Raw genomic sequence first — 57,143 nt, forward strand, 5'->3', positions numbered from 1 at the left:
AGCTTTGGGGTTGGTGATCGAGCCTTTCGGTGAAGGGGCCGTGGTGGTGCGTGAAGTGCCCGCGATGCTCGGCAAGCTGGACGTGCCGGGCCTTGTGCGCGATCTGGCCGATGAGCTGACAGACCTTGATGAAGCGCTGAGCTTAAAGGAAAGCCTTGAAGAGGTGTGCGGCACCATGGCCTGCCACGGCAGCGTGCGCGCGGGCCGCAGGCTGACCGTGGACGAGATGAATGCATTGTTGCGCGAGATGGAAGCCACGCCGCATTCCGGCCAGTGCAACCATGGCCGCCCGACATACGTGGAGCTGAAGCTCAGCGATATCGAGAAGCTGTTCGGGAGAAGATAGGGAGACGGAGAATGAGCATTCCTCAATCCGAAGTGCCGAAGCATTGGAATTACTTTTTGATGCTAGAAAATGACCTTGCCCAGATTGCTCGGTATATAGAATTCCACGAGGACAACTACGAGACCTATTCACTCGAATTATCCCGACTTTTAGTGTCTGCATGTGGCGAAGTCGACGCTGCCATGAAGCAAATTTGTAGTTCTTTGGGAAAAAAGCTTCCCGCAAATCCTAACATTGAAACCTACCGAGAGGTTGTTAGTGAACTCCTTCCAAAGTTTGCCTCTAAGGAGGTGAGTATTCCCCGATTTGGGTTGATGCTAACTCCTTGGTCAAATTGGCTGGACGATGAACCAAAGCGGCCAAATTGGTGGAAGGGGCACAATGGTATAAAACATAGTCGGCATACAGAATTCCAAGAAGGCAATCTTAAGAATGTCCTCAATGCAATGGGCGCATTGTACATTGCACTCGCTTGTTTCTATTCTAGGAGAGGTGAGGAGCATCGATTGCCTCCTGTGCCAAGTTTATATTTCCCAAAAGGCTTTTACGGCGGAGAAACGTTCGCGGCAGGCTTTTTTTTCTATAACTTCATAGATTTTCATTAATCCCCCGTTTCGTCTCCAGATAGGTTGCGAAGCTGGCGAGCCAGTGGCTGCCGGCATAATGCTCGTCGCTTACGGCCTTGATGCCGGTGTCCTTATGGATGCTGGCGGCGGCAAGAAGCGACGCCTTGCGGGGGTCGCCTTGCGGCAGCGCTGAGGCAATGCCTTCCAGCGCCCAGGCGCGGGAAAGGTTCACGCCGTCCAGATGCACCAGCTTGCCGTCCGTCGCGTCTTTCACAATCGCGGGCTCAAGCCAATCGCCCTTGCCGTTTCTGGGGATGCGCGGCAGGAAGCGCCCCAGCCAAACGGCGAAGTCCGCCTGGTTCATCACCCGGCGCATCAGGTCAGCCTCCATCAGGCAGGGGGAGAGGAAATCTTCGCCCGAAGGCTCATAGCCGATGGGGCAGCTTGTATCGTCCTCATAAAAATCCAGCGTGCGTTCGGTAAGCAGCGCCTCAAATGCACCGTCATCCACCGTGCGGGCGTAATCCAGCATCAGGCCAAAGGCGAAAGCACTTTGGTTGTGGGTGCCAAGGCGCACGGGATAGGCAAGCTTCGGCAGCCATGCAGTCATCTTGGCTACAATCGCGTCTTCAAGCGGGCGCAGGGTTTCCCGCCATTTCTGGTGCAACGGGTCACTGCTTTCATGCAGTTCCGCCACCAGTTGCAGGTACCAGGCGATGCCGTAGGGGCGCTCGAACCCCTTGCGGCCTTCCGCCATATAATAAGCGACTTCGGCTTCGATGTTCTTAGCCGTGAAGCTTTCTGCCAGCGCGTCTGTTGCAATCTCTGCAAACGGGCCTTCTGGGTCCTGTTTGATCAGGCGCACCAGAAGCCAGTGGCCATGGACTGAGGAGTGCCAGTCGAAGCAGCCATAGAAGGCGGGTGTCAGGTCCCGCGGCGCACCTACGTCAGCATCGGAATTCAACACATGGCTGATCTTGTTCGGGTATTCCCGGTGAATGCAGCCAAGCGCCATACGGGCGAACCGGTCTGTCACCACGCCTTCGCGGGCAGGCGGCAGGGAGATGTCCGCTGTATCATGTTTGGCGCCATCGTCGCAGGCCGTCAGCGTCAGCCCGCCCAGAAGTGCAAGTGTGAGTGCTGATTTTTTCACCGGTATCCTCCCCGTGGATTGCTTTTCCAACCCATAGCACCATAGCGGGCGAGACGCCACGGTGAAGGGGCAGATTGGCCCGGCCAGCACTTGACCGGGCCAAAACATATTCAGAAGATCATTCAGGAGATTTTTCGGCGTCGTCTTCAAAGCGGGGCGGAAAGTCACCTTCCAACATGACGCAGTAATTGACTGTCAGGCGTGGTCCCACGATGGCCATATCCGAGCCAGAACCAGTGGGTGCGATGGTCACGGTGGTTGTTTCCTCCGGAGAGCTCATTTCCTCTGCCTCGGTTTGCATGTCAGGTTCGGGCGCCATATGGGCATGAGGGGCGGTCATCGCCGCGTCCGATGAGACCGTAGCTGTGTGCGTATGATACGCTAGTTGATTTTCATTTTGATTGACGTACACGCGCCCAAGGTTGACTCCGACACGGGTTCCGTAGGCTCCCCCCTCCATATGGTGTGGGGACAAATTCGCCAACCCCAACAGGGGAACGCATGGCAAGATTTGGCAGGGCAAATGTCTTCACGCCGTCCCCGCCATAACTGTTGCCATATACGGCATAAAGTTCCGGGTTTGCGGTAATTTCAATCAGCTGCCCCCTGGCCTGAGCAGTGCCGACAGGACAATAACTCGCGCCGGTCATGCAGATGTCGCCAATGTAGGAATACTCTGGCTTGCAGCCTGCCTGGGCCTTGTCAGTGGTGAAAAGGCTGGCGGCGGTGCCGATGACAGCGCATACGGCTAGGTGGGTGATCTTAAGTGTCATTGTTGGTCTCCGTGCAGGGGGAGGGAGGGCAGCGTGCGCGCCCATATATGCAACTCAAGACAGGGGGCAGTGCCGCCCCCAAATGCGGTACTGCAAAGCGATTGTAGGGTGAAGCGGAACAACCAAAAAGGGCATTAAATAAATATATGCTTTTTCAGGTTGTGCTTTCGGGTGATGTCATTGGGCAAGGTTTCGGCAAGGAAGGTCAGGCACTGAAGCGTGCTTTCAGACCCTTGATCAGGGCTTTGCTTTCTTCCATGTGGGCTTCTTCGGTCTCTAGGATCGTCAAGAACAGCCGCTTCTTGAAGCCTTCAAGGTCATAGTCCGCCGGTAACGGGTCGTCGCCTGCGGCATCCAGCATAAAGTCGACCAGCCTGCTGGCAGCATGGAGGCGGCCCCAGATATAGTCATTTTCGCGCGCCTTGCGGCTGAAGAAGGCGCCAAAGTTATAGAGCTGCGTGCCCAGAAGCGGTTGCTGGTCGTGGGTTTCCTGCATGTTTTCACAGTCCAGCGGGCTGATGCGCGCGACACGGATTTCATCCACCTCCAGCAGGTCGGCGCCTTGGCTCATGGGCAGCATAAGCACGTCATAGAAGGCATACCCCACATAGGCGCGGAACAGCGTCAGGCGAAGCGCATTCTGTGGCAGTACGGAAAGCGCCAGCGCGAAAGTTTCGTCCTGCTCATAGTCCAGGTCTTCAAGTTCCATCGCCTTGGCGACGGAATCAAGAAAGGCTGTGATGGCCATGTCATCAACTGGTTGTGTGACCAGACGCTCGAAGATGGCCTCGTCAAAATGCTCGGGTGCCCAGCGGGTACGGTAGCTTTCCAGCATGGTATAGATCTGGCGCTTGATTTTCTTGACCGGTTCCACCAGGTGGCTCTGGTTGTCTTGCTGCATGAAACGGTTCAGCTTCATGATCACAAAGCGCAAGCGCCGGATGCGGTAGTCTACATCCAGTTCACGCAAACGCCGCACATGGTGCTGCTGACCTTGTTCAGGCACGATATCCACGACGCCGCCTTCGGGGCACAACATGCCTTTGCGTTCGGCCCACTGCCGCAGGGCCTCAAACATGTCGGATTCTGATAACTTCACGCCGCGAAGTGCCGCACCTTCCACCATCAGCTGCGCGAGCCGCTCGAACATGCGAACGGTCTTTGACTGCATATAGCTTGAATAGCTGAAGCCTGTGTGCTTGTGCGCTTCTTCGTGCGCGCGCTCACGCCAGCTGGCAAGCATGGCGGTGTCCACCTTGCGCTCCTGGTCCAGGTTCAGCACCTTGTCAACTAGGCGGTTGACCTGTGCTTCTGCCGATTGCAGCGTGGCCTCGAACCGGCGGGCGTTTTTATTCTGCTTGTCGATGGCGCGCAGGTCCTCATATATCGGCTCACGGCGCGGGATTTCAGCAAGAGCAGACAGGATCGTGCGGAAGAAACCGGGCAATTCCTTGTGGCGCTGACCCTCAAGCAGGCTTTGCGGGTCGTCCGGCAGGGGGTCGACATAGATGATGCGGCGGTCTACCTCGCGGTGAGCCGGGCGCTCATACACCGCCCCGATCGCTGCGCCAAATGGTTTGTTGTTGGTGACACCGCCATCAATGAAGGACATGTCATAAAGGGTGTCCATATCGCTCACGAGCGCGGGGAAGTTCTTGGTCATGAAGGCATCACGGCCAGGCCATGGTTGCCGCCTTGCCTTCAGGCGTTCTTCCAGGTCCTTGAACCTGAGCGGGGGGAAGGCGCCCGGGAAGCTGGATGTCGCCCTTGCGGCAAAACCAAGGCCGGGGATGTTGTCGTCGCCAAAGTCACTTACCATGGCGCCGGTGGCGGCCTGGCGGAAGCCGAAATTAAGCGTGACACCGTGCTGGTGCTCAAGCACTTCCTTGGGGTCATGAAGCTTGATGCGCCGCGGCTGGCCGAAAAAGTTGGTCAGGCTGACGAACAGGTCCAGCTTGTGACCTGGCGGCATCAGTGTGTGGCCACTATCTACCTGGCCCATATTTTCGCAGGCGTTCAGCATCCATGTCAGCATATGGGTGCCGGAAAAAGGCGGCTGGAACCAGCGGGAGCGAACAAAACGGAAGAGCTTGCGCTTTGTTTCCTGGTCAGGCGCATGGTCCCCAAACGCCTTGCCGCCGAAAAGCCAGATGAAGGGGTAAAACCACAGTTTGCTGGTGCGGTCGGCGATGGTGTCTTCTTCCATCAGTTCTTCAATGTCTGCCAGGTTGAGCCACATGGTTCGTAGGGGATCGAAATCCAGGTCGTGCGCCAAGGCTCGGGCCAGGAAGATGCCGTTGATGCCTCCGGCTGATGCACCTGAGACAACATCCACAATCACCCGAAGTTCAAGTTTGCGCCCGATGGCCTGGAACAGCTCAAAATAGAGGCTTTCCGTGTCGGTACGGTAAGGGCGTTTCGGCGCTGCTTTGTCAAAGGTGGTCGCAGCACGTTCGATCCGGTCGGATACGCCGTGATAGGCTTTTGAGGCGCGCACAAGTTTCAGGACCTCGCTTGAGATGCCGTTCATATAGATGGCGAGCGATGCCCCGCCATAACATACAAGCGCCAGTCTGAGTTCCTTTTCCCGCATATCCGCCTAAATCCTTATGCGAGCTGCGGTGTCCGCAACCCTATGGATAGTTTGCGGTTTTTTGCGCGAAACGCAAATGGTTGTTTGGCCGGACGAATGGGTCCGGCCAGAACGCATTTCTCTGTATCGTGATTTTAGTCCGGGCGCACGGGGTATATGCCACCCGTGACGATACAGTACCGAAGGCCAAGTTGTGGGCTCACGACATTGATTGATTGCCCGCTTCCTGTGCTCGAAACCCTCACTGTCCCGCCGGTGTTGGTGCCCCCGGAAACGCCGGCCAGTGGGATGGTCGTATTGCCTGGGCCAGAAAACAGATTTACGTCGTCGCCAGGCTGCAGGCCGGTGTTTGGCTCGGCAAGCATGTTCTTGTCTGTCACTTTATGGGCGGTGGCGTCTTGCGCAGCGACTTCGACTTTGACTGGCTCACTTGGGTTTGGCGTAAAGAGAGCCTGATGGGTATGCGGTGGCATTTGGTCAACGGTTTGGTACACGCTTTCTGCGCCCCGCTGTTCGCCAAGAGTAATGTTTGTCAGGCCCGGGGCTTGCCCAACGCCTACGGGTGTCCTGCCGCGCAGGTCTGGCAGTCGGAAAGTGCGGACACCATCGCCGCCATAGGTATTTCCAAGCAGGGAATAGAGCGTCATATTTTCCTTGATTGGCAGTATTTGGCCGTCGGCTTCCAAAGTACCTCTGGGGCAATAGCTGGCCGCAGTCAGGCAAACCGATCCTGTGTAAGACTCCATATTGCAGCTGGCCCCGGCAGCGCTGGAGAGGGCAAGAGATGCAATCCCAAGCGTGAAGGCACTTAAGCGCATGTAGTGACGGTACTTTGGTGTGGTGTTCATCGAGTTTTCCTTGTTGCTGGACCTTGCATGATGTCGGCCATCAGAAAATGTTGCCGAAATTCGTGTCCGCCCTCTGCCGCACGCCTGCGTTCTGGGCGGCAAATGAAAATGTCTTATAGATTGTATTTTGGTGCAAATTATTTGCGCAAAAGTTGTTATGCGTGAGTTGTACAAGCATTGGCAGATGTCGGGCGTGTGCGCTCAGTTGGTCTAAACCTAAGATTAAAAAGGGTTTTACCCGGTGACGGCTTAGGCTTGCTGCGCTAGATTGCGGAGAAACTCAGGAGCAGTGAAACTTGACGGATTCCATGGTAGTAGATCCCAATTGGTGGCCGCACCGGTATGACCCGGCGCGCGGGCATGTGCATTTTATTCGCGCCTCCCGCGATGATCACCGGGAGGCTGTGTTCCTGACGGACGAGTATCTGAAGGATGCGGCAAACCCGAGGGCGACCGGTCTGGGGGTGGCAGCCCAAGCAGGCGATAGCGCTCCCCTCCATTTTATTTTTCATTCGGCCTATTGCTGTTCCACATTGCTGGCGCGCGCTTTCGACCTTCCGGGCGTTTCTATGGGGCTGAAGGAACCGCAGATACTCAATGATTTGTCGGGATGGAGGATGCGCGGGGCAAAGCCACAGGAGCTGGCGAGCGTGATGTCGGGCGTGCTGTCAGTTCTGGCGCGCCCCTTCGCTGATGGTGAAGCCGTTGTTGTGAAGCCGTCCAATTTGGTGAACGGCCTTGCCGGACTGATGCTGTACGTTAAGCCTGATTCAAACGCCGTATTCCTGTATGCGCCCCTTCGGGATTTCCTGGGCTCGATCGCTCGCAAGGGTATGTTTGGACGCCTATGGGTTCGCGAATTAATGGTCAAGCAGATGCGCGAGGGGCTGATAGACCTCGGGTTTCAGGGCGAAGACTACCTCCAGCTTACCGACCTGCAGGCTGCTGCTGTCGGGTGGCTGGCACAGCACGCCATGTTTGCCCAGATTGTGCAGAAGTTTGGTCCGTCAAGAATCCGGACACTCGACAGCACAAAGCTGATGGGCGCGCCGGGGGAGATGATGGCGGCTTTGCTTCGACACTTTGGCCTATCCATGGCGGATGACGAGCTTGAAGCGCTTGTTGATGGGCCTGTGTTCAGGCAGCACTCCAAAAACGATCAGGCCTTTGATGCCGACGCCCGCGATGCGGCCCGTCGGGAGGGCGAGAGGCTTTATGCCGATGAGATAGACAAGGTTCATGCCTGGGCTGAGGCTGTGGCGAAAAACGCCGGTGTACCCCTGGCTTTGCATGCGCCTCTTATTTGACCCCCTTTATTGATCCCCAAAGAAAAAGGCGGGCCAAAAGCCCGCCTTCCTTTTTTGCTATGTCACATCAACCTTAGAAGGTGATGCGTGCCTGGATGCTGAAGCGGCGACCCAGGGCGTCGAACGTGGACGGATATGTGTTACCGCTGTTGAAGCCTGTTGAGCCGATGAAGGAACCAGTCAGTGGTGGTTCTTTATCGAACAGGTTGGAAACCGTGCCGGTGAGGGTCACGTTTTCCAGAACGCGGTAGCGTACCGACATATCGAACAGGTTGTAGGCTGGTGTCTTGCCGAAAGTAGATTCTTTCGTCAGGCCCTCAGGAACACCTGTGAACGTTGGGTCGGTTGGGTCGTCGTAGAACTCATACTTGTTGCTGCTGATGTGGCGCCAGTTCAGGGACACATCAAACTTGTCGAACGACAACGTGTTCCGCCAGTTGAAGCTGAACTCAGGCTGGATCGAAGCACAGTTCGCGCTGTAGAGGCCTACACACTCACGGTCGAGCGATACGCCGGTTACAGCCTGGAACGTGGAGCTGTTGGTCCAGTTACCAGATACGCGGGAATCCCAGTCGATATCGTCAGTGATCGCCATACCGTAAGATACGGAGAAGTCAATACCGTCTGTCGCGATGTTACCGTTGTTCGACGTGAAGAGGTTCAGACCGGAAACAACAGCGCTGTCACCAGAAAGACCACCATCAATCGGCGAACGACCGATTTGCGAACAAGCTGGGTTGTCAGTGCTTGGGTTGTTGAAGCAAGCATCAATCACGTCGTTTGGTGCTGGTGCGTTGATCGCGCCGTCAACCTTGATGTTGTAGTAATCCGCAGTAACCGTAAGGCCTGGAATGGCTGCAGGCTGCAGAATAATACCGATCGTCCAGCTGTCAGATTTCTCTGGCTGCAGGTTGAGGTTACCACCAAAGGTACCGTTAGCTTGACCAGCTGCTGGCTGTGGAATGAAGCCAATCGCACCTGCTGGAGCACCCTGAGCGATACAAACATCGCGCAGTGCGCCAGTTGGAACATTGCCGCTGTTTACGCCCTGGTCGTTCACGCTTGCACATGGATCACTTTGCAGGTTGGTCAGACCAGTGTTCTGCGGAGCAAACAGCTCAGTGATGTTTGGTGCACGAACAGCGCGTGAGAACGTACCGCGGACGGTTACGTCATCAATCGGCGTCCAGCTCAGACCCAGTTTCCAGGTCGTCGTGTCATACTTTGGGCTGGTCTCGTCATCCACAGTATAGTTGGAATAACGAATGCCGGCTTCAAAAGTAAGTTCCTTGGCAAAATCGGCGTCCTGCACGATTGGCATAAGAACCTCAGCCACGGCTTCATAAACGCTGTAACCGCCGTAGGTGTTTGGCTGGGCACCGCCTGCACCACCAAGGTCGCCCGACTGCGACAGCAGATCGGATTCGATGGATGCGGAGTAAGTACGCCACTCGCCACCAACAGCGAAGTTCAGGCCATCGGAAGCCCATGGCGTTGTGAAGTCGAGCTCACCAGACAGGGAGCCGACAACCTGACCCATGTCGAACTTGGTAGTGATGTTACTTTCACCGCCAGCCAGGAAGGCATTCATTTCTTCAGTGATCGAACCTGTTGGGCCGAAGTAGTCAGCTGGTACACAACCGTTTGATGAGTCGTTACAGCCGTTCGGGCCTGCAAGCAGCGCCTGGCGGAAGCGGGACTTCATCCAGTAGCCTTTTTGAACCTGCGTCTGGTCACCTTGGCCATAGGATGCGTAAACATCCCAGTTCATAGTGTCGCCCAGCTCACCGCGGATACCAGCCTGGTAGTCGAAGTAAGTAGAGTTGAAGTCGCTGATCCGTGGGCCACCCTCTACGTTACGACGGCGAAGCTGAGTGTTCACGGTGCGGTAGTTCGGGTCAGTCGCATCAACAGCGGCACCTGCTGCGTCACACTCTGCCTGAGTGTAAAGTGGCGTATAGACGCCTGCTGTCGGGTCAGTATCGAACGCACAGAATGCGTTACGCTGAGCGTCGGACAGATATGGATGGTTCAGGGATACAACAACCGAATCACCAAATGCGCCGGATGGTGCAATCAATGTGCTTACAGTTTGTTTCGAGAAGATTGCCCGAGTGTAAACCTCAACGCCGTCAGCGATTTCATAGTTTGCGGACGCATAGATATTGTAACGATCAAATGGCGTCTGGAACACGTTGAACGGTGCGTAGTTGAATGGAGTGAAGGCCGCAGCGAATGTGCGGTCATCCTGAACGCCGCCCAGTGGCAGGTTGGCATTGTCTGCGCCTGTTGGGTTTACGTTACCGAAGCGGGTGTTGAAGGGGCCAAGGCCGGAACCGCCTGCAGTACCATCCCAATAGAAGAGCGTGTCTTCGGAGAAGTCACGGTCGCCCTGGAATACAGCGTCAGACTTCTGGTAACCGATGCTCAGCACTGCGTTGCCGCGACCGTCATCCAGGTCAGCACCAACAGTAATTTCGTAGCGCTTCGTGTCGCCATCGCCTTTTTCAGTGGTGCCGTATGCAACATTGGCTTCCACGCCGGTGAAGTTCTTTTTGGTGATGAAGTTGGTAACACCGCCAACGGCGTCAGCACCATATGTCGTGCTTGCGCCACCAGTCAGAACGTCAACGCGGTCAACGATTGCGAGTGGGATGTTGTTCAGGTCAGTACGGCCTTGAAGTTCGGATGGTGACATCCGACGACCGTCAAGAAGTACAACGTTCCGGTTGGAGCCGATACCGCGCAGGTTCACGTATGAGAAACCGCCGTTACCGTTGTTTACCTGGGCACCAATCGAAGGAACCATGCCAGGAATTTCACGGAGAAGTTCCTCAGCAACGCCAGCCTGCTGGTAGTCCATTTCGTCTGTAGAAACCACCGATACCGGTGCTGAGCGTGTCAGGTTTGGGTTTTTAATAAGGGAACCCGTTACCACGATTTCTTCAAGGTTGATGTCGTCCGTGTCGGCGTCAGCGTCCTGCGCATAGGCAGTGCTTGCACCCATTGCCATCAGCGCTAGCGCTGTGGCGGTGCCGCCGAGAAATTTGGATCGCGCCCCCTTAAGGCGATCCGGGCCAAATGTGTTTGCCATGAGTTTTCCTCCTCTGTGAAATGGCAGAACTATGTTCTGTGTCCGCCGCTCTTGCGGGCGGCGCGACATACAGGAGAAAAGACCCTCTTGTTCGATTGGTTTCAAATGAAATGAAGCTTTTTTACTTAATAAAAAGTTCTTAAATTTCAAATACGTAGTAAAAAAATCACATCAATATTTAGATTATATTTAGCGTTTATTTAATTGGTTTAGTTTAGTGTCGACATTAGCACCAAAGTATATTTTATTATACGTTAGTTGCTATTGTTGGTTAGGTAGCAAAAATAGGTTTATGCGGATAAGACAATTCGCTGGTCGCCATCCCTCCCGAAAAAAGAACTTTTGTGGAAAAAAGTTGGAGTCGTGGGTGTGAGAGGCCCGCATTCTGGTTTGTTTCATCGGGCGGTCGGGGTCGTCTGGTGCAAAGGAGGTTGGCGCATCCACCCTGGATGGGGGGCGCAGGGCAGATGCGCCGGAGAATGTGTTGCCTCGGCATGCCATTACAATTTCGGACACGACAGGGTAAAGGCAACCTTGGCAAACAGGCGGTCGAGTGGACATGGTGTTGGCCTCCGGCCGCCTGCCATGACTGTTACGTGTGTCTGACGGGGTGTCCTTCGTGCAAAAGTCGCCGGAAGTGCTATTTTCTGAGCAAGAACAAAATCCGTTGCTGGCCCTGGCTGCGGTCATCTATGACCTCAAGCTTGTCCGGAATATCAAGTGGCTCGTCGGAAGCCTGTTCGCACACAATCACGCCGTCTGCTGCCAGCCAGCCTTGCGCCAGGATAGCGTCGAGTGTTGGGCGGACGAGCCCTTTCCTGTATGGTGGGTCCATAAAAATGAAATCGCAGGGCTCTGTCGCAGTGGGCAACCTCGTTGCATCTTTGGACAGGACGGTGGTTTTTGGGGCCACGCCAAGCGTTGCGATGTTGGCGTTGATGCAGGCGATTGAAGGGCGGGCTTGTTCGACGAAAGTGACCTTGTCGGCACCTCTCGATAGCGCCTCAAGCCCAAGCGCGCCGGTTCCCGCGAAAATGTCCGCCACCACAGCGCCGGTCATATCCGGATACCGGGCATGCATCAGCATGGAAAACAGGCGCTCGCGCATACGGTCCGTGGTGGGGCGCACGTCGCGCCCTTTTGGCACTTCAAGCCGCCGTCCGCGAAACTGCCCGGCGACGATGCGTGTCATTTCTTAGGCTCTCGGTTCGGACGTCCCTTCGGTGCAGGGCCTTTGCCGCGTGCTTCAGGCTTGCCGGTTGGCCGTCCAGTTGGCATTCCTTTGTCTTTCCCCTGAGGCTTGCCGTCTGCTTTGGTGCGCGGTTTGCGCATGCCAGGCTTGGGAGCATCGGCATCTGCAATGCGGCTCTTGCGGCGGCGCTTGGCGCCGGGCTTCGGCTTGTCGTCTTTCTTTGCCTTGGCCCATTTGCTGGGGTCATGTTTCTTGATGGGCGCCGCTACGCTACCTGTCGCTTCGGCGAAGAAGCCTGACAAGGCATCGCGTAGCTGTTTGTCGGGAACCGCTGCGACCCCTTCAAGTGGTAGGTTGCCAAGGGCAAAGGGACCATAATGGGTGCGGATCAGGCGGTTAACCTCGAGCCCCAGATGTTCCATCACGCGCCGGACCTCGCGGTTCTTACCTTCACGAATGGCTACAGTGATCCAGGCGTTGGCGCCAGCCTGACGCTCCAGCTTGGCCTCAACCGCGCCATAATGGACGCCGTCTATGGTGACACCGTCCTTGAGGCTCGCTAATGCCTTTTCGTCTACGCGGCCATAGGCGCGCACCCGGTAGCGGCGCACCAGTGCCGTGGACGGCAGCTCCATCCAGCGGGCAAGTTCGCCATCGTTGGTGAGCAACAACAGGCCCTCTGTGTTCATGTCCAGTCGGCCGATGGCGATCACCCGGCCAACGTGGTTCGGCAGGTTGTCGAACACTGTCTGTCGGCCTTGCGGGTCCTTGTGGGTGGTCAGCGTGCCGCGGCGCTTGTGCATGCGCCAAAGCTTGGTTTCGCGCACGTCGCCGATAGGTTCGCCGTCAACCGTGATGCCTTTGAGGCTGGAGACCAATACGGCCGGGGTTTCCAGCTTCTTGCCGTCCAGCCAGACGCGGCCTTCACCGATCATGCGTTCCACGTCGCGGCGCGAGCCAACGCCAGCGCGCGCCAGTACTTTGGCGATGCGTTCAGCAGGCATGTCTGGGGCAGTCTCTTCTGTTTTATTTTCGTCGCTCATTATCAACCGCTTTCTGTTGCGCGGACCATAGGCGCAGCCAAGGCTGCTTGCAAGATATTCGTCTTCATGCGCTCAGGCAATCGACTTGACTTCTACGACTAATGTAGTAGAAAGCCACTGCTACATAGATAGCGAGAGAGCCCATAAGGGCCGAAATAAAAACGATAGCGAGTGAAAAATGAAAATATCCCAAAAGCTGGGCTGCTGCATTGCGGCCCTCAGTCTTTCCATTTCTGCGTCCGCCGATCAGGATGCTGCCCCGTACAATAGCAAGCTTGACGCCTTTCTGGCGGAGGCTGAGGCAAGCCCGCTGGCGCCGCCCAGCTACAGCTTGGCAATCGCAAATGGTGATAAACTGCTATACAGCCGACTGAAGGGGCCACGTATTCTTGGCCAGGATTCCCCGCTTGAGCTGGATTCCCCGCTTTATATTGCCTCTGTCACCAAAAGCTTTGTCGGTCTCCTGGCCGCCAGGCTGGACGCGGAAGGCGTGCTATCCCTTGATGCCACGCTTGCTGATGAATGGCCGAGCCTTGAGCTGCCCGCGCCCATCGATGCAGCGGGCATCACGATGCGCGACCTGCTGACCCACAATTTTGGATTTGAGAACGACCCGCTTGTGGTGCGCACTGCCTATGTGGGCGGCACGAGCCTTGCGGATTATGAGGCCATCCTTGAAGGCAGCAGCGTTTCCATAGAGCCGGGGTTTTCCTACGACAATCTTGGGTATCTGATCTATGCGGCGGTTCTGGAGCAAAAAACCGGTCGCAGTTGGCATGACTGGCTGGCAAGCGATATTTTCCAGCCGCTTGGTTTGGCAAGCGCCTCCACAAAGCCAAGTGAAATTTCATCAGATAAGATCGCGCTCGGGAACCACTATGATCCCAATGCCAAGGAGGGCTGGACACCGGCAAAAGCCAAAGCTGACGACCTGATGCATCCGGCAGGCGGCCTGTTTGTTTCCACCGGGGACGCAGTGCGCTGGCTTCAGGCCAATGTGACGCGCAAGGTGTTTGCGGACGCCATATATGAAGTCGCACAAACGCCGTATGTAAAACGTGAGAAGCCCAAGAAGTATGCCGACATGACGTGCACGGGATATGCGCTGGGCTGGCAAACCTGTGATTATGCTGGTCACCGTGTGCTCTACCACGGCGGGACCTATGACGGCATGATGATCTTTATGTTGTATCTGCCGGATGACGACCTTGTCGTCTCTTCCATCAACGGGGCACGTGCCTTCGGCTGGACATTTGGCTGGAACGCCGTGCAGCAGGGGCTTGATTATGCCCTTGGGCTTGAAGGCGCGGACGACAAGGCAATAGAACGCCTCGCGGGCCGGGTCGAAAGCCAGTTGGGGTATGCCAATTTTCGTGGCCGTATTCGCGAGCAGGCCCTCCGGGGCGCCACAATGGCAGGCGCTGCAAAGCTTCGGCAGGATCTGATCGGCCTCTATTCGTCTGATGCCTATGGTGAGGCCAGCTTGTGTGAGGCTGACGGTAAACTGACCTTCAAAATTGGCCGTTTCAGCGCGGAAGTCATCTCTGGGCCTGACGGTGTTGCCCGCATTATGGAGCGCGCGTACGGCGAACCAAGCAAGCTCAAGGTCGAGTATAGCGAAGCTGGCATGCCATCTTTTGAATGGGAAGGTGGTCAATTTGAGAAGCAGGCGGGCAAAGCTTGTGTTGGCGAGGTCGATCAATCGCGCTAAAGAATGGGCATGATTGATACATTCCCGCATATGCACCGGGCGCTTGACGAAGCCCGGAAGGCTGCCGACCGTGGTGAGGTTCCCATCGGTGCTGTCGTGGTGGGGCCGAACGGCCTCGTCCTCGCAGCCGCGGGCAATGATGTGGTGGGGGCCAAGGACCCCACCGGCCATGCGGAACTGATCGCGATCCGGCAGGCAGCGAAGCTTCTTGGGTCGGAACGGCTGGAGGGCTGCGATCTTTATGTCACGCTCGAGCCCTGCGCCATGTGCGCCCAGGCCATCGCCTTCGCGCGCATCCGCAGGCTTTATTATGGTGCTGACGATGAGAAGGGCGGCGGCATAACGGTGGGGGCGCGGATTTTCAGCCAGAAGACAACTCACCATAGGCCCGAGATTTATGGTGGAATTCTTGAGCGGGAAAGCGCTCAATTGCTTAGAGACTTTTTTAAAACAAGGCGTTAAACTCCTGTCATGGGAGAAGAACTCAAGGCACAGATTATCGCATTGTTGAGCGAAAGCTGGGTGTGGGCAAAGGCCAATGTGCTCGAGCCTGTCCGCCTCCTTGAGCTTGCCATCATAATTTTTTCGGTCCTGCTGTCGCGCTTTGCCTCGAGCCGCATCCATGGCGGATTGATGAAGGCCTTCGGCGAGCACAAATGGATGCTGAAGATCGAAGCCCGGCTACAGCCGATCCTGTCGACAGCGCTGGCGATCATGCTCTTGTGGACGGCGATCCTGGTCATGAGCCCTTGGGTGGCATCGCCCTATCTCCTGTCTATAGCGACAAGCCTGTTTTCTGCGTGGCTGGTGATCCGCCTGGCAGTCAGCCTGATTCAGAACCGGGAATTGGCGCGCCTGGTTGCTGGCATTGCCTGGTCTGTTGCGGCACTAAACATAGTTGGGCTTCTCAGCCCGATTGTGATTGTGCTGGACGATGCCCATCTGCCGCTCGGGGAAGCATCTATCAGCGTTCTCGATATCATCCAGGGCGTCTTCACCTTTGCGGTTGTCTTGTGGGTAGCTCTTGCACTGTCAGCACTGCTCGAGAAGCAGGTCAGGGGGCTATCCAGCGTGCCGCCCAGCGCACGCGTGCTGATGACCAAGTCAGGCAAGATCATCCTGGTATCTCTTGCTTTCCTGGTTTCCCTGAATGCCACGGGTATTGATCTGACGGCTCTAGCAGTCTTCGGTGGTGCGCTTGGTGTGGGTATCGGTTTCGGTCTGCAGAAGGTTGTAGGTAACTTTATCTCCGGCATCATCCTGTTGATGGATCGCTCCATCAAGCCTGGCGATGTGATTGAGACGCAAGGCACCTACGGCACCATCAACCGCCTTGCTGCGCGCTACACCAGTGTCATCACGCGTGACGGTACAGAATTCCTGATTCCGAATGAGGACATGATTACCCAGCCGGTGATCAACTGGTCGCATAGCCACCGTCTCGTGCGCCGCCGTGTGCCTGTGCAGGTATCCTATGACAGCGATATCAGGAAGGCGATGGACCTGATGGTGGAGGCCGCCGGCAGGGAACAGCGCGTTCTGAATAACCCGGCGCCCAGGACCTTGATCAAGGGGTTTGGCGCTGATGGCGTGGATCTTGAGCTACGGATGTGGATAGAGGACCCGCAGCATGGCGTTTCCAACATCGCCAGCGATGTGATGCTGCACATTTGGGACCTGTTCCACGAGAATGACATTGAATTTCCGTTCCCGCAACGTGTGGTACACTTGCGGCACGATGAAGGCCATACCGTTCACAAGGATGGCCTGGAGACTTTTGGGGATAAGCAAAAAAAGGGTGCTGAGTAACGACAGAAGGGGATAGATCATCCAACAGTTAGGGGAGGGACCGATGAATGTTGGAAAATTTATCCTGAATATAGTTGTTGCGTTTATTGCCTTTGGCATTCTCTACACAGTAGGGCCGATGATGTTTGCGGATGCCTTTGAAGCCAGCATGATGGCTTTGAAGCCACAAGAAGAAACAGTGGTACCAATAATGGGCTATCACCTTGTGCAGACAATCGCCTTCGTGTGGCTGTTCGGCAAGGCTGTCGGCAGTGCAGACCTGAAGGCTGGTGCCATGTTCGGGTTCATGGTGGGGCTTTACCTGCTGGCAACTGACAACATTTGGTACACCATGCTGAAGGATTTCCCGCAGGAGACACGCTTGCCGCTTGATATCATGCATCTGGTGTTTGGTGCCATTGTCGGCGCGCTGATGTCCTTCATGTGGGGCAAGGGCATGGGCTTTGGCGCAGGCGAGGCCGCTGCTGATTAGGTGCCCATGAAGGCCTTGTAGGCTTCAACCAACCGTTTGGCGACGGGGCCCGGGGTGCCGTCGCCAATCTTTTGCCCGTCAAGCGTGATGATCGGCATGGCGCAGCTGGTGCTGGATGTGAGGAACATCTCAGCGGCGCCCAGTGCTTCCTCCAGCGTGAAGGCGCGCTCTTCCACTTTCATCTGCAGGTCTTTGGCCACCTTCATCACGCTTGCCCGTGTAACGCCGGGCAGGATGTTGTCAGCCGTTGACCGTGTTACCAGCGTGCCGTCTTTCGTTACCATCCAGATATTGGTGCTGCTGCCCTCAGTCACATGGCCAGCCTGGTCATACATGACAGCCTCAAACGCGCCTGCCTCGCGCGCGGCCTGCTTGGCCAGGATATTCGGCAGAAGTGATGTGGATTTCACATCGCACCGGCCCCAGCGGATGTCCGGCTGACTTGATGCCGCGACGCCCTCTTTCAGCGCGCGCTCGGTAATCGCGTCGAAGTTCAGCCGTTTGGCTGTAACCACCATTGCGGGCCAGGGCGTCTGCGCTGGGAACGGATGGTCCCTTGGGGCAACGCCGCGTGTGATCTGGAGATAGAGGAATCCATCCTTGATGCGGTTCCGGCGCACTACTTCCTTAAGTACAAACCGCATGGGCCCACGGTCCATCGGGGCCATCATCTGAAGTTCTCCCAGCGATCGCCATAGCCGGTCGAGGTGAGGCTCGAGGTCGATCAATTTACCATGCCTGATGGATACGCCCTCATAAACACCGTCGGCAAACTGGTAGCCGCGGTCGTCAATATGAACATAGGCTTCCGACATGGGCACATAGGCACCATTTACATAGGCAATGCGGGACATGGGGGTTACTCCTGACCGGGCTCTAGGATCTCTTGTTCGCCTTCATCTTCAAGCGGCTTGATGGCGAGAATGAGAATAACCGCAGGGAAAATTATGGCAACCACGGTGATGGTCAGTGCCATCAGTCCCTTGAGGATAAAGGGGGCGACTATGGCTGTGCCAAGTGCCGCGATCCCGGTGGTCGCCAGGATGATGATGGCAGAGGCGCGCTCATCATCGCCGTGGCTGGCCGAAAGCGCCCGCACGAACCCTGCGCCGCCGCGGATGCCAAGGCCTGTATTCAATACCCAGAAGAGCGTGGCCAGGTCTGTCGGATCGTTTTTGCCTGTAACGGCATAGACAGCCAGAAGCAGTGTCCCCAGAAGGGACAGCCAGGTTCCGGCTGTGATGATGGCTTCAACGCCCCAGCGTTTGACAAAATTACCTGCAAGGTTTGCCGACAGGATGAAGCAGCTGACGCCGATGAACTGCATCAGGATAAAGTCGTCGATCGTGCCGTCCATTGTCTGGATGATTACTGCGGGCGCGGAGAAGACGAACGTCAGCAGGCCGCCTAGGATCAGCGCATGGCTCAGGCCATAGCGCAGGAATGTAGGGTTCGAGATTACTTTCATATAGCTTGAGGGGGCGTCGCCTATCTTGCGGCCGATATGCGGCAATAGGGAGGGGATGACAAAGACGATCAGGCAGATAATCAGGCACAAGACGCCTGTCAGATTGAACGACATCTGCCAGCCGTAAGCCTTGTGCATCCAGGCGCCGGCGATGGGGGCGAGGCCGGGCACCAGGGCTTCGATACTGCCCATAGCGCTGATGGCGCGCACAGCACCCAGTTCGGAAAACAGGCCCCGGATCAGGCCGGGAGCCAATACGGCTGAACCACTGGCCGCCGCCCCCTGCAGCAGCCTGAGCGCGTTAAGTGTCCAGATATCGGTAGCGAAACTTGCGGCCAATGAGACAAGAGCAAAAGCCGCAAGGGATGCGATAAACAGGCGTCTGCGCCCAAAATAGCTGGCAAGGGTGCCAAACAACAGAAGCCCAACCGTCGAACCTGCAACATAGGCTGCCAACACAAGCTGCGCATTTGCCTGGGTAGTGCCGAATATTTCCGGCATGAAAGGCACCGACGGCAGCACCAGATCAATCCCCGCGAGCCCCATCACTGTGCCTGCGACAATTGTCAGGAAGGCAAGGATTGCCCTTGTAGGCGGGTGCTTTTTATCTTTGGTGTGGCTTGTCATGCCCTTCTCCATCGCGCAATTTTCAGCGTCGTTGAATCGGGCTTATATCAGCATTTAAAATATAAAGAAATCTTTATATTATGATGTCCGAGCTGAGTGTTTGAGTGGCGTTGGCTGCACATAGCCGTTCCGTACAATGCAGTCCTGGAACTGATGCACCAGTTCCACGATGGTCTCTGGTGCTTCAATCTGCGGGAAATGACCAATGCCCGGTAGGCGCACAACTTTCATGCCGATCTCGCGCTCGATACCGTCCGCGGCGTGCGCACCGGACACAGGGTCAGCCAAGCCGTTGATCAGCATCATCGGCGCGATGGTTTGTTTGAGAGCGCCAACCCAGCGGTCAGCGTGCTCCTGCCGTTCATGCATGTAGCGGATGCGGCGGGCAAAAGCGCCGCGACCATTCACGCCGAGCATGGCGGGCCAGAATTCTTCCAGCATCTTGCCGCTTGGCCGGGTGTTGGGGCCAAAGACATCTGCAAAACCAGTAAGGAATTTCTTCTTGGATGCAGAGCGCGCGATCAGCGGCCCGGCCTTGCCGGCAAGCAGCGTCTGGACGGTGCGGGGACGGTGCAGGTGCGGCAGCATGCCACCATTCAGGAACAGTACGCTCTTGATCCGGAAGGAGAGCTTGCCCTCGTTTTGGCGCGCCAGCAGTTCCTGCGTTACGGTGTCGCCCACGTCGTGCGCTAGGATATGTGCTTCATTCACTTCCCTGTGCGCCATCAAGGCTTCAAGCATATCTGCCTGGTCCATGATGGTGCAGGTCTTCTTGCGGCTGTTGAGCGACCGGCCATAATCCATCAGGTCCGGTACGATCATATGGAAATCCTTGATCAGGTCTTTGGAAACCCAGGCCCAATCCCAACTGCAGGTGGGGAAACCATGCAGGGTCAACAGCACCTCGCCGCTACCGCCACGCTGGTAGTAGATATGGTGATCCTGCCACTCGAAATATTTGCCGCACTTGCCCCATTTTTCGAGCGTCATTGGCGCTTGTTGCATGTTTCCATCCAGCTTAGTTTCTTTTTCGCTGGCGGGGACATACCCTCTAACGGCGCCTTTTTCCACCCTTGGGCTTGGTCTTGCGGTAAAAATCGGCGGGTTTTCCCTTCAGCCACTCTATGAACAGGCTGATTTCCTCCGATTGCCGCAGAGCCTCAATGGTTGAGAAGCGTTTTGCCAGCTCTTTCTCGTTAAATAGGGCGTGAATCTTGCGGTGGCAAATCGGATGTAGCGGAATGGTTTCCCGGCCGCCCTGACTTTTCGGGATTAGGTGATGCATTTCAACGGCTTGGCCGAGCGGGCGATCACATAACGGACATGTGTTTTTCTCTTCCATCGCTCTATATGTATACCGTGTGAGAGAATTATAAAGTCCGGACGGGGGTCTCCCGGTTGCGCACTGGGAAGTCTGGATGTCAGTTGCCGCGTCGACTATGATGCGCGCAAGCAAATCAATTACAGGGGACAGGGATGATCAAAAATATCGTCAATCGTTTGGTTAGTCGGAGTGTCGGGGCCAGTGTCGCGGTAGTGCTCATGGCGACAGGCGCTTTCGCCGAACCGCTGGACTATTTCCTCATTGAAGGCACCGACTATGACCAGACTGTGGCCAAGCCAGCAGAAGTGTTTGGTCATGACATCGGTGACCAGCCAATCCGGCATGACCTGATGGTGGCCTATATTCGCGAGCTCGCGTCCGCCAGTCCGCGCATGGTGGTGGAAACCATTGGCTATAGCCATGAGCGTCGGCCGATCCTTTTCATCACCGTCTCCAGCCCGGAAAACCTCGCGCGTCTCGAAGAAATTCGCCAGAATCATCTGTTGCGCAGCAACCCTGAAACCGCATCGCAGGCCTCTGATGACCTGCCGGTCGTTACCTGGCTGAACTACGGTGTGCATGGCGCTGAATCCAGCGGTATGGATGCGGCGGTCCCGGCGCTTTATCATCTTGCGTCGGCTCGCGGCGACAAAATCAACGATACGCTTGAGAACAGCGTGATCCTGATTACCGCGATTTTCAACCCGGACGGTCACGCCCGCCGTGGTGCCTGGGTAACGCAGTATGGCTCTGACGTAAGAGCCACCGACCCGGAACACGAGGTGCATAAACAGATCTGGCCGGGTGGGCGCACCAACCACTATTGGTTTGACCTCAACCGCCAGTGGCTGTTGCAGACCCAGCCTGAAAGCCGCGCGTGGCTGACCCAGTGGCACAAGTGGAAGCCGCAGGTGTCGGCTGACTTCCACGAGATGGGCCCCAACAGTACCTATTATTTCCACCCAGGTGTGCCGACGCGGAAATACCCGCTGATCCCTACCAGGGGGCGGGAACTTCTTGTTGAGCTCGCGGACTATCACCAGCAAACGCTTGACCGCGAAAAGTCGCTCTATTTTTCCGAAGAGGGCTTCGACAACTATTATATCGGCAAGGGGTCGACCTACCCGCAGGTCAACGGCTCTCTCGGTGTTCTCTTTGAAGCCGGTGCCCAGATGGGTATTGCGCGCGAAAGCGACCAGGGCATCAAGACCTACGCCAACAACATCCGCAACCATCTTCTGACCAGTCTGTCGACTATTGAGGGTGCGGCTGCTATGCGGGCCAGCCTGCATGCATATCAGCGCGAGTTCTATGAGACCGCGATGGAAGCGGCCAAGCATGATGATGTAAGTGGTTATGTGTTTCAGGCGCCGGAAGACCCTGTTCGCCTGCACAAATTTATCGAGCTTTTGGGTCGCCATGACGTGAAAGCCTACGCGCTGAATGGTAGCTTGAGGGCAGATGGCCGTATTTTTGGCGAAGGAGCTTTTGTTGTGCCGATGAACCAGCGGCAATACCGCATGGCAAAAGCGCTCTTTAACCGCATCACGGAGTTTCCAGACAAGGTCTTCTATGACGTGTCGGGCTGGACGCTCCCGCTCGCCTACGGCCTTGATTATGCCGAATTGAAAGGCAGCCTGCGTGGCAAAATCGGCGATGAGGCACCTGATGCATACAAGGTGGCGGCCGAGCCGCAGGAAGCGCCTTACGCCTATGTGTTCCGTTGGTCTGACTATTACGCGCCGCGCGCTGTGTCGCGGCTTCTTGAAGCGGGCGTTATGGCGCGTGTTTCCAAGGAACCTATCCGCGTTCAGACAACCAGTGGCGTTATTTCGTTCGATCGGGGCGCCATCATTGTGCAGCGTGACTTGCAAACCGTTCCTGCCAACGACATTCATGCGCTGATGAAAGAGATCGCGGCTGATAACGATCTGATCATTCACGCCGCGACATCGGGCCATACGCTGGATGCCGGCGCAGACCTTGGCGGCCGCAATTCTGTGACTGACCTCAAGCCCATCAAGCCGCTTCTGGTAGTGGGCGGCAAGATGTCCCCCTATGACGCGGGCGAGGTATGGCACCTTCTGGATCACCGGATGAATATGCCGGTCACGCTTGTGCGCCAGGACCGCCTCAAAAGTATCGACATGCGCCGTTATACGCACCTCATTCTTGTTGGCGGTCGCGGCGACGTGTTGCCCAAAGATATGGCGGATGACCTCAAGGCGTGGGTGAAGGGCGGAGGCACAATTATAGCCTCCCGCCAGGGGGCTGACTGGGCCGCCAAATATATCACCGGAAACGGCAAGAAGGACGAGAAGGATGAGAACAAGGATGATGCAGTGCCTGCGCGCCTCGCCTACGCTGACAAAGGCCAGAAGGATGCAGAGCATGTCATTGGTGGCGCTCTTTTTGAGAGTGACCTGGACATAACGCACCCGATGGGCTTTGGTCTTGTGCGCCGCATGATGGCGTCCAACAAGAACACCGCCACTAAGCTTCCCGTGCCGAAAGACCCATACGCTCAGGTCGCCGTTTATACGGAGAGCCCGCTGTTGTCTGGCTATGCGTCTGAGCGGCGGATTTCAGAACTGAAGGGCACGCCGATGATGACGGCTGAGCGCATGGGGGAAGGGGCGATTATTCTGTTTGCAGACAACCCCAATTTCCGGGCCACCTATCTGGGTACGGAAAAGCTGTTCCTGAATGCGCTCTTCTTCTCGACAGCCTTTGACCGGTCATACGCTGACGAGGCAGATGAACAGGCCGTTGAAGAATAGTCACCAGCTATCAGTCTGGACCTTTCAAAAGCCGCGGTTCGCCGCGGCTTTTTTTGTGTGATCCATGCGGGCATTTCGCGACGTATGACGGGTAAGAAGGTTGAAAAATATCGCGGCCGAACGGCTGCCAACAAGACAGCGCGAGGTAGTTATGCTGAAATGCTTTCAGGCCGCATTGGTGGGGATTGTGGCGATCTTTTTGTCTGCCCCAGGTCAGGCTCAGGGCGGGCCTCCGAAATGGTCGGTGGGTGCAATAGGCATCTATGGAACTTCACCGTTCGCGGCGGAGGACGGCGAGTTTAACGCGTTCCCCTATATCTCTTATAACGGGGACCGGTTCTTCATTCAGGGGCTGCAAATGGGATATCATCTGCTGAAGCCCGCAGACGACGTGCCTCTTGCGTTCTCAATCGACCTCGTCGGTGCGGCACGGATGTTGCCCGGTTCCAGCCGTAACAAGGTGACAGCAGACGCCGGTGTTCGTTTCGGCCTTGAGGGTACTTTCGGTAAGCTGACAGTCTCGGGGCTTCATGACGCTACAGGGACGTCAGGCGGCATGGAGCTGCAGGCTGCCTATAGCTATACCTTCCGCTCCGACAAGCTCGATGTCACGCCTAGGGTTGGCGTCAGTTGGCAGGACCAGGACCTGACGAATTACCTTTGGGGCACGACGCCGGAGCAGCAGGCCAGAATGATTGAAAAAGAAAAGGCGGTTATCCTGCCGGTTTTCCAGCCGAACACCAAGGCTCTCAACCTGGAGGCTGGCGTTATGGCCATTTATAAGCTCAGTGGCAGCGTAAGCCTGATCAGCCTTGTCAATGCCATCTATCTGGACAAAGACATCCGCGTCAGCCCAGCCATTGACAAAGACTATCAGCTTTCTGTGGCGCTCGGGCTGTCCTACAGTTTTTAGGTGTCAGGCGTTGGATTCTTCCGGCAGCTTGCCAAATGGTAGTTTGCTGGGCAGGGAAGGTCGTTCGATGGGATTGTTTGAAACGCCGTAAACATCCAATGGTTCGATCTGCATGCTTGCGGCACTCTCATCAAAGAGGCGAGCCTCTTCCTCTGTATCAAACTCGAAAACAATACCAAGGCAAGTATGTGATTTGGCTCCGGGGTCAAGCCAAACATCAATGGTATTACTAGCCCTGTCGGCTAGGTTGGATGGATTGACAGTCTGCAGCCGGACGCGAGCAACATAGACCCCAGTGTCTTTGTTTCGGAACGTGGCCGAAACGAACCGCCGGTATGGCGTGTATTCGCTTGTGCCAAAGGCGCAGGCACTGAATTCGTCATGGACACGGATGTCGGAAAATTCGACCTGGGCAGCTTGTGAAACTGCATAGCCATTGGTGCAGTGGCCCTTGATCTGGCGGTCGCTGCGCCCTTGTGCGAGTTGCAAGCCCGCCTTGCGGCATGCCTGCCATCCGGTCAGTGTGCCTTCCATGCCGTCAGGGGTATAGAATCGGTTTGGGGTTTGCGCTTCGGGGAGCGCAAGCGGCATCAAGGCTTCGGCAATGCTGACGCCAATAATCAGCGTCAAAATGAAAAGTCCCTGAAGAATGGCTTTGGTCATGGCTCGACTCCCCTTTTTGTCGGGCTTCAGAGTGATGCCAAAATGTAAAAAAAGGTTGAATGTTGGCTCGATATTTCAACTTTTACGATGAAGGGCTTTACGCAGTGAAAACGCGGTCACGTCCCAGGCGCTTGGCTTCATACATGGCGGCGTCGGCGCGCTCGGCGAAGGATTTTGCGCCTTCGTCTGTCGCCAGTGTGACCACGCCCAGAGACATAGTGACGGACAGCTCTGTGGTCCCGTCAACCGTCACGGTCAATTCATGCATGACTTCCCGGAGTCGTTCGGCCAGTTGGGTGGCCTGCTCGAGCGATGTGTGCGGCAGGAGGACGGCAAACTCTTCCCCGCCGACCCTGGCCAAAAGCTCGTTCCGGCGCAGCACGCCTGAAACGCATTCTGCAACGGCCAAAAGCACCATATCGCCCGCGCCGTGGCCATAGGTATCATTGACCCGTTTAAAATGATCCAGGTCGAAAAACACCAGCGAAAGCGGCGTGCCCTGGCGGCGGGCATCAATGATTTCTGCATCAAGGCGATCGCGGAAGTGCCTCAGGTTATAGAGGCCCGTAAGCGTATCCCGGAGCGACCTTTGTTGCATCAGGCTTTCCTGTTTGCCGACATAGGACCCAAAAACAGCGAAGACAAGCATGGTGCCGAAGAGCATATAAAGATAGAGAGGCAGGTTTTCGGAAATGTCGGTTCGCAGGTTGATGCCGCGCAGCAGCTGAATGCAGGCCCAACCAAGGGGTGCGCCGCTGCCCATGATCATGCCTTGAAGCGTGCGCCATATGATCAGGCGGCGTGCTGTGCGGTTGGATAGTACCTGCCTGTAATGCATGGGCCCCTCATTTCCCCTTGCCCCCGTTGATGTTTTTTAGCGCGGTCCGGTTGTGATACCAACCTTTAGTTTCCTGTTCGAAGCGGCACAGCGATTACCCCAGGCATGGTCAGGTGGCTCTGCATGTCACCGTCCCTTATCATATCCTTGATAGCCTTTGTCAGGGCGGGGATCTTGTCTGCGTGGCGGGGCTGTAGCAGGTGATAGAAGGGTTCTGTGGCCCAACGGGTGCTGGTCAGTTTGTCTGCGTCTTCGCCAAAGGCAGCTATGACGTTGGGTTCATGGGCACTGCTGGTGGCGTAAACCTGGATGCGGCCATGCTCCAGAAGGGCTTTCACCTGGCTGCCACCAGTGATGGCGAAGGGCTTGCCACCCATGAGCGGAATATGGGTTTCAATCCAGCGGAATCCCGCCCGGTAGCCCACGGTAAGCCCCTTGAGGTCTGCGGGATTACCAGAAAAGCCACTTTTCTTCAGCCAGATCAGGCGCGCCTCAAGGCCAAAAATGGCCTGCTGTACAATCTGCTGCTCAAGCCCGCGTGTGGTTATATATTCCGATGGCCGAAACCAGTCGCCGTCCAGCTCACCGTTTGCCATCAGTTGCTCGATCCGCTTTGGCGACATGGCGATGGAGTTGGCGCACAGGCCGGCGCGGCTATAAAGGTCGGTCATGAGCTTTTCGAAAGCTGCATAATGGGCGCCGAGTGTCTCATCGGCACCCAATTTCAGGCAGAGTGGGCTGCTTGGAGAAGGCGTGGATTTTTCAGGTTGGGCAAATGCTGCACCCCCAAACACCAAACCGGCAAGCAGGCAATGCAGCATCTGTTTCATGGGCTTACTCCTCGATTGGCGCAGCCTGGTTCCCTGTCTCTGAACGGATCCAGTCGATAAAGTCCTGAACGCGTTCATTCTTCAGCTTATCTTCCGGGCAGACGATATAGTGCGCGAAATTGATCGGCACTGCCTCGCCAAACGGCTTAACCAGCCTTCCGGCCTTCAGGTCTTCCTCGGCAATGGCTGACCGTGCGAGCAGAACGCCGCGACCGGCAACAGCAGCCTCAATCGCTAAGGCGTGGTTGTTGAAGTGCAGCGCAGGCATGCCCTCTGGCACTTCAACGCCTGCAGCCTTCATCCACATGGCCCAGGTGGGGACGCTGTCGTCTTCGGCTGTGCTGTCATCATGGATCAGTGTGTGCTTTAAAATGGCGCATGGGCTTGATGCATCGGGTTGGCCCTCAAGCAGTTCCGGTGCGCAAACAGGGAAGACCGTTTCCCGAAGGATTTCCTCCTGGTAAAGGCCAGTATAGTTTCCAAGCCCATAGCGGATCGCGATATCAACATCCTCGGCCTTGAAGTCCGTGATTTGCATGGTGGCTGAGATTTTCACAATCGCATCCGGGCGACGCTCATAATAGCTTGCAAGCCTTGGCACCAGCCATTTGCTGGCGAAGGAGGGCGACACGCTGACCTTCAGTACATTAGAGGTTTTCGATTCCGTCAGGATATCGACGGCTTCTTCCATACGCTCGAAGCCTTCCTTGAGGGGCGCGAGCGACAGTTGCGCGGCCTCTGTAAGGACAAGCGAGCGGTTGGTGCGGCGGAATAGTTCCACACCCAGGAAGTCCTCCAGCGAGCGAATCTGCTGGCTGATCGCCGCTGGCGTTACCGAAAGGTCATCGGCGGCGAGCTTAAAGCTCATATGACGGGCAGCAGCATCGAAGGCACGTAAAGCATTCAGGGGTAACAGGGAGCGTTTCATAAACAAACCTGCGTTAGAAAAACTAATTCACTACATCATAGGCACTTGATGCGCGAGCGCAAAGATTTTCTTGATGAACTGGCGATTTTTTTGACCGAAAAATGGACTTTTCGGTCAGGTTAGCCCTTTGAAAGAATACGGCTATTCTCAGCCAAGCTTAAGTGAATGCCGCATTCGGTCTTGGTCTGACCGCGCCAGCGACCAGCCCGTTCGTCCTCGCCGTCCGATACTCGGTCGGTGCAGGGCATGCAGCCGATCGATGCGAAGCCTTCGGCTACCAGGGGGTGGTCTGGCAGGCTCACACGCTCTTTATAATCAAGCACGTCATCCTTGGTCCAGAAGGCCAGCGGGTTCACCTTTACCCGGCCATCGGATGCCTCAAAATGCGGCAGCAGGCTGCGGACGCCGCCCTGATAGCGCTTGCGGCCAGAGCCCCAACCCTCAAAACCCTCAAGAACACGGGCCATTGGTGCCACCTTACGGATATAGCAGCATTTGTTCGGGTTCTGGTTCCAGAGTGCGCCCTTTGGGTCGTCGCGTTGCACGTCATTGACGTCAGGCGAGATGGAGCGCACGTCCGTCAGGCCTAAAAGGTCGATCAACTGGTCGCGGTAGCGCTTGGTTTCGCCAAACAGCTTGCCGGTATCCAAGAACAGCACGGGGATGTCCTTTGATACTTGCGACGCGATGTGCAGGAGCACGGCCGATTCCGCCCCAAAGGAAGACACCAGAGCGAACCGGCGGCCGAAGTATTTGAGCGCCCCGTCGATTACTTCTTCCGGCTCTACGTTGGCGTAGCGCGCGTCGAGGTAATCCACAGCGGTGAGCGGATCAAAAAAGTCAGCTGTCTTCAGGGCGGGGGCGGCGGTCACGATGCTTTCCTCTCCTGATCTTTGCCGTGGCGGGCATGCGCCAGCGACACCTGACCGGTATAGTCGGTCTGGTAGAAGGCATCGAAACGCTTGAGCGCTGCCTTGAACGAGGCTTCGCGGGTGTCAGCCACTTCGACAGTGTCGAAGCCTGCGCGCAGAAGGAACAGCGCTTGATCGGGGATCACGGGGCCTGTGGCGCGGATTTCGCCCTTGAAGCCCAGGTCTTTCCGAAGCCGTACGGCCAGTGAAAAGCCGCGGCCATCACCAAATGCCGGGAAGTCGATCACGACAAAGGCGAGCTTGTTCATCAGTGGTGCAAGGTCTGTGTAATTGGTGTCCGTTGCCAGCACGGCACCCACGGGGCCCGCGACCTTGAAGAAGTCGTCACCTTCATCCTTGAGGCGCGAAAGCGGCACGGCAACAGCCGCTGCTTCGTATGGCGTCTGGTCTTCAGCGAGGACCGCAAAGTCCCCTGCTTGAATACCTGTCAGATTAACGAGTGCCATAAACAGCCTCCTTGAATACGTCTGGGCCCACTCGGCGGTATGTCGCCAGGAATTCTTCGCCCTCATTGCGTTCGCCAAGGTAAACGGCGACTACTTTTTCAACGGCATCGATGATGCCAATCTCGTCAAAGCCGGGGCCGAGGATCGCGGCTTTGGATGCGTCTTCCGCGCCCGAGCCACCGAGCAGAAGTTGGTAGTTTTCCTCGCCCTTGCGGTCGACACCCAGGATGCCGATGTGGCCGGCGTGGTGGTGCCCGCAAGAATTGATGCAGCCGGAAATCTTGATCTTCAGCGGGCCGATGTCCTGCAGGCGCTTGAAGTCGTCAAAGCGCTTGCCCAGTTCCTGCGCCAGCGGGATCGACCGGGCATTCGCAAGCGAGCAATAGTCCAGCCCCGGGCAGGCGATCATGTCGGTCAGCAGCCCGGCGTTTGGAATGCCCAGGCCAGCTTCGTCTAGGTCCGTCCAGATGGCGGGCAGGTCCTTTTTCGCCACATGGGGCAGGATCAGGTTCTGCTCGTGGCTGATCCGAAGCTCGCCTTGGCTATATTCGTCAGCCAGTGCTGCAACCAGGTCCATCTGCTCGGCTGTAGCGTCACCCGGGATGCCACCGTGCGGTTTCAGGCTGATCGTCACATTCACATGGCCGGGCACTTTGTGCTGATTGGTGTTGTTCTTGAGCCAGGCGTCAAAAAGGAAGTTCTTGCTTGCTAACTCGTCCACGGCAGGAACATTATCTGACAGCACCTGCAGCGGTGGAGGCGCGAAGAAGGCCTTGATGCGCGCGGCTTCCTCAGCCGGGAAGTCGATCGGCAGGTCTTTGATCTTCTGCCATTCTTCTTCCGTCTGACGGGCATACTCGTCTGCGCCTAGCGCATCCACGAGAATTTTGATCCGCGCCTTGTATTTATTGTCGCGGCGGCCCTGTTCGTTATAAACGCGCAGGATGGCTTCAAGGTAACTCAGCAGGTCGGCTTCCGGGAGGAAGTCGCGGATGGTTTTCGCAATCACCGGCGTCCGGCCCATGCCGCCGCCGACAAGCACTTCAAAGCCGATCTCGCCCGCGTCATTCTTTTTCACCACAAGGCCAATGTCATGCCATTTCACCGCTGCGCGGTCGATGTCCGCACCCGTGATGGCGATCTTGAACTTGCGCGGCAGGAACGAAAATTCCGGGTGGAAGCTGGACCACTGGCGGATCAGTTCGGCATAGGGGCGTGGGTCGGCGACCTCATCGGCGGTCGCGCCTGCGAACTGGTCGGTCGTCACGTTCCGGATACAGTTGCCGGACGTCTGGATAGCGTGCATTTCCACGTCTGCCAGTTCCTGCAGGATATCCGGCGTGTCCGACAGTTTCGGCCAGTTATATTGGATATTCTGGCGCGTGGTGAAATGGCCATAGCCTTTGTCATACTTGCGCGCGATGTGTGCCAGTGTGCGCATCTGGTCGGCGGAAAGCGTGCCGTATGGCACGGCCACACGCAGCATGTAGGCATGCAGTTGAAGGTAAAGGCCGTTCATTAGGCGGAGTGGCCGAAACTCTTCTTCCGTCAGTTCGCCGCGCACGCGGCGCTCAACCTGGTCGCGGAATTCCGCGACGCGGGAGTTCACAAGGGCATGATCATATTTATCGTAAGCATACATGTCTGATCGTCCTTAAAGGTCGGTTTGTTCCCATGTCGGCGAAACCTGGTATCCCAGATCCGGGCGCACACTTGGGCCCTGTGCCTGCATGGCGAATTTGATATGCGCGGGGTAGGGTTTGCCGCCCTTTTCCGTGGCGTCGATCACCTCAATCGACAGCACGTAGTTCTCGTCTGCGGATTTTTGCGCCAGGGCCTCAAGTGCCTCAACACCCGCTTCATCTGCGGCGACAGCAGCTTCGCCCGCAATGGCAGACCATGTGCCGTCGGCTTTCATGAACACCACGCGGCCGTCCAGAAGGCGGTTCGCGACAATCATTTGTGGCCCTTTGATTTTTCTAGCCATCTCAATACTCCATATCCTCAAGCTGTCGCGACCAGGCGATCAGTTTCTTTTGCGGCCCAGGCAAGGTCGGCAGCGGTCGAGACCACATCACCGATCAGTAGAAGCGCAGGGCTCTTCACATTGTTCTTGGCAACCACTTCAGGCAGCGTCGCGAGCGTGCCGTAGAAGCGGCGTTCGTTGGCGCGGGTGCCGTTTTCAACCACGGCCACTGGCGTTGACGCCTTCACGCCTTCACCGATTAGGCCGGCGGAAATCTTTGGAGCGCCTTTGACACCCATATAAACCGCAAGCGTCTGGCCGTCGCCCGCCAGGCGCGCCCAATCCTTGTAGGCGCCATCCTTCAGGTGGCCTGTGACAAGCGTGATGGAGCTTGCGTGCGCGCGGTCCGTTAACGGGATTTGCGTGGTGGCGGCAATGCCCTGAAAGGCGCTGATGCCGGGCACGACTTCCACATGAATGTCGTGGGCGCGGAGAGCGTCGAGTTCTTCACCTGCGCGGGCGAACAACAGGGGATCGCCACCCTTCAGGCGTACAACACGGCGGCCCTTGAGGGCTTCTTCCACGATTACGCGGTTGATGCCGTCCTGGCCGATACCGTGGTCGCCTTCGCGCTTGCCAACAAAGATCAGGTCTGCGTCGCGGCGGGCGAGGGCCAGCACGTCGCGGCTCACTAGCCGGTCGTAGACAATCACGTCTGCTTGTTGGAGTGCACGGTGCGCCTTGATGGTCAGAAGGTCCGGGTCACCTGGGCCTGCGCCCACAAGCTGTACCTGGCCGGTGGTGGCACCCACACGGTGGCTTTTAGCGGCCTCTAGAACCAGGCGCTCCACCTCATGCTGGTCAAGGTCGGCATAGGTGCCGGCGTTGTCATAGAGGCGATCATAAAATAGTCTGCGGCGGGTTCCGTCAGGGATGATGGTCTTGACGCGAGCCCGGACAGCGCCCGCCGCAGCAGCAAGCACGCCAAGAGAAGGGGGCAGGAGTTTCTCAAGGCTGCTACGAAGGCGGCGCACAAACACTGGTGCGTCACCCCCGGAAGAGAAGGCCACCTGCAGCGGCCCGCGGGCAAATTGAGCAGGTGTCGTGAAATTCGATTTGGCTGGCTTGTCGATCACATTGACCGGCAGGTTGCGGGTGTTGGCGAGCCGAAGGATGCGTTCCTCGGTGATCTCGTCATCGGCGCCGATATAGACAAGCGTCTTGCCCTTCAGGTCATCTTCTGCAAACGGGCGGTCGTGGACCAGAAGGTCCCGGCCTGTGTCTTCAGGCAGCAGCCCGGCTTCCCGAAGCGCGTCTGTGGCGCCTGGCGCAATCACGCTGATGCGGGCTTGTGTTGGCGTGAACAGGCCCACCTTCGCCATGGCAGCCGATGTGGCGCCAACGATCAGGATGTGATGCTTTTCAGCGGTCAAAAAAACAGGGATGCTCGACATAGCCCTATACTCCTCGCGTCAATCCTGCACGCTTCAGCTTCAATTCCTGCCAGGGGCCGAAGGGTGCTTCTTCAGTGGTTCCATACATAGGCGTGGCTGCCCAGCGAAACAAACGAGAAGAATTTAGGGGTATCAGTAGAAAATTTATACTCAATAAATAGTGATATCACCTATTAATAAAAATAATATTCTAAAATAACTGATTTTTTAAAATGGTGAATTTGAGAAAAGCTGCTCGCTAGAATGGATGGCGACGGAATGGCGCTGGAATGAAATGCCAGTGTGAACATAATTTTAGCGTGAATAATCCAAAGTCATGCTTGTGAAGGGTTCTGAGTAGAAATATTTTCTTCGTCGATTCTTGCGAAAAGATAAAAAGCACGCCGAAGGCAGGATTCAAACAACGAAGTTCCCGATTGGCAGGGGAGCGGAAATCTGGCAGCTTTCCCTATGGGGAAAAGGGGAGAATAATTATGGGGACCACGCAAACCGGTCGCAGTTTCTATGTGGGTATGGGTGTCGCCCTGATCCTGCTGTCCTTTCTGGGCTTTGGCCCTTTCATGTATGAACGGTTCGCCACTGGCGGCGAGATGAGCCCGATGCTGGCGATGCACGGTGTCTTGTTCTTCGGTTGGCTTGTTCTTTACACCTATCAGGCCTCGCTGGTCCGTGCGCGAAACCTCAGGAAACATATGGTGCTTGGCAAGGCCAGTATTGCTCTCGCTATTGCTATGGCGGTGGTTTCGGTTGTTGTGACGGGGGAGGTGTTCGCCCGCGGCGAAAGCAGCGCAACGCCGTTTTCGCCCGAGCAGTTCGTCATGCTGCCGCTGATGGATATTACGCTCTTTGTCGTCTATTACAGCTTGGCTGTTTTAAACCGGAAAGTGCCTGAGACCCACAAGCGCCTGATGCTGCTTGTCGGCATCATGATGATGGACCCGGCGACAGGCAGGCTTGGCCTGACGCTTGGGTTTGCGCCAATCGGTCTTTTGTTCCACTTCGGGCTTATCGCTGCCTTGTGCGTCTATGACCAGAGGACACTTGGGCGCGTGCATAAGGTGTCATTGATCGCTGGGCTCGTGCTTGCGGCGCGGTATGTGGCCTTTTTCGCCATTGGCCCGACCGAGGCCTGGGCCAGCTTTGCGCGAATGCTTCTGGGCTAGGCAATCTAGCTGTTTCCTCCGCCGCCCTCTCTCGTGTAAGAAGGGCTTTAGGCAGGGGAGTATTGTATGCAGATCAACGAAGCCGGTTGGCAAAAGGCGCTCGGCGACGAATTCGGCAAAGACTATATGCAGGCGCTGGAGGCGTTCCTCGCGTCCGAAAAGGCTGCGGGCAAAACCATTTATCCTTTGGAAGAAAACATCTTTCATGCGCTTGAGGTCACGCCGCTTGACGATGTCAAAGTGGTGATCATCGGGCAGGACCCTTACCACGGCCCGGGGCAGGCACACGGGCTTTCCTTTTCGGTCCAGCCTGGTGTGGATGTGCCGCCGAGCCTCAGGAATATGTATAAGGAACTTGAGGAAGACCTGGGTGTCACGCACCCGGGCCACGGCTATTTGGAAGGTTGGGCCAAACAGGGTGTGCTTCTTTTGAATGCCGTCCTGACGGTGGAGGCCGCGAAGGCTGGCGCACATCAAAACAAGGGCTGGGAAAAGTTCACGGACCGGGTGATTGATGAGCTCAACAGTCATCACGACGGACTCGTGTTCATCCTGTGGGGTGGATATGCACAGAAAAAGGGTGGCGGGATCGACAAGGATCGGCACATGGTGCTTGAGGGCCCGCACCCGTCACCGCTCAGCGCCTATCGCGGTTTCTTCGGCTGCGGGCATTTCTCCAAGGCCAACGACTATCTGAAGGCGAAGGGCAAAACACCGATCAACTGGCAGCTTGACCCGATCACCACGCCTGGAGAGCAGCTGGGCTTGCTATAAGGAACTACGAGGGACCGCGGCATTGTGTCGGCTTGCCGGATGGCTGTTTGGCTGCGAGCGTGGCAAATGAGAGGGGATACCAGATGGGACTAGCCGGGTATTTTGTTATTCTCATTGTTTTTGTGGTGGTTTTCACCTTCGAGGTGATTGCGCCCGCGTCGGGTAATGACTGTGACAAGCGCTGGCAGATATATGCGGGGGCGATCAGCGCGGTGCAGATGGCCGTGACGCTTGCAGCAGGCTATCTGTTCAATGATTGGTTCGCGGCTCATGCGGTTTTCCAGTTGAATCCCGGCATCCCGGTATTTGCGGCTGCGCTTCTTGTGTTCCTAGTTGTCAGTTTCATTGCCTACTGGTGGCACCGGGCGACCCACCGGTTCGATTTGCTGTGGCGGGTGTTTCATCAATTGCACCATAGCCCGGCACGGATTGAAGCGCTGACAGCTTTTTATGTGCATCCCTTCGACGGCCTGGCCGCGAATATCCTTAATGTCGGCGTGGCGTTCTGGCTATTGGGGGTGTGCGTGGATGTTGCAGCTATCGCGCTTGTTTATGCGGCTGTCTATAACATCTATATCCACTCTGATACCCGCTCTCCCCATTGGCTGAGATACATTGTCCAGAGGCCAGAAATGCACCGCATACACCATAAGGCGGGGCATCATGCAAACAACTATGGCTTGCCGATATGGGACCTCTTGTTTGGCACTTTCACAAACGTGTCTGGTGCAGATTTTCCATGCGGCTTTGAAAAGGCAAAAGAACAGCAGATCAAGGACATGCTGCTTCTGCGGGATATCAAAGGCTAGGATGCTTCAGTTTCGCCGTCCTCATCTTCCTCATAAGGCATGTCCTTGAGGATTGCTTCGCCCTTGACGTACCACGACAGACCAAAAGCCCAGACGGAGATTGTCTCCAGCCAGAAGGTGGGGCTCCTGGCCTCAATCGCTGTGACCTGGTCTGCGCTCAGCACATATTTCCCCAAAATCAGATAGGCCGCGCCCAGGCCGATCATAGACAGCATGGTCCAACCGCAAAGCCGGTAGATTTTGTTGCGGCGGCGTTTTTGCAGGGTGGGCTCCGTCTCTCCGGATTTGGTGAACAGGCACAGGCAGAAATAGGCCAGGACCAGGAAGAAGGCGAGCGAGAAAAACCAGTGCAGATAGCTTGAGACGCCAAAGGGAACGCCTGCCAGCACGTCTTTGGTCTCAAGCGTTGGGAAAAGCGCGGTGCCCACTGCCGCCACAGCTGCGATGTTGCCCGCCGCATTGTCTGAGATATGATACCACGGGCGCCTGGCGGCCTGTTCGGGCGTGTCTTGATAACCCTGATAGGCATAGAGGAAGATCGCTTCTGCGCACAGCACGCCCACGAACACGTCTCCCATGGGGGAATGGTAATATTGGCTGATTGACAGGCGCATCAGGTCGCCGTTCAGATTGACCATATCGCCAAACAGGATGCTGCCGATGACCAGGATAATGGGAAACAGTAATCCGAGTCGGCCAATGGCCCGCCGCATACTCATATAGTGAATGATAAGCCCATTGGAGCCTGCCATGGAAACCTCCCCGTTTCGCTGAAAGCATCACTCCGAACAGGTGCATGATACACGGTATGGGCGCAGCCGCCAATGGGGGCTGCGCCAGACTGTGCTTACTTTCCTGCAATCTCTGTCAGCAGGATATGCCAGTGTTCAAGAGACTCATAAAAGGCCTTTACCGGCACCCGTTCATTGAGGCCGTGGGCATACATATCACTGCCCTTCATATAGATGCCGGACACACCATAGCTATCCATGCCCGCAGCGCGGAAATGCATGCCGTCTGTGCCGCCTGATTCCATATAAGGGACAATTTCCACGCCGGGGTGTAGGGTGTGGACGGCTTTTGTCAGTGGGCCAAGCACATCTTCGCGCAGTGGCGATGCAGGGCTTTCTGTTGGCTCATAAATGACCTCCCACTCGATGGCAGGGTTCGCAACGACCTCCTTGAGCATGCTCAGCGTGTTGTCAACGCCCGTCCCCGGGAACACCCGGCAGTTTACCGTTGCTGTGGCGCTTTGTGGCAGGGCGTTTTCCGCATGCCCGCCGCGCAGCATGGTGGCCACACAAGTTGTGCCTGTGGTGCCGACATATTCAGGATAGGACCGCAGTGTCTTCAACGCCCATTCGTCGTTCGGGTTTTCTGCGAAGGCGGCCATTGCCTTGCCCAGATCACCTTCCGACCGCTTTGATGAAGCCTTGAAGAAAGCACGGGTCAGATCGCTATAGGATACCGGGAATTTGTAGGCCTGGATTTTCTTCAGCGCGTCGGCCAGATCATAAATCGCGTTGTCTTCACGCGGACGGCTGCTGTGGCCGCCTGGGTTGGTGGCTGTCAGTTCAAAGGTGACATAGGTTTTCTCGGCGGCCTGCATGTTGAAGCTGATCACGCTGCCGTCGTCTGCCAGGGCCCCGCCGCCCGCGTCGGCGATCAGCACGAACTCGGCGTCCGTCAGGTCACGGAAATCATTGGCCAGGGCTTCTGTTGTCACCATGCCGGACTCTTCGTCGCCCGAAAACGCGATGATCAAGTCGCGCGTTGGCACAAAACCTTCAGCCTTCAGACGCAGGAACGCAGATGTAAGCGACGTGGTGCCCATTTTGTTGTCAACAGTGCCGCGGCCAAAGAAATAGCCGTCTTCCTCGATCAGCGTGAAAGGGTCGCGCTCCCAGTCTTCGGGGCGCGCGTCCACCACATCCATATGGGCGGACAGAAGGATCGGTTTTTTGCCCGATGACCCATCACCCCGGTAGCGCACGATCAATGCGGCAGTTTCGCCCATTTCCTTGATATGGATATCGGCGTCGTCAAAGCCGCCCGCCCGGAATTGATCAGCCAAGTAATTGGCCAGCTTGGGCACATTGCCGAATCCTTCGGCGGTGCGCATGGCAATGGAAGTGCGGTATATCTCCAGCGCTTTCTGTTCATGCGCTGTTGGGTTGTCCTGGCTGGCGTGCCCCTGTGGCGTCAAAATCGTTGCCGCAAGGGCAAATGCGGTGAGTGTCTTTTTCATGGGTATTCCCTCTGTTTCCCCTGTTTGAAAAGACGGTAGCTCAACAAAGGCAAGGGAACACCATAGAAATTCTGCGGCTGAGTATAAGAAATCCCAAAGTGGGTGATCCAGTGCGACTTTCGTCTAATTGAACGACTCCTTCTAGCATGCTAGGCCTTGCCCATCACACACACTGGAGAGCCCCATGTTTCATATTATTGATCCGCTTCTGCTGCCTGAAGAGGTTGCGCGCCTGAGAGAGTTGGCGCAGACGATCAAGTTTGAGGATGGACGGCAAAGCAACCCGGGCTTTTCCAAGAAGAATAACCTTCAGCCTAACCATGGTGACGAAGGCTATAAGGAAGCGGCAAGCATTGTTCAGGCGGGACTTTCCCGAAACGAATATTTCCGCGACTATTGCATCCCCAAGTCCATGGCTATTCCGATGCTGACCAAATACCAGCCGGGCATGAACTATGGCGAACATATCGACAATGCCATGTTGCCATACCGGCCGGCCATCCGGTCGGACATCAGCTGCACGGTTTTTGTGTCTGACCCCGAAAGCTATGAGGGCGGCGAGCTGAATGTACGCATGGGGGACAAGAACCTGCAGATCAAGGGCAAAGCCGGGACGGCAGTTGTGTATCCCAGCACCACTTATCATCAGGTGTTGCCGGTCACAAAGGGTGAGCGCATTGTTTCCATCACCTTTATCGAAAGCATGGTGCGTGACCTTCAGCAGCGCGAGATTTTGGTTGAACTGACGGAATTCCTGCATGCCAACGCTGCCAAGGTGGGGGCGGACGAGCAGATGCGGCTTGAATATGTGCGCCAGAACCTGACGAGGATGTGGAGCGGTACCTAGGCGCTAGTTCGCGTACCCGAATGCCCTGAGCTCGCTTGCGGTCAATTCGTGGGTGCGGGCGAAATCAACCAGCCAATTCATTCCCTTGGTGATTTCCTCGCTGTTTTCAGCGCGGGATGCGGCCAGCCGGTCGCGCCTATCCTGCGCGGAAAAGCTATAGTCCGTGGCTTTCGAATACCGCCCCAGGACAGGGTTGCTGAGCGCATTGGCTATGTTTTGTTCATCGGCTGGGTGGTCAAAATGCCGGGCCAGCGCCGCAAGGGACGCTGCCGGGTCTTTCAGATAGCGGTCAAAATCCAACCGATGTACCCGGTCGCCTGCTACCTCTGATGCAAGCTGCATGTTGGTCATTTCCGCCAAGTAGGTCATGGCCGCCAACTCTCCGGCTGACATCGAATGCAGAGGCGGCAAGCTTGCGCCTGTCGCTTCCATCAGGGAAGCCATGCGAGGCTTGGCGCCGCCCGCGAGGTCGGTGATATAGGCCGGTGCCCCCAGAACCGTGCTGATATAGATTTCAGGCGCCATGGAAAGGCACATGGCCCGGTCCTTTGGGAACTGCGTCAGCCACGGCGCCGCCAGCAGGCTGCAGAAGCTGGTGGCCTTGAGGACGCTTGTTTCGCCCTTCTTTGGTGTGCGGGACCAGAGCGCGCGCATAAGCGCCATGTCTTCCATGATAGATGCACTGTTTTTCCGGCTCCAGACGGTATCGCGGTCGGTCCAGAAATGGGCAAGGTCGCGAAGCGGCAGTGGTTCGCGCAGGCTGAACATGCCGTCCAGAAGTCCAAGGGCGCGTGAAATCAGCGTCGAGCCGCAATGGCCGACATGGAAGATCAGCCCCATTGGCTGTGCAGGCGCTGCGCCGGTTTGCGCGCGAACCTCTTCAAGGCTGGCCCAGTTGCCCTGCATGCCGGGGCGGATGGCACGCTGGTCCAGAAAGGCTGCATCACTATAGAAGGCTGTGTCAGCGTCAATCAGATAGACCTGATCGCTTTCCCAATTCACCTGGAAGGGATAAAGCGCGGGGTCGTCCATCAGGTTTGGCGTGGCCTGCATCGACTTTATGCATCCGTTTCATGTTAGGGATTGGGCTGTGGGCGAGAGGATAGGCGGCGATTTCGCAGATAACAATATGCTGATGGTTTATCTGCCATCGTGGATATGGGGACCGGGAGGCGGCGGGTACCACCTCCCGGCATGTTGTTTTTAGTCCATCAGTTTTTTCAGAACATAAACCGTCTGCAGGGCATCAGTGAAGGCTCTCTGCTTTAGGTTCGCGGCGGCTGAATGCCCGCCTTCGGTGTTTTCATAATAGATCACCGGCTTGTCCATGGAGAGCATCCGTGCCGCCATCTTGCGGGCGTGGCCCGGGTGCACGCGGTCGTCCTTCGTGGACGTATAGAAGAAGACCTCCGGATAGTCCTTGTCAGCACTGAGGTTCTGGTACGGTGAATATTTAAGGATATAGTCCCGCTCTTCCGGGATATCCGGGTTGCCGTATTCGCCCATCCAGCTTGCGCCGGCCAGAAGCGTATGGAACCGCATCATGTCCAGAAGTGGTACAGCACAGATCACAGCGTTCCATAGGTCCGGGCGCTGGGTGGTCATCACACCCATCAGAAGGCCACCGTTTGACCCGCCGCGGATACCCAGGTGCTCAGGGCTGGTGAGGCCGCTGCTGATCAGGTCTTCGCCCACGGCGATAAAATCGTCATAGGCGCGCTGGCGGTTTTCCTTTAGGGCCGCCTGGTGCCATTTCGGGCCAAACTCGCCGCCGCCACGGATGTTGGCAACAGCATATGCGCCGCCTTCTTCAACCCAAAGCTTGCTGAAGCCGGACAGGTAACCAGGCGACAAGGAAATCTCAAACCCGCCATAGCCATAAAGAACGGTCGGTGTCTTGCCGTCCATCTTGGTGTCTTTGTGGCGGATCAGGAAATAGGGTACGCTGGTGCCGTCAGCCGACGTGGCGAACTTCTGTTCGGTCACCAGGTTCGAGGCATCAAAGCGCGTTGGCAGGCTTGTCACTTCTTCTGGCACCTTACCGCGTTCCACGACATAAAGCGTGTCGGGCTGCAGGAAGCTCTCAAAATTCACGAAAGCTGCGTCGGTCCATTCATCGGCGCTTACTACATTCAGGCTGCCGTTTTCCGGCATGCCCAGGTCCGCCACCTGCCAGCCTTCGGCGTCGGGGCGGGCGGACTTCAGGTTGCCGGTTACTTCGTCAAGCACGGTCAGGAAAACGCGGTCCTTCCCGATGGTCACGTCGTCGATTGAGTTACGCTCGCCCGGCTCGAAGATCACCTTGAGGCTCAGGCCTGGGCGGCCAGCGATTGCGTCGGCCACCTTGATGGATACCAGCGAGCCAGCCTTCACTTCTTTGGCGCCCACGGTCCAGTCCTTGCGCATTTGCAGGAGGAGCATGTCGGCGAAGAAGCCCTGGAAGGAGATGGTCTTTGGCAGGTCCAGCGTGCGCATTTCCGCCTCAAGGCCTTCGCCTTCCATGATGTGGATCACTTCGGTGAAAAAGTCAGGCGCCTGCACAACGCCCACATACGTGCCGTCAGGGCGGTGGCTCGCGAACGGGAAGCTACCTACGTCCTTGCGGTCGCCTTCATGCATCAGCTTGGCCATCGACAGCGGTTCGTTCCGCTTCCAAAGCTTGATCTGGTTGGCATAGCCAGAATCCGTCATGGTGCCGTCACCAAAATCTGTGCCGATCAGCACGGTGTCAGCGTCCACCCACACAACTTCCTGTTTGGCTTCTTCGGTGATGAAACCGCCATCCACGAAGCGTTTGGTGAAGGCGTCAAATTCGCGCACCACAACGGCGTCACCGCCGCCGCGGCTCAGTTCAATCAGGCAGCGGCCAAAATCGGGTGCCAGGCACTTACGCGCCTTATAGACCCAGTTCTCGCCTTCTTCTTCGGCCAGCTTGTCAAAGTCCAGAACGTCCACCCACTTGGGTTCGCCGGATTTGTATGACTTCAGGCTGGTACGGCGCCACAGGCCACGGACATTCTTTTCATCCTGCCAGAAGTTGTGCACGGCACCGCCCGTGAGGCGGCCATAGGCGATTTTGTCCTTGGCGTTATAGTCCTTCAGTGCGCGTTCCTTCAGGGCCTCAAAACGCGGGTCTTTTTCCAGCATGCCAAGCGAATGGGCATTGCGTTCATGCACCCATTCAAGCGCCTTGTCGCCTTCAACCTCTTCAAGCCACAGGAACGGATCATCGTCCGCACCCACGGCAACCGTAATGGCTGCAGCCATAACTACTCCTACTGTCACTGATTTCATTTTGTCCCCCCTTGGACTGTTTTTGTTGCGTTTAGAAATTGTCTTTCCGCGCCCGCACTTCGGCGAACACTTTGGGTAGCGGCGCGCCAATCATGCCCACCGTTTCCTGGATGTTGTCGCTCATGGGCCTGAGGAACGGGTTGGTTGCCTTCTCCAGCCCGATGGTGGTCGGGATGGTGGGTGTGCCTGCTGCGCGCAGTTTTTCCACTTCCGCCATGCGGGCCTGAAGGTATGCATTGCCGGGCTCCACCGTCAGGGCGAAATTGCCGTTGGCCATGGTATATTCGTGGGCGCAGTAGACCTTCGTTTCGTCCGGCAGCTTCAGGAATTTCGACAGCGATTGCCACATCTGGTCTGCCGTGCCTTCAAACAGACGGCCGCAGCCCATGGCGAACAGCGTGTCACCGCAAAAAAGCGCGGCGTCGCCAGCAAAATGATAGGCAATATGCCCGGCTGTGTGGCCCGGCACGTCATAAACGTCTGCCGCCACATCGCCCAGATAGGCTTGGTCCCCGTCGCCAACCGCTATATCAAGGCCCGGGATGCGCTCGCGTTCCGCCGCCGGCCCGACAATGGTCACACCAAAGCGTTCCTTCAGCGCCAGGTTGGCGCCCGTATGGTCCCAGTGGTGGTGGGTGTTCAGGATATGGGTCAGCGTCCAGCCGCGCTTCTCAAGCTCCGCGACCACTTCATCCTCAACGGCAGGGTCAACGACCGCCGTGTCGCCCGACCTGGGTTCATGGATCAGATAAACATAATTGTCCGACAGGACCGGTATTTGAACGATCTCAAGCATAGATAACTCCCACTCCGGGCGACACTATAGCCGCGCTCGACAGTCGGGCCAACTCAGAAACGGCAGTGTGTGCTTGCACCCATGTGCCATGCCCCCTTACGGTGTTGGCTGATTGCATCACAAGAAAGGGACGGCCATGGGCATCACGCGTCTGAATTTCCTAAAACTGATGGTGGCGGTGGCCTTCCTGGCGCTCAGCGGGTGTGGCGACAGCGGACAGACGCCGGAACGCTATGATGTTCTGATCATGAACGGCACCGTGTATGACGGCACAGGTGCGCCGGGGCGCGAGGTTGATGTGGGGGTGCGGGATGACCGAATCGTCGCCATCGGAGACCTTTCGGGTGCGGAGGCCGACACGGTTATTGATGCTGCGGGTAAGGCGGTCTCCCCCGGCTTTATCAATATGCTGTCCTGGGCAACAGACAGCCTGATCATCGATGGCCGCGGCCTGTCGGACACCGTTCAGGGAGTAACGCTTGAAGTGTTTGGCGAAGGCTGGTCCATGGGGCCACTGGCGGATCATACGAAAGCAGATTACCAGAAGAAAATCAGCGCCACGCCCCAGCCCTATGACGTCAACTGGACCGGCTTTGGCGAATATCTTGAGATGCTGGAAGCAAAGGGCATTTCGCCAAATGTGGCGTCCTATGTGGGTGCCACCACCGTGCGGATCAATCATGTCGGATACGCCAACCGTGCGCCGACAGCGGATGAGCTTGAAGCCATGAAGGCCGAGGTGGCGACCGCGATGGAGGAAGGTGCCATGGGCCTAGGCACGTCGCTTATTTATGCGCCGGCCTTCTATGCTGATACAGATGAGCTGATCGCGCTGGCGAGCGTCGCGGGCCAGTATGGAGGTCGCTATATTTCGCACATGCGCAATGAAGGCAGCCAGATCATGACCTCGCTGGAGGAGCTGATCACCATCGCCCGGGAAGCCGGGCTTCCGGCGGAAATTTATCACCTGAAGGCAGCGGGCAAGGAAAATTGGGGCAAGCTGGATGAGGTGATCGCCCGGGTTGAAAAGGCGCGGGCTGAGGGCTTGGATATCAGCGCGGATATGTATAGCTACACGGCTGGGGCCACCGGGCTTGATGCGGCCATGCCGCCCTGGGTGCAGGAAGGCACACACGATGATTGGGCGGCCCGCCTGAAGGACCCGGAAATCCGCAAGCGGCTGCAGGTGGAAATGACCACGCCGTCTGACGATTGGGAAAACCTGATGCTGGCGGCAGGCCCGGAGGGGGTGTTGCTCCCATACTTCCAGAACCCGGAGCTGAAGAAATATACAGGCATGCGCCTTTCGGAAGTGGCAGCGGCCATGGGCAAAACGCCCGAAGAGGCCGCGATGGATCTGGTGATCGCGGACGGCACGCGCGTGAGCGCCATCTATTTCCTGATGTCTGAGGAGAATGTGAAAAAGAAAATCCGACAGCCCTGGGTGGCTTTCGGGTCTGACGCCGAAGCGGTGGACCCTATGGTCGCGAAAGAATTTGGCGGCAAGCACCCGCGCACCTACGGTAACGTCGCGCGGTTGCTTGGGCACTATGTTCGGGACGAAAAGGTCATCCCTCTTGAGGAGGCAATTTTCCGGTTGACCGGACTGCCAGCGGCACGGCTGAAGCTAAGGGATCGTGGCCATATTCTTGAAGGGGCTTTCGCCGACATTGTTGTTTTCGACCCGGCGACGGTTGCTGATCATTCAACCTTCAACGATCCACACCAACTTTCCACGGGCGTCAGTAATGTATTCATCAACGGTGTACAAGTGATCAAGGATGGTGAGCATACGGGCGCGACCCCAGGACGTGTGGTGCGTGGCCCCGGCTGGACCGGGCGGATGGGAAGCCAGTAAGCGAGCGTATCAGACGTTCAGAAGCCAGGCGCCGACCTTCAGACGCACGTCAAGATCGGGGGCCACCTCACCCTGTGGGGCAATGGGCCAGTCCCATTCTTCAATCGGGTCGCCCGGCAACAGGGTGCGATCAACGGTCTGGATAATATGCGGTGCAGTGCCAGTGACTTCCACGCGTTCATAATCCGTGATCAAAAGCACCGGGCAATCCATGGCCAGAAGCGCCCGCACATGGGCCTTTTGCACAGCTGAGGTGATTTTTTGTTCCTGTTCGTCCGCGGGTGGGCTGGAGGCAAAAGCAAGAGGCAGTTGGCTCAGCACATTGCAACTGATGGCCATCCCGAAGCCCACAAGCGGCAGCGGTGCCATATCCGGTGGGCTGAAGGCCGTGTTCTTGTCGCCCAACCAGAATTCCTCAAGCATGCCTGTGAGATCAGCGCGCTCGAACTCTATGTTCCCAAATGATCGGATAGCCCGGCGGGTACGGCGGGTTTCAACGGCGTCCATCAGAAGCGCTCCTGCCGGGTGATCATTAAGCGCTGCCAGTGGCACGTCAAGGCATAGCCCAGCGCCCATCAAGAGGATCGGTTCATTTGGGTCTGCCTGATGAAGGTGGGCAGTGATACATTCCTTGGTGTGCTGCAGATGCTCTGCCCAGAAGGCTTTTTGCCTACGGTGGCGACCAAGGATGCCCGCAATTTCGCGCACCAGCCCTCCTTCACGGGCACCGGGCACCGCGCGAACGGTCAGGACGGTCAGGAATTCTTCAATCATGGTTCACTATCCATCCCAGGCAGAAGCTTGCCTGGGTTCATAATGCCGATGGGGTCAAGAGCCGCCTTGATCTGGCGCATCAGGTGAAGGGCAGGGCCCTTTTCCTGCTCCAGATACTTCATTTTGCCAAGGCCAATGCCGTGTTCGCCCGTGCAGGTGCCACCCATCTCAATCGCGCGGGTTACCATGCGGTCGTGCAGATCGTCGAGCGCGCGCATTTCCCCCAGATTGTTCGGGTCCGCCAGCAGGATTGTGTGGAAATTGCCGTCGCCCACATGGCCTACCATGGTGCCAACGATGGGGCTTTCATCCATGTCAAAGCGGGTTTCGCGCATACAGTCCCCAAGCCTTGAGATAGGCACGCATACGTCTGTTGTCATGATGTGTTTGCCTGGAGCCATGGCGCGGGTGGCATAATAAAGCTGGTGGCGCGCGTGCCACAGCTTGTTTATGTCTTCCTGCCTCTCGGCGAATTCAATGTCCGATCCGCCCATCTCGGACGCTAGTTCAGAAAAAGCGCTGACCTCTGCGTCGACTGCGGCGGCACTGCCGTGAAATTCCAGGAACAGGGTGGGCGCTTCCTTGTGCTCGAGGCCTGAGTATGTATTCACAGCCTTGACGGACAATTCGTCCAAAAGCTCAATCCGCGCGACCGGCAGCCCCATCTGGATGGTGGCAATCACCGCACTTGTAGCCGCATCAAGGTTTGGGAAGTGGCACACCCCCGCCATCAGCTTTTCTGGCCTACCATAAACCCGCAGACTCATTTCCGTCACCACGCCAAGCGTGCCCTCAGACCCAGCAAAAAGGTGCGTCAGATCATACCCTGCAGCCGATTTGCGTGCGCGGTTCCCGGTCTCAATGATTTCGCCTGTGGCGGTGACGACCTGCAGGGACAGCAGTTGTTCACGCATGGTGCCGTACCGGACTGCATTGGTGCCAGATGCGCGGGTGCCCACCATGCCGCCCAGCGTGCAATCGGCCCCCGGGTCGACCGGGAAGAATAGGCCCTTGTCGCGCAGATGCGTATTGAGTGCCTGTCTGGTAACGCCCGCCTGGACACGGACATCAAGGTCGGCTTCGTTAACGGCAAGGACACGGTTCATCAGGCTTAGATCTATGGTCAGGCCGCCATGAGGGGCGGTGACATGCCCTTCGAGCGACGTACCGGCCCCAAAGGGGATCACCGGCATGCGGTGGCGGGCGCAGATGCGCACAGCGTCGGCGACCTCTTCCGTGGTGCCTGCATGAAGGACGGCATCCGGCATCATCACGGCATGCGAGCTTTCATCCGCGCCATGTTGCTCCCGGTCAGCGGATGCCAGGCTCAGCTTTGCGCCGAAGCGTGCTGTCAGGTCAGAAATGGCCAAGTCTTTGTTCATAGGGTCATTTTACAGAAGCTGAATTATTTGGCGAGAGTAGAATGAATTATGCAGGCCAACCCAAGTCTGTTAACAGAACATCAAGCCTTGGGACTTAGGGTGTTAGTGCAAATGTGGGGGCAGGGGCGGTTTTATATGCTGACGCAAGTCATAACAAATATCCTCAACGAGCATGATTTTCGCGTCCTCGGCCTTGCCGGTCTTATTTCGCTGATGTGCGCCTTTACCGCGGTTCTGATGGCTCAGCGCGCAAGAGAGTCCGCCGAAAAGGACCGCTGGCGCTGGCTTTTGAAATCTGCCGTTGTGGTGGGTGGCGGTTTCTGGGCAGCTCATTTCATAGCGATACTGGGGTGGGATCAGGGCATGGCCATTGCCCATGGCTTCTGGCTGAACGTGATGTCAGGCGCCGTGATGATCGGGTCTGTTGGCATAGGCCTTTATATCGCCACCTATAACCGGACCAAACGCGCGCGCCTTCTGGCTGGGCTGATTGTAGGCGCTGGGCTGGCGCTGATGCATTTCGTAGAACAGCAGTCCCTGATGCTTCAGGGCACGATCTTTACCGATGTCTGGTTCAATGCCGTTGCCGTTTTGGCCACGCTTCCGTTTACCGGTATCGGTTTTGTGGTCATGAACAAGACCTACGACCGGGTCAGGCTGCTTCTTGCCACAGCGCTTCTTGCAGGCGCTCCTCTTGTGCTTCATGTGATTGCCATGGCGGGGACAACCATTGTGCCTGATGCCATGCAGCCGGTCCCCGACCGGATATTCACAGATGTGGTACTGGGTTTTGGCGTGTCCCTTGGGGCGTTTGCGGTTCTGGGTATAAGCTTGGCCATGGTGATTATGGATATTCACCTGACCGAGCATCAGTCGGTTGAGGTTTCGCGCCTTCAGGGGCTTGCGGACGCTGCCATTGAAGGCATCGTGGTGGTGGATTATGGCGGGCATATCGTTGATGCCAACCCAAGCTTCCTATCGCTTGTCTGCCATAGCGCGCGCCAACTGAGGGGGCAGGATTTCGCCCGATATTTTCATGATTTCCCGCGCGGGGAAACAGTCACCAACCTGTCGGAACGGGCGGAGCATGTTGAAGAGACCACGCTTGTCAGCTCTGTTGGTGAAGAGATCCCGACGGAGCTGTTTTTCAAGTGCGCGATTGTTCGCGGCGAACCCCACAATGTGGTGATTGTCAGGGACCTGCGTGAACGCCGCGCCGCCGAACAGCGGATCAATTATCTGGCCAACTATGACATGCTGACCGGCCTTGCCAACCGCCAATTGATGATGGACCGGTTGGGGCAAAGCATCCCGACGGCATTGGCGCACGACCAGAAAGTCATCCTTCACTTCATCGACCTGGATTCCTTCAAAGAAATGAACACAACCATCGGCCAGCATAACGCGGATCAGCTTCTGAAGTTTATCGCTGGGCGCATTTCAACTGTGATGCGCGGTATGGTGACGGTATCGCGCCTGGGCGCCGACCAGTTCTGTGTTGTTCAGGAAGGGGTCGCTAGTACGGAGAGTGCTGTACTTCTGCTTGAGCGCCTGCGCCGGAAGCTCAGTCAGCCGTTTTCTGTGGCCGGGCGCGAGGTAAAGGTTACAGCCTGTGTTGGCACAGCCGTCGTCCCAGATGACGCGGATGACCCGAGCACACTTCTGGCGCGCGCAGAGATCGCCATGAAGAAGGCGAAATCCATTGGGCGAGGCACCTATTGCTTCTATGAAGAAAGTGTCGACAAGGCGCAGGAGGATCGCCGCAAGCTGAAGCTGGAACTCTCTGGGGCGCTTGAACGAGGAGAGCTGTTCCTTTTGTATCAGCCACAATTTGACTGCGACACTGGCGTTGCTACCGGCTTTGAGGTGCTGGTGCGCTGGCGACATGCGGAACGCGGCATCATCTCACCCGCTGAGTTCATCCCACTAGCCGAAGAAACGGGGGCAATTGTTGAAATTGGCAACTGGATCATCGATGAAGCCTGCAAGGAGGCGGCAAGTTGGGAAAACCCTCTAAGGGTTGCCGTGAACCTGTCACCGGTTCAGTTCCTTGAAGATCATCTGGCCGGCTATATTGCAGACACGCTTCAGCGACATGGCCTTGCGCCACGCCGCCTCGAGCTTGAAATCACGGAAGGCGTGCTGATAGAGGACGAAGAACGCGCGCTTGATATGCTCAGAACGCTGAAGGAGAAAGGTGTTCTGTTGGCGATGGATGACTTTGGAACGGGCTACAGCTCGCTCAGTTATCTCAGGCAATTTCCTTTTGATAAGCTGAAGATCGACCGCAGTTTCATTATCAACCTGCAAAGCGACCCGCAGGCGCTGGGTATCGTCAAGGGCATGATCGGGCTCGGGCACGGCCTGGATATCCCGGTGTTGGCAGAGGGTGTGGAGACCGAAAGCCAGCTTGCGATGCTCCGACTGGAACATGGTGACGAGGTGCAGGGCTTTTTCACCGGCAAGCCAAAGTCAATTGCAGACTATGCCAGCCTGACCAAAGCATCTGAAAAACAGGATGAGGCCGGTCAGCCGGCGATATCGGGGCGTACAGCCTAACGCCCTTCGGCGAGCAGTGCCCCGAGCTTTTCACTGAACGCCAGTGCGGAAACCCCGATGCTATTATGCTTTGTGCCACTGCGGTGCGATACCGTGGTGATGCCAATAACCCGATACCCTCCCGTCAGCTGTTGTAGGATCGGGCCACCGCTATCGCCATTCAGCGACAGACAAGTGGTTACCAGCACATGCCCTTTATAAGGGGCGGCAACGATCTGGCAGTTTTCTTCCAGCGACAGGATGTGCGCCCGGTCGCCGGCATACCCGGCAGTGGTCACCTGGGGCATTATCGAAACTAGCTCAGGTTCCGTATGTTTCCCGGGCAAAAGGTCGGGGTGAAGCTCAAGAAAGCCAATGTCGGCGCCGATGGGGTCAGTCAGGATAAGCAAGGCCCAGTCTTGGGACCAGTTTGCCGGATTTATCGCCGCATTTTCGAGGTTGAAGTCCTTACCGAGGATATAGCCTTTGACCCTTGAGTGGGCGATATAGTCGCCTTTTGCGTAGCCTGCCAGAAAATGAAGATTGTTGGGAACCGATCGTTTTTTCGTGCGCGGGGAATAGACACAATGGGCCGCTGTCAGCACCAGTTTTTCGCCCACAAGCGTGCCGCTGCAGTGGGTCAGGCCGTTGTTGTTTACACGCCCAATGGCACGCCAGGGCGCTTCGCTGCTGTCCACCGTGCGGCGCTTGAAGCTGGTGACCACATTTTCAGGCACACGGCCTTCAGCTGCCCGCATGCGCTTCAGGCGTTCTTCCGGCGTCATGGTCGCGTCCTGGTCCTGTGCCCATACAGGCACAGCCAAAAGCACGAAGGCGATTATGGCTAAGGTCCTAATCATCCGTATTCAGCTTGGGCGGTTCTGTGTCGCTTACAGGGATGTTTACTGTGATGCTGCGGTAGAAGCAGCTGGGGTGTCCCACGTGACAGCATTTTCCCCCTTTTTGCTCCACAACAAGCCACAGCGCATCCTGGTCGCAGTCTGTGCGGAATTCCTTCACCAGTTGAAATTCGCCAGAGGTAGCGCCCTTGTGCCAAAGCTCCTGGCGGGAGCGGCTGAAATAATGCGCCTCGCCTGTCTCGATGGTGCGCTCAATGGCCTCAGCGTTCATCCAGGCCTGCATCAATACCCGGCCCGTTGTTGCGCAGGTGGTGACAACAGGGATCAGGCCCTGGTCATCGAACTTGGGGGCGAAGGCATCGCCTGTTTCCACAGTCTTTCTGTCAGCCCGGTCTGCAAACTGGATTTTGGTCATTGGTACGCTCTTAAAAATAACAAAGCGGCATGATCGCCCGATCACACCGCTTCATCAAGTCTCTTGCTTCGATTTTATCAGAAGATGAAATTATCCGTGGCCAGTTCGCCCATTGTAACACCGGTCAGCAGCACGCTGTCACCGCCACCAAGATCAATCAACAGGCCTTCCGTCGTGTCGGTGGCTGCGGCCTGAACGCTGGCGAGGTCTGTGAAGTCTGTGCTGGTGCCAGAGAGGTTCAAGGTGTCTTCCTCAAGACTGAAGCCTTCAACAATGTCACTACCGCTGCCGCTTTCAAAGATCAGAACATCGGCTTCGCTGCCGGGCCGAAGGATATCGTCACCACTGCCGCCATTGAGTGTGTCGGCACCTGTGCCTCCATACAGCGTGTCGTTGCCCGCGCCGCCGCTGATGATGTCTGCATCGGCACCGCCGTATAGTTCATCGTTGCCGTCGCCGCCATTTATGACATCATCTTCTGAGCCGCCGAAAATGATGTCGTCGCCATCATCGCCAGACAATGTATCTGCCCCCAATCCACCGCCGAGTGTGTCTTGGTCTTTACCTCCATAGCCGAGATCGTCTCCGGCACCAGTCCATATTTGGTCCCCACCGGTACGACCGGTTATTTCATCATTACCATCGCCGCCAAACAGGAAATCGCCATCCGCGCCGCCGTCGATGGCGTCGTTACCATCGTTTCCGTGAATATTATCCCGGCCACGTTGGCCATATTGGTGATCGTCATTGCTGCTACCTGTCAAACGGTCACCGTCATCGCCACCATAAGTGTAAACACGCTCGAATTCACCACTTACCAAAGTGTCTCGGCCCGTACCGCCAAATAAGCTTGCGGCTGAAGCGTTGGCTACAAGGCGATCATGCCCGCCGTCTCCGTAGAGGAATGTGTGTTGCCCGTTTGCCTGAAGCAAATCGTTCCCCTCGCCTCCTCGCAATTTATTATATTCGCCACTGCCCACGATTGTGTCGTCTCCGCTAGCGCCGGAGACTTCCAACTGGTTGCCAACGCCTTCGATAAGGTCGCCGTCTTCGGTGACTGTGTACACGTTAAGGGCGACATTCAAATCTGACGGGGTTTCGTAGCCGGTGAGGTCGATTGTATCATTGCCAAGAACAAGATTCTCGATTTGCATGGCAGGGTTCGAGCCGAAAAATCCGATTACATCGATGCTGGCGATTACTTCATGGTTATTGTTCAAGATGTTGATTTTGAGGTTGTGATAGAAGCTTGAGCCGGAAAAGGCGATGTTGTCGGCACTATGAGCGATATTGGAGATATCGAGGATATCTACTTCGCCTTCTACTGAGGTGCTGCCTAGTTCAGAAATGCTGACTTCAAATTCTTCGGTGGACGCTTCTATATCCCAGTCCAGAATATAGCGATCGCTGCCATTGCCGCCAAAAAGGAAGGCCGGGCCTGCCAGTGAGTGATACAGGATGTCATCGTCACTACCACCATAAAGGCTCTGCCTAATGGCACCAGTATGCAATACGTCTTGCCCACCTTCTCCCAGGGCGACCGCATCCGGTGCGCTTCCAAGCGTGATGGTGTCATTTCCCTCTAGGCCACTGATGTCCAGAGTTAAGCTGTCTGTTGTAATGATGTCATCACCGTCGGTGGCGCCAAAGAAAAAGATACCGTTCATCGCCGCGCCGCTGATTCCCATTGGGATATTCAGGCTATCTGTTCCGATTTTCAGGGTTTCGATCTGGGTATGGGAAAGATTTCTGTGCGAGACATCAACTTGTCCGACGAATTCGCCATCCTCATAAACCCGGATGCCAAATATGTTGGAATAGGTGCCGCTGAAGCGAATATCCGTCAGGTTGCCCGCAACTGCGGACAGGTCCAATGTGTCGTTGCCCCAGCCACTTTCAGGGTATGCGGCGGATTCGGTTTCCGATATCCAGGTAAAGTATGGCTCGTCCGCTGAATGGGTTTCCCAATTAACCACATAAAGATCGTCGCCATCGCCGCCATGCAAGGAGGTATGATTGCCGTCACCTGTGGATAATGTGTCGTTTCCGTCCCTGCCAGCCAGAATATCATTATCCCCTGCCGTCAGAACGTCGTCAGTGTCAGTGCCTTCGATATATGACATTCGATGTCCCCCAATCTCTGTCATCGATAGTCTCAATATGTGTATTTTTTCACATAAATGTGGTATGTGGGAGTGTCAATGCGTTCTCCCTCCCCCCTTCCCAAATTTGAGAGAAAGAAAAGGCTTACTCCCGGAAGAAGTAAGCCTATTTGTGATCGGCTGCAAACACCTGTTCTATCCGCGCACCATGTCCCAGAAACGGCGCTCCTGGTCGGCTTCGCGGAAACAACCACGGAACTGGCGGGTGATGGTATAGACATCACTGTGCTTCACGCCGCGGCAGGACATGCAGCTGTGCGTGGCGTCCACCACCACGGCCACGCCTTTGGGCTTCAGATATTTTTCAATCGCGTCGGCGATCTGCGCGGTCATGGTTTCCTGCGTCTGCAGCCGCTTTGCATAAGCCTCGACGATGCGTGCAAGCTTGGAGATGCCGACTACTGATCCATTCGGCATATAGGCCACATGCGCTGTGCCCAAAACGGGCACCATATGGTGCTCGCAGTGGCTCTCGACTTTGATACCGCGCAGCACCACCATGTCGTCGTAGCCCGCGACTTCTTCAAATGTGCGCGACAGGATGTCGGCCGGGTCGTCTCCGTAGCCCTTGAAGAATTCCTGATAGGCTTTGGTGACACGCTTAGGTGTGTCCAAGAGGCCTTCTCGGGTCGGATCGTCGCCCGCCCAGCGGATCAGCGTGCGCACGGCCTCTTCGGCTTCGGCACGGCTTGGCTTGAGCACACGTGGGGTATTTCCTGCGCCTGCGTCCCCACGGGCGTCATCAGGGATTACCTTCAGTTCAGAGCCATTGGCCCTTTCAAGTACGGCATCCATCTAAAATTCCTTTCTGTGGATGATGGCCAACCTCATGTCGTCGGGTCGGCTATGGAATCGGTTTCCGGCGCGGGGCGCTTCGGAAACACCGATAGATATGGTCAGGATTAGCTGGAAATCAAGGCAAAGGCAAGATTTCTGAACCATGGGCCAAATCCTTCTTGGCATTCACTTACAGTCGGCTTACGTAAGGGGTGAACCTCTGGATCACTGGTTTGGGGCCTTTTATGACCGAACTGTACAATACCGATATCCTGCGCTGGACCACACGCATTCCGCACACCGACCGGCTTCAGGTGGCGGACGCGACAGTGACCAAGACCAGCCGCATCTGCGGTAGCCGGATCAGCGCGGATGCCTGTGTCCGGAACGGGGTGATCACCGAATTCGGTCAGGAGGTGAAAGCCTGTGCACTTGGCCAGACTACAGCCGCCATCGTTGGCCAGCATGTGATCGGGCTCAGTGAAGACGAGCTTTCTGACATCGCCGCGCGTTTCCGCCATATGGTTAAGACCGGTGAGGCTGACTTCCCTGATAAGTGGGCAGCTTTGGCGCTTCTTGCCCCTGTGTGGGAGCATCCGGGTCGCCATGGCAGTGTGCTACTGCCCTTCGAGGTGCTTGAAAGCCTGTTCGCCGAAGCGGATCATGCAGGCAACTGATTTCAATTCGATCTAACTATCGACAAAGTTCTGTTGTTCACTATGGTTGGCGCAAACCGAGTGGAGAGCGAAGATGGTGCGACGTTTCATATCAGGCCTGTTGTTGCTGGCAGTAGGCATTGTCAGCCCGGCCCTTGCCAACGGCACGATGGATGAGATGACAGCCGCCATCAGCCGCGGGGATTTCAAGGACATCACCAGTGTTCTTGTCATGAAAAACGGTGACATCGTCTACGAGCGCTATTTCGGCAATGGCAAGCCCGACTATCTCAATAACACGCGCTCCGCGACCAAAAGCATCACCAGCATGGCGGTGGGCGCGGCGATCGAGCAAGGCGCCTTCACCGGTGTTGATGACCCGGTCATGCCGCTGTTCCATGTCTATGACCCGATCAAGAACCTGAACGATGACAAGAAGGATATCCGCCTTAAGGACCTTCTGACCATGTCGTCTGCGCTTGATTGTAATGACAATGACCAGACAACGCCGGGCTATGAAGACAAGATGCATGAAAAACAGGACTGGACGCGCTTCGCCCTGGACTTGCCAACCATGCCAGGCTGGTCGCGCGATGGTATGGGGCTTGGGCCTTTCCGCTACTGCACAGTAGGGACATTCCTTACCGGTCAGGCGATCGAAATGGCGGTTGGGCAAAGCCTTGACGATTTCGTTGACGCCGCCCTTTTCACGCCGCTTGGGATCAGCAAATACGAATGGTACCGCTCCCCCATCGGGGAAGAGCAGGCCGGTGGCGGGCTGGAACTCACGAGCCGCGACCTGATGAAGTTCGGCCAACTGGCGCTAGAGGACGGTGTCTGGCATGGCCGCAGGTTGCTGCCCGAAGGCTGGATCGCTGCAAGCACCAAGCCGCACCGCAAGGTCAGTGAAACGCAAAGTTACGGATACCAGTGGTGGATCGGGGAGTTCTTCTCAGCCACTACGGGGCTGGTTCACAAGTCCTATTATATGGCCGGTAACGGCGGCAGCAAAGTTGCTGTCTTTGAGGACATGGGCCTTGTGGTGGTGATTACGGCTGAGCGATACAATACGCCCGGCATGCACCAGCAATCGAACGACCTGCTGCAACGCTATATCCTGCCAGCCTATGAGGTTGGCGCCGTTCACTAGAGGTCTGTTGTCGCTTTACTGATCCGCCCGCCTGTGCGAGCCTTCTGGCAAGAACGGTCTGGCAAGGAAAAGGGGCATCGGATGGACGCGCTTCTGGCGAATCTTCCCATCATCTTGAAATATATGGCGCTTGTTTTTGTGCTCGCCATTGGACTGGGCGTGCTGTGGGTCATTGGGGCCTACTGGCGTGACAAGACCCAGCATGAAAGTGCGCTCAGGCGCAACTACCCGGTGATTGCCCGCTTCCGATATCTGTTTGAGCATCTGGGCGAGTTTTTCCGCCAGTATTTCTTCGCGCTGGACCGCGAGGAAATGCCCTTCAATAGGGCGGAGCGGTCATGGGTTTACCGTGCCGCGAAAGATGTGGATTCGACCGTCGCTTTCGGCAGCACGCGGGACCTTCGTCCAGCAGGGACCGTGTTTTTTGCCAACTGCGCCTTCCCCGCGATGGATGAGGAGGAAGCCGAGCCCACGCCTGTCACCATCGGCCCGGGTGCCAGGCACCCTTATACTACCAGCAGCATTTTCAATATCTCGGCCATGAGCTTTGGGGCCCTTTCAGTGCCGGCTGTGCGGGCGCTTTCCATGGGTGCAAAGAAGGCGGGTATCTGGATGAATACCGGTGAAGGCGGCCTGTCCCCTTATCACCTTGAAGGCGGCTGCGACATCGTCTTCCAGATAGGCACAGCCAAGTTTGGGGTGCGGAAACCGGAAGGCGGTTTTGACGAAGAAAAGCTGAAGGCGGTTGCTGCGCGCGAACAGGTTAAGATGTTCGAAATCAAGATGAGCCAGGGAGCCAAACCCGGCAAGGGCGGCATCCTGCCAGGCATCAAGGTGACGGAAGAGATCGCCGAAATCCGCGGCATTCCTGTTGGCGAAAGCGCCATCAGCCCAAACCGCCACCCGGAAATGAAAGGTGTGGGCGATATCCTCGATATGGTCACTTACGTGCGTGAGACCACGGGCAAGCCCACGGGCCTCAAGATGGTGGTGGGTGACGAAGAATTTTTCGGTGAACTATTCGCAGAAGTTGCCAAGCGCGGTGCGGAGAGTGCGCCCGACTTTATCACCCTTGATGGCGGCGACGGCGGCACGGGTGCCGCGCCCATGAGCCTGATTGACAATATGGGTATGCCTCTGCGCGAAAGCTTGCCGCTTCTGGTGGATAGCCTGAAGAAAAACGGCCTGAGGGAGCGTGTCAAAGTGATTGCATCAGGCAAGCTGATAAACCCGTCCGAGGTAGCGTGGGCCTTCTGCGCGGGGGCGGATTTCGTCAATAGCGCGCGGGGCTTCATGTTCTCGCTCGGCTGTATTCAGGCGCTTCAGTGCAACAAGAACACCTGCCCCACGGGCATCACCACCCATGACAAGCGCCTTCAGCGCGGCTTGGTGCCAGAGACAAAGGCCGACCGTGTGGCGCACTATGCTGAAAACATGAAGAAGGAAATCTGTATCATCGCCCACAGCTGCGGTGTGGCAGAACCCCGAGCGCTCAGACGCAAGCATGCCCGCATTGTCATGCGACCGGGCCTGAGCAAATCCATGGCAGAGCTGTGGCCCGATGTGGCGGAAGGGTAGCGGTAATCGATCTACAGATTTTCGCGCGTTCGCTTGTGATGGCGTTTCAATCTAGCTCTATTCCGGGCCGCCGAATCCAGATTGTAGGTCGGAGGTTTTACAGCTGTGCCTGTTCGTATGCCATGTATAGTCGGTTGATCATCTCTTGGTCTTCGATTTCGTCCAATGTCACGTTAAAAACCGCTTGCTGGTTGGTAGTTGCGTCAATAGGGAACAGAATGCCAGACCCATACGGATAGCCTTCTTCCTTCACAAAGAGCCGTGCCATGTCGGACTCAAAGACCGAAAAATTGAAGGCCTTCCGAAGGGTAGGCGTGTTGCTGCCTTGTGACCAGGCAAGCACAAGTAATTGATATTCGCCGATATCAAACTTGCCCAGATTTCCTCGCGTGAAGTCGCGAATGTGCGACATCAGGTCTGTTCCGATCGTGACAGCCGGGCCGTTGGGAACATACTTGGAATTTATTTCGATCTGGGTTTTCTTGGTGATCTCACTGATCGTTGCTGATTGCGTCCTGCTCCAGCTGCTGAAAGATGCGATGAAGCCTGACCAGATCGTATCGCTTGGTACCGTGATGTTGCTGAACGGGATTTGAGCAACGATTTCGTTCCGGCTGATGGCTTCGGGTTGCAGATAGTAAGTTTGAGCCGGCATCACATGGGCATAACCCGTGTCTTTGGACTTGATGAATATGTCCATTCGCTCGACCACTCCGCCCGCGCCCCCTTTGTTGACAAGCTGAACAAACAAGTTTGCGGTCAGGTTTCCCCAGGTTTCAAACAGGGTCATGTTGCGCCCAACAACAAGGTCGAGGTTGGGCTTTTCGAAATAGGTATAAAGCGGCTTCATCTGCGACAGAACGACCGCGACAATGGAAATCACGATTGGGGCTAACGCCCAGCGTCCAGCTTTTGTGTCTTCAGCCATAAGTTCCCCCAATGCTGGAAAGAATTATCACTCAAAACGTATGCGTGCTTAGTAAAGG

The 57,143-nt window shown here is 56.6% G+C and carries 51 protein-coding genes (1 of these 51 only partly in view); 18 read left to right on the forward strand and 33 right to left on the reverse strand.

From position 1 onward, the window contains the following. Together mutL and KORM41_RS09140 are read left to right on the forward strand one after the other, a co-directional pair. Positions 1–346 carry the final stretch of a DNA mismatch repair endonuclease MutL gene (gene mutL / locus KORM41_RS09135; RefSeq protein ID WP_068143652.1) on the forward strand. 1,577 nt of this gene lie to the left of the window's left edge, so only the last 346 of its 1,923 coding nucleotides appear in the window; its start codon lies off the left edge, out of view; the stop codon is at positions 344–346. 11 nt (positions 347–357) lie between these two features. Continuing rightward, positions 358–951 (forward strand): hypothetical protein, encoded by a 594-nt coding sequence (locus tag KORM41_RS09140; RefSeq protein WP_068143654.1) that lies wholly within the window; start codon positions 358–360, stop codon positions 949–951. On the opposite strand, the gene KORM41_RS09145 is transcribed toward KORM41_RS09140, so the two are convergent. The 5 genes from KORM41_RS09145 to KORM41_RS09165 all read right to left on the reverse strand — a co-directional run bounded on the left by KORM41_RS09145 (position 935) and on the right by KORM41_RS09165 (position 6,279). Next, entirely contained in the window at positions 935–2,071 is a 1,137-nt protein-coding gene (locus KORM41_RS09145; RefSeq protein ID WP_068144072.1) for a DUF2891 domain-containing protein, read from the reverse strand. The two genes, KORM41_RS09140 and KORM41_RS09145, sit on opposite strands and share 17 nt — an antisense overlap. A 112-nt stretch (positions 2,072–2,183) precedes the next feature. Beyond that, positions 2,184–2,405 (reverse strand): hypothetical protein, encoded by a 222-nt coding sequence (locus KORM41_RS09150; RefSeq protein WP_068143656.1) that lies wholly within the window; start codon positions 2,403–2,405, stop codon positions 2,184–2,186. Positions 2,406–2,457: 52 nt separating this feature from the next. Beyond that, entirely contained in the window at positions 2,458–2,838 is a 381-nt protein-coding gene (locus KORM41_RS09155) for a phage tail protein (RefSeq protein ID WP_068143659.1), read from the reverse strand. Positions 2,839–3,043: 205 nt separating this feature from the next. After that, positions 3,044–5,431 (reverse strand): patatin-like protein, encoded by a 2,388-nt coding sequence (locus KORM41_RS09160; protein ID WP_068143661.1) that lies wholly within the window; start codon positions 5,429–5,431, stop codon positions 3,044–3,046. Positions 5,432–5,565: 134 nt separating this feature from the next. Further along, positions 5,566–6,279, reverse strand: coding sequence for a phage tail protein (locus KORM41_RS09165; protein ID WP_068143662.1), 714 nt, complete (start codon positions 6,277–6,279; stop codon positions 5,566–5,568). A 308-nt stretch (positions 6,280–6,587) separates the two neighbouring features. Between KORM41_RS09165 and KORM41_RS09170 the strand changes: the two genes are divergently transcribed. Beyond that, positions 6,588–7,586: a hypothetical protein gene (locus KORM41_RS09170; RefSeq protein ID WP_068143664.1), complete on the forward strand. Its 999-nt coding sequence runs from the start codon at positions 6,588–6,590 to the stop codon at positions 7,584–7,586. 73 nt (positions 7,587–7,659) lie between these two features. On the opposite strand, the gene KORM41_RS09175 is transcribed toward KORM41_RS09170, so the two are convergent. The 3 genes from KORM41_RS09175 to KORM41_RS09185 all read right to left on the reverse strand — a co-directional run bounded on the left by KORM41_RS09175 (position 7,660) and on the right by KORM41_RS09185 (position 12,915). Then, positions 7,660–10,680, reverse strand: coding sequence for a TonB-dependent receptor (locus KORM41_RS09175; protein ID WP_082719654.1), 3,021 nt, complete (start codon positions 10,678–10,680; stop codon positions 7,660–7,662). Positions 10,681–11,320: 640 nt separating this feature from the next. Continuing rightward, positions 11,321–11,872 carry a 16S rRNA (guanine(966)-N(2))-methyltransferase RsmD gene (gene rsmD, locus KORM41_RS09180; protein WP_068143666.1) on the reverse strand — a complete coding sequence of 184 codons (552 nt, stop codon included), beginning with the start codon at positions 11,870–11,872 and terminating at the stop codon, positions 11,321–11,323. Then, the gene (locus tag KORM41_RS09185) at positions 11,869–12,915 is read right to left on the reverse strand and encodes a pseudouridine synthase (protein ID WP_082719655.1); all 1,047 of its coding nucleotides are present in this window, start codon (positions 12,913–12,915) and stop codon (positions 11,869–11,871) included. Before KORM41_RS09185 ends, rsmD begins: the two co-directional genes overlap by 4 nt. Positions 12,916–13,093: 178 nt before the next feature. Between KORM41_RS09185 and KORM41_RS09190 the strand changes: the two genes are divergently transcribed. Genes KORM41_RS09190 through KORM41_RS09205 form a run of 4 tightly spaced genes read left to right on the forward strand, consistent with a single transcriptional unit; the run spans position 13,094 to position 16,907 of the window. Next, entirely contained in the window at positions 13,094–14,626 is a 1,533-nt protein-coding gene (locus tag KORM41_RS09190; RefSeq protein WP_068143668.1) for a serine hydrolase domain-containing protein, read from the forward strand. A 9-nt stretch (positions 14,627–14,635) separates the two neighbouring features. Continuing rightward, positions 14,636–15,088: a nucleoside deaminase gene (locus tag KORM41_RS09195; protein ID WP_082719693.1), complete on the forward strand. Its 453-nt coding sequence runs from the start codon at positions 14,636–14,638 to the stop codon at positions 15,086–15,088. Positions 15,089–15,097: 9 nt separating this feature from the next. Beyond that, complete coding sequence (locus KORM41_RS09200; protein WP_068143670.1) at positions 15,098–16,435, forward strand: mechanosensitive ion channel family protein; 1,338 nt, start codon at positions 15,098–15,100, stop codon at positions 16,433–16,435. Between the two features lie 43 nt (positions 16,436–16,478). Continuing rightward, positions 16,479–16,907: a hypothetical protein gene (locus KORM41_RS09205; protein ID WP_068143672.1), complete on the forward strand. Its 429-nt coding sequence runs from the start codon at positions 16,479–16,481 to the stop codon at positions 16,905–16,907. On the opposite strand, the gene KORM41_RS09210 is transcribed toward KORM41_RS09205, so the two are convergent. The 4 genes from KORM41_RS09210 to KORM41_RS09225 form a co-directional block, all read right to left on the reverse strand. After that, a complete protein-coding gene (locus KORM41_RS09210; protein ID WP_068143675.1) occupies positions 16,904–17,761 on the reverse strand; it encodes a D-amino-acid transaminase in 858 nt (285 codons plus the stop codon). The two genes, KORM41_RS09205 and KORM41_RS09210, sit on opposite strands and share 4 nt — an antisense overlap. A 5-nt stretch (positions 17,762–17,766) precedes the next feature. Continuing rightward, complete coding sequence (locus tag KORM41_RS09215; RefSeq protein ID WP_197420917.1) at positions 17,767–19,002, reverse strand: MFS transporter; 1,236 nt, start codon at positions 19,000–19,002, stop codon at positions 17,767–17,769. Between the two features lie 78 nt (positions 19,003–19,080). Further along, complete coding sequence (locus KORM41_RS09220; protein ID WP_068143678.1) at positions 19,081–19,992, reverse strand: alpha/beta fold hydrolase; 912 nt, start codon at positions 19,990–19,992, stop codon at positions 19,081–19,083. 61 nt (positions 19,993–20,053) lie between these two features. Then, a complete protein-coding gene (locus KORM41_RS09225; RefSeq protein WP_068143684.1) occupies positions 20,054–20,344 on the reverse strand; it encodes an HNH endonuclease in 291 nt (96 codons plus the stop codon). Positions 20,345–20,478: 134 nt separating this feature from the next. Here KORM41_RS09225 and KORM41_RS09230 point away from each other — a divergent pair, with 134 nt between their 5' ends. Beyond that, on the forward strand, positions 20,479–23,106 hold the full coding sequence (locus KORM41_RS09230) for a M14 family zinc carboxypeptidase (RefSeq protein WP_231727059.1): 2,628 nt from the start codon (positions 20,479–20,481) through the stop codon (positions 23,104–23,106). A 151-nt stretch (positions 23,107–23,257) separates the two neighbouring features. Further along, positions 23,258–24,019, forward strand: coding sequence for a MipA/OmpV family protein (locus KORM41_RS09235; RefSeq protein WP_156431852.1), 762 nt, complete (start codon positions 23,258–23,260; stop codon positions 24,017–24,019). Between the two features lie 3 nt (positions 24,020–24,022). Here the strand turns inward: KORM41_RS09235 and KORM41_RS09240 are convergent, their stop codons facing one another. The 9 genes from KORM41_RS09240 to cysG form a co-directional block, all read right to left on the reverse strand. After that, positions 24,023–24,682 carry a hypothetical protein gene (locus KORM41_RS09240; protein WP_068143689.1) on the reverse strand — a complete coding sequence of 220 codons (660 nt, stop codon included), beginning with the start codon at positions 24,680–24,682 and terminating at the stop codon, positions 24,023–24,025. Positions 24,683–24,779: 97 nt separating this feature from the next. After that, positions 24,780–25,520: a GGDEF domain-containing protein gene (locus KORM41_RS09245; RefSeq protein ID WP_068143690.1), complete on the reverse strand. Its 741-nt coding sequence runs from the start codon at positions 25,518–25,520 to the stop codon at positions 24,780–24,782. Positions 25,521–25,585: 65 nt separating this feature from the next. Then, positions 25,586–26,350 (reverse strand): substrate-binding domain-containing protein, encoded by a 765-nt coding sequence (locus KORM41_RS09250; RefSeq protein ID WP_068143691.1) that lies wholly within the window; start codon positions 26,348–26,350, stop codon positions 25,586–25,588. 4 nt (positions 26,351–26,354) lie between these two features. Next, positions 26,355–27,278, reverse strand: coding sequence for a transcriptional regulator GcvA (gene gcvA, locus KORM41_RS09255; protein ID WP_068143693.1), 924 nt, complete (start codon positions 27,276–27,278; stop codon positions 26,355–26,357). 119 nt (positions 27,279–27,397) lie between these two features. Next, positions 27,398–28,150 (reverse strand): phosphoadenylyl-sulfate reductase, encoded by a 753-nt coding sequence (locus KORM41_RS09260; protein WP_068143695.1) that lies wholly within the window; start codon positions 28,148–28,150, stop codon positions 27,398–27,400. Further along, a complete protein-coding gene (locus tag KORM41_RS09265; RefSeq protein WP_068143697.1) occupies positions 28,147–28,656 on the reverse strand; it encodes a DUF934 domain-containing protein in 510 nt (169 codons plus the stop codon). Before KORM41_RS09265 ends, KORM41_RS09260 begins: the two co-directional genes overlap by 4 nt. Continuing rightward, positions 28,643–30,298, reverse strand: coding sequence for a nitrite/sulfite reductase (locus KORM41_RS09270; protein WP_068143699.1), 1,656 nt, complete (start codon positions 30,296–30,298; stop codon positions 28,643–28,645). Before KORM41_RS09270 ends, KORM41_RS09265 begins: the two co-directional genes overlap by 14 nt. A 12-nt stretch (positions 30,299–30,310) precedes the next feature. Then, complete coding sequence (locus KORM41_RS09275; protein WP_082719658.1) at positions 30,311–30,643, reverse strand: DUF2849 domain-containing protein; 333 nt, start codon at positions 30,641–30,643, stop codon at positions 30,311–30,313. A 17-nt stretch (positions 30,644–30,660) separates the two neighbouring features. After that, on the reverse strand, positions 30,661–32,055 hold the full coding sequence (gene cysG / locus KORM41_RS09280; protein ID WP_231727064.1) for a siroheme synthase CysG: 1,395 nt from the start codon (positions 32,053–32,055) through the stop codon (positions 30,661–30,663). 494 nt (positions 32,056–32,549) lie between these two features. Here cysG and KORM41_RS09285 point away from each other — a divergent pair, with 494 nt between their 5' ends. From KORM41_RS09285 to KORM41_RS09295, 3 genes are all read left to right on the forward strand, one after another. Continuing rightward, a complete protein-coding gene (locus KORM41_RS09285) occupies positions 32,550–33,239 on the forward strand; it encodes a hypothetical protein (protein ID WP_068143706.1) in 690 nt (229 codons plus the stop codon). Between the two features lie 66 nt (positions 33,240–33,305). Continuing rightward, the gene (gene ung, locus KORM41_RS09290; protein WP_068143708.1) at positions 33,306–34,013 is read left to right on the forward strand and encodes a uracil-DNA glycosylase; all 708 of its coding nucleotides are present in this window, start codon (positions 33,306–33,308) and stop codon (positions 34,011–34,013) included. Between the two features lie 83 nt (positions 34,014–34,096). After that, complete coding sequence (locus KORM41_RS09295; protein WP_068143710.1) at positions 34,097–34,822, forward strand: sterol desaturase family protein; 726 nt, start codon at positions 34,097–34,099, stop codon at positions 34,820–34,822. On the opposite strand, the gene KORM41_RS09300 is transcribed toward KORM41_RS09295, so the two are convergent. Both KORM41_RS09300 and KORM41_RS09305 read right to left on the reverse strand, forming a co-directional pair. Continuing rightward, complete coding sequence (locus tag KORM41_RS09300; protein WP_068143711.1) at positions 34,819–35,574, reverse strand: hypothetical protein; 756 nt, start codon at positions 35,572–35,574, stop codon at positions 34,819–34,821. The genes KORM41_RS09295 and KORM41_RS09300 overlap by 4 nt on opposite strands. A 95-nt stretch (positions 35,575–35,669) precedes the next feature. Beyond that, positions 35,670–37,070, reverse strand: coding sequence for a M20/M25/M40 family metallo-hydrolase (locus tag KORM41_RS09305; RefSeq protein ID WP_068143713.1), 1,401 nt, complete (start codon positions 37,068–37,070; stop codon positions 35,670–35,672). Between the two features lie 184 nt (positions 37,071–37,254). Between KORM41_RS09305 and KORM41_RS09310 the strand changes: the two genes are divergently transcribed. After that, positions 37,255–37,917, forward strand: coding sequence for a Fe2+-dependent dioxygenase (locus KORM41_RS09310; RefSeq protein ID WP_068143716.1), 663 nt, complete (start codon positions 37,255–37,257; stop codon positions 37,915–37,917). Positions 37,918–37,920: 3 nt separating this feature from the next. On the opposite strand, the gene KORM41_RS09315 is transcribed toward KORM41_RS09310, so the two are convergent. The 3 genes from KORM41_RS09315 to gloB all read right to left on the reverse strand — a co-directional run bounded on the left by KORM41_RS09315 (position 37,921) and on the right by gloB (position 42,007). Continuing rightward, positions 37,921–38,970 (reverse strand): hypothetical protein, encoded by a 1,050-nt coding sequence (locus KORM41_RS09315; protein WP_068143718.1) that lies wholly within the window; start codon positions 38,968–38,970, stop codon positions 37,921–37,923. Positions 38,971–39,120: 150 nt separating this feature from the next. Further along, the gene (locus KORM41_RS09320; protein WP_068143720.1) at positions 39,121–41,184 is read right to left on the reverse strand and encodes a prolyl oligopeptidase family serine peptidase; all 2,064 of its coding nucleotides are present in this window, start codon (positions 41,182–41,184) and stop codon (positions 39,121–39,123) included. A 58-nt stretch (positions 41,185–41,242) separates the two neighbouring features. Continuing rightward, positions 41,243–42,007, reverse strand: coding sequence for a hydroxyacylglutathione hydrolase (gene gloB, locus KORM41_RS09325; protein WP_068143722.1), 765 nt, complete (start codon positions 42,005–42,007; stop codon positions 41,243–41,245). A 136-nt stretch (positions 42,008–42,143) separates the two neighbouring features. Between gloB and KORM41_RS09330 the strand changes: the two genes are divergently transcribed. Further along, positions 42,144–43,865 (forward strand): N-acyl-D-amino-acid deacylase family protein, encoded by a 1,722-nt coding sequence (locus tag KORM41_RS09330; protein ID WP_068143724.1) that lies wholly within the window; start codon positions 42,144–42,146, stop codon positions 43,863–43,865. Between the two features lie 9 nt (positions 43,866–43,874). Here KORM41_RS09330 and KORM41_RS09335 read toward each other — a convergent pair whose 3' ends face one another. Together KORM41_RS09335 and KORM41_RS09340 are read right to left on the reverse strand one after the other, a co-directional pair. Continuing rightward, positions 43,875–44,639, reverse strand: a complete 765-nt coding sequence (locus KORM41_RS09335) for a hypothetical protein (RefSeq protein WP_068143727.1) — start codon at positions 44,637–44,639, stop codon at positions 43,875–43,877. Beyond that, on the reverse strand, positions 44,636–46,021 hold the full coding sequence (locus tag KORM41_RS09340) for an FAD-binding oxidoreductase (protein ID WP_068143728.1): 1,386 nt from the start codon (positions 46,019–46,021) through the stop codon (positions 44,636–44,638). The genes KORM41_RS09335 and KORM41_RS09340 overlap by 4 nt, the downstream gene beginning before the upstream one ends. Positions 46,022–46,156: 135 nt before the next feature. Here KORM41_RS09340 and KORM41_RS09345 point away from each other — a divergent pair, with 135 nt between their 5' ends. Next, entirely contained in the window at positions 46,157–48,580 is a 2,424-nt protein-coding gene (locus tag KORM41_RS09345; protein ID WP_068143730.1) for a putative bifunctional diguanylate cyclase/phosphodiesterase, read from the forward strand. On the opposite strand, the gene KORM41_RS09350 is transcribed toward KORM41_RS09345, so the two are convergent. The 4 genes from KORM41_RS09350 to folE all read right to left on the reverse strand — a co-directional run bounded on the left by KORM41_RS09350 (position 48,577) and on the right by folE (position 52,791). Then, on the reverse strand, positions 48,577–49,419 hold the full coding sequence (locus KORM41_RS09350) for a trypsin-like serine peptidase (RefSeq protein WP_068143733.1): 843 nt from the start codon (positions 49,417–49,419) through the stop codon (positions 48,577–48,579). The two genes, KORM41_RS09345 and KORM41_RS09350, sit on opposite strands and share 4 nt — an antisense overlap. After that, the gene (gene hisI, locus KORM41_RS09355; RefSeq protein ID WP_068143735.1) at positions 49,412–49,834 is read right to left on the reverse strand and encodes a phosphoribosyl-AMP cyclohydrolase; all 423 of its coding nucleotides are present in this window, start codon (positions 49,832–49,834) and stop codon (positions 49,412–49,414) included. Before hisI ends, KORM41_RS09350 begins: the two co-directional genes overlap by 8 nt. A 77-nt stretch (positions 49,835–49,911) precedes the next feature. Next, positions 49,912–51,957, reverse strand: coding sequence for a calcium-binding protein (locus KORM41_RS09360; protein WP_068143738.1), 2,046 nt, complete (start codon positions 51,955–51,957; stop codon positions 49,912–49,914). Between the two features lie 174 nt (positions 51,958–52,131). Continuing rightward, a complete protein-coding gene (gene folE / locus KORM41_RS09365; RefSeq protein WP_082719661.1) occupies positions 52,132–52,791 on the reverse strand; it encodes a GTP cyclohydrolase I FolE in 660 nt (219 codons plus the stop codon). Positions 52,792–53,018: 227 nt separating this feature from the next. On the opposite strand from folE, the gene KORM41_RS09370 reads away from it, so the two are divergent. From KORM41_RS09370 to KORM41_RS09380, 3 genes are all read left to right on the forward strand, one after another. Then, positions 53,019–53,450: an iron-sulfur cluster assembly scaffold protein gene (locus tag KORM41_RS09370; RefSeq protein WP_068143740.1), complete on the forward strand. Its 432-nt coding sequence runs from the start codon at positions 53,019–53,021 to the stop codon at positions 53,448–53,450. 73 nt (positions 53,451–53,523) lie between these two features. After that, positions 53,524–54,579, forward strand: coding sequence for a serine hydrolase domain-containing protein (locus KORM41_RS09375; RefSeq protein WP_068143742.1), 1,056 nt, complete (start codon positions 53,524–53,526; stop codon positions 54,577–54,579). Between the two features lie 81 nt (positions 54,580–54,660). Then, positions 54,661–56,157 (forward strand): FMN-binding glutamate synthase family protein, encoded by a 1,497-nt coding sequence (locus KORM41_RS09380; protein WP_068143744.1) that lies wholly within the window; start codon positions 54,661–54,663, stop codon positions 56,155–56,157. Between the two features lie 97 nt (positions 56,158–56,254). Here the strand turns inward: KORM41_RS09380 and KORM41_RS09385 are convergent, their stop codons facing one another. Further along, positions 56,255–57,085 carry a hypothetical protein gene (locus KORM41_RS09385; protein WP_068143746.1) on the reverse strand — a complete coding sequence of 277 codons (831 nt, stop codon included), beginning with the start codon at positions 57,083–57,085 and terminating at the stop codon, positions 56,255–56,257. Between the last annotated feature and the right edge of the window lie 58 nt (positions 57,086–57,143).

Source organism: Kordiimonas lipolytica (assembly GCF_001550065.1).

Bases quoted from the DNA above. Each gene is read 5' to 3' on its own strand.
- KORM41_RS09140 (WP_068143654.1), top strand. From the start codon at position 358: ATGAGCATTCCTCAATCCGAAGTGCCGAAGCATTGGAATTACTTTTTG.
- KORM41_RS09150 (WP_068143656.1), bottom strand. From the start codon at position 2,405: ATGACCGCCCCTCATGCCCATATGGCGCCCGAACCTGACATGCAAACC.
- KORM41_RS09155 (WP_068143659.1), bottom strand. From the start codon at position 2,838: ATGACACTTAAGATCACCCACCTAGCCGTATGCGCTGTCATCGGCACC.
- KORM41_RS09160 (WP_068143661.1), bottom strand. From the start codon at position 5,431: ATGCGGGAAAAGGAACTCAGACTGGCGCTTGTATGTTATGGCGGGGCA.
- KORM41_RS09165 (WP_068143662.1), bottom strand. From the start codon at position 6,279: ATGAACACCACACCAAAGTACCGTCACTACATGCGCTTAAGTGCCTTC.
- KORM41_RS09170 (WP_068143664.1), top strand. From the start codon at position 6,588: ATGGTAGTAGATCCCAATTGGTGGCCGCACCGGTATGACCCGGCGCGC.
- KORM41_RS09175 (WP_082719654.1), bottom strand. From the start codon at position 10,680: ATGGCAAACACATTTGGCCCGGATCGCCTTAAGGGGGCGCGATCCAAA.
- rsmD (WP_068143666.1), bottom strand. From the start codon at position 11,872: ATGACACGCATCGTCGCCGGGCAGTTTCGCGGACGGCGGCTTGAAGTG.
- KORM41_RS09185 (WP_082719655.1), bottom strand. From the start codon at position 12,915: ATGAGCGACGAAAATAAAACAGAAGAGACTGCCCCAGACATGCCTGCT.
- KORM41_RS09190 (WP_068143668.1), top strand. From the start codon at position 13,094: ATGAAAATATCCCAAAAGCTGGGCTGCTGCATTGCGGCCCTCAGTCTT.
- KORM41_RS09195 (WP_082719693.1), top strand. From the start codon at position 14,636: ATGATTGATACATTCCCGCATATGCACCGGGCGCTTGACGAAGCCCGG.
- KORM41_RS09200 (WP_068143670.1), top strand. From the start codon at position 15,098: ATGGGAGAAGAACTCAAGGCACAGATTATCGCATTGTTGAGCGAAAGC.
- KORM41_RS09205 (WP_068143672.1), top strand. From the start codon at position 16,479: ATGAATGTTGGAAAATTTATCCTGAATATAGTTGTTGCGTTTATTGCC.
- KORM41_RS09210 (WP_068143675.1), bottom strand. From the start codon at position 17,761: ATGTCCCGCATTGCCTATGTAAATGGTGCCTATGTGCCCATGTCGGAA.
- KORM41_RS09215 (WP_197420917.1), bottom strand. From the start codon at position 19,002: ATGACAAGCCACACCAAAGATAAAAAGCACCCGCCTACAAGGGCAATC.
- KORM41_RS09220 (WP_068143678.1), bottom strand. From the start codon at position 19,992: ATGACGCTCGAAAAATGGGGCAAGTGCGGCAAATATTTCGAGTGGCAG.
- KORM41_RS09225 (WP_068143684.1), bottom strand. From the start codon at position 20,344: ATGGAAGAGAAAAACACATGTCCGTTATGTGATCGCCCGCTCGGCCAA.
- KORM41_RS09230 (WP_231727059.1), top strand. From the start codon at position 20,479: ATGATCAAAAATATCGTCAATCGTTTGGTTAGTCGGAGTGTCGGGGCC.
- KORM41_RS09235 (WP_156431852.1), top strand. From the start codon at position 23,258: ATGCTGAAATGCTTTCAGGCCGCATTGGTGGGGATTGTGGCGATCTTT.
- KORM41_RS09240 (WP_068143689.1), bottom strand. From the start codon at position 24,682: ATGACCAAAGCCATTCTTCAGGGACTTTTCATTTTGACGCTGATTATT.
- KORM41_RS09245 (WP_068143690.1), bottom strand. From the start codon at position 25,520: ATGCATTACAGGCAGGTACTATCCAACCGCACAGCACGCCGCCTGATC.
- KORM41_RS09250 (WP_068143691.1), bottom strand. From the start codon at position 26,350: ATGAAACAGATGCTGCATTGCCTGCTTGCCGGTTTGGTGTTTGGGGGT.
- gcvA (WP_068143693.1), bottom strand. From the start codon at position 27,278: ATGAAACGCTCCCTGTTACCCCTGAATGCTTTACGTGCCTTCGATGCT.
- KORM41_RS09265 (WP_068143697.1), bottom strand. From the start codon at position 28,656: ATGGCACTCGTTAATCTGACAGGTATTCAAGCAGGGGACTTTGCGGTC.
- KORM41_RS09270 (WP_068143699.1), bottom strand. From the start codon at position 30,298: ATGTATGCTTACGATAAATATGATCATGCCCTTGTGAACTCCCGCGTC.
- KORM41_RS09275 (WP_082719658.1), bottom strand. From the start codon at position 30,643: ATGGCTAGAAAAATCAAAGGGCCACAAATGATTGTCGCGAACCGCCTT.
- KORM41_RS09285 (WP_068143706.1), top strand. From the start codon at position 32,550: ATGGGGACCACGCAAACCGGTCGCAGTTTCTATGTGGGTATGGGTGTC.
- ung (WP_068143708.1), top strand. From the start codon at position 33,306: ATGCAGATCAACGAAGCCGGTTGGCAAAAGGCGCTCGGCGACGAATTC.
- KORM41_RS09295 (WP_068143710.1), top strand. From the start codon at position 34,097: ATGGGACTAGCCGGGTATTTTGTTATTCTCATTGTTTTTGTGGTGGTT.
- KORM41_RS09300 (WP_068143711.1), bottom strand. From the start codon at position 35,574: ATGGCAGGCTCCAATGGGCTTATCATTCACTATATGAGTATGCGGCGG.
- KORM41_RS09305 (WP_068143713.1), bottom strand. From the start codon at position 37,070: ATGAAAAAGACACTCACCGCATTTGCCCTTGCGGCAACGATTTTGACG.
- KORM41_RS09310 (WP_068143716.1), top strand. From the start codon at position 37,255: ATGTTTCATATTATTGATCCGCTTCTGCTGCCTGAAGAGGTTGCGCGC.
- KORM41_RS09315 (WP_068143718.1), bottom strand. From the start codon at position 38,970: ATGCAGGCCACGCCAAACCTGATGGACGACCCCGCGCTTTATCCCTTC.
- KORM41_RS09320 (WP_068143720.1), bottom strand. From the start codon at position 41,184: ATGGCTGCAGCCATTACGGTTGCCGTGGGTGCGGACGATGATCCGTTC.
- gloB (WP_068143722.1), bottom strand. From the start codon at position 42,007: ATGCTTGAGATCGTTCAAATACCGGTCCTGTCGGACAATTATGTTTAT.
- KORM41_RS09330 (WP_068143724.1), top strand. From the start codon at position 42,144: ATGGGCATCACGCGTCTGAATTTCCTAAAACTGATGGTGGCGGTGGCC.
- KORM41_RS09335 (WP_068143727.1), bottom strand. From the start codon at position 44,639: ATGATTGAAGAATTCCTGACCGTCCTGACCGTTCGCGCGGTGCCCGGT.
- KORM41_RS09340 (WP_068143728.1), bottom strand. From the start codon at position 46,021: ATGAACAAAGACTTGGCCATTTCTGACCTGACAGCACGCTTCGGCGCA.
- KORM41_RS09345 (WP_068143730.1), top strand. From the start codon at position 46,157: ATGCTGACGCAAGTCATAACAAATATCCTCAACGAGCATGATTTTCGC.
- KORM41_RS09350 (WP_068143733.1), bottom strand. From the start codon at position 49,419: ATGATTAGGACCTTAGCCATAATCGCCTTCGTGCTTTTGGCTGTGCCT.
- hisI (WP_068143735.1), bottom strand. From the start codon at position 49,834: ATGACCAAAATCCAGTTTGCAGACCGGGCTGACAGAAAGACTGTGGAA.
- KORM41_RS09360 (WP_068143738.1), bottom strand. From the start codon at position 51,957: ATGTCATATATCGAAGGCACTGACACTGACGACGTTCTGACGGCAGGG.
- folE (WP_082719661.1), bottom strand. From the start codon at position 52,791: ATGGATGCCGTACTTGAAAGGGCCAATGGCTCTGAACTGAAGGTAATC.
- KORM41_RS09370 (WP_068143740.1), top strand. From the start codon at position 53,019: ATGACCGAACTGTACAATACCGATATCCTGCGCTGGACCACACGCATT.
- KORM41_RS09375 (WP_068143742.1), top strand. From the start codon at position 53,524: ATGGTGCGACGTTTCATATCAGGCCTGTTGTTGCTGGCAGTAGGCATT.
- KORM41_RS09380 (WP_068143744.1), top strand. From the start codon at position 54,661: ATGGACGCGCTTCTGGCGAATCTTCCCATCATCTTGAAATATATGGCG.
- KORM41_RS09385 (WP_068143746.1), bottom strand. From the start codon at position 57,085: ATGGCTGAAGACACAAAAGCTGGACGCTGGGCGTTAGCCCCAATCGTG.